Source organism: Paraburkholderia acidisoli (assembly GCF_009789675.1).
Taxonomy (GTDB): Bacteria; Pseudomonadota; Gammaproteobacteria; order Burkholderiales; family Burkholderiaceae; genus Paraburkholderia; species Paraburkholderia acidisoli.
This window is the reverse complement of the sequence record NZ_CP046913.1, coordinates 861920-918673: the sequence shown is the minus strand read 5'-3', so window position 1 is coordinate 918673 and position 56754 is coordinate 861920. Positions and strand designations below refer to the sequence as shown.

The 56754-nt window shown below is 66.3% G+C and carries 49 protein-coding genes, 1 tRNA gene and 1 pseudogene (2 of these 51 only partly in view); 28 read left to right on the top strand and 23 right to left on the bottom strand.

Annotated features, from left to right (window positions below):
• From FAZ98_RS03935 to FAZ98_RS03920, 4 genes and pseudogenes are all read right to left on the bottom strand, one after another.
• Nucleotides 1-19 carry the beginning of a DUF3311 domain-containing protein gene (locus FAZ98_RS03935; RefSeq protein WP_158948976.1) on the bottom strand. 218 nt of this gene lie to the left of the window's left edge, so 19 of the gene's 237 nt are visible here — the first part of the coding sequence; its start codon is at nucleotides 17-19; its stop codon lies off the left edge, out of view.
• Nucleotides 20-423: 404 nt separating this feature from the next.
• The gene (locus FAZ98_RS03930; RefSeq protein ID WP_158948974.1) at nucleotides 424-1320 is read right to left on the bottom strand and encodes a class I SAM-dependent methyltransferase; all 897 of its coding nucleotides are present in this window, start codon (nucleotides 1318-1320) and stop codon (nucleotides 424-426) included.
• 299 nt (nucleotides 1321-1619) lie between these two features.
• A pseudogene (locus tag FAZ98_RS03925) lies at nucleotides 1620-2105 on the bottom strand (DNA-deoxyinosine glycosylase); the annotation flags it as partial.
• A gap of 34 nt (nucleotides 2106-2139) precedes the next feature.
• On the bottom strand, nucleotides 2140-2790 hold the full coding sequence (locus FAZ98_RS03920; protein WP_158948970.1) for a chorismate--pyruvate lyase family protein: 651 nt from the start codon (nucleotides 2788-2790) through the stop codon (nucleotides 2140-2142).
• A gap of 98 nt (nucleotides 2791-2888) precedes the next feature.
• On the opposite strand from FAZ98_RS03920, the gene FAZ98_RS03915 reads away from it, so the two are divergent.
• Nucleotides 2889-3146, top strand: a complete 258-nt coding sequence (locus FAZ98_RS03915; RefSeq protein ID WP_158948968.1) for a hypothetical protein — start codon at nucleotides 2889-2891, stop codon at nucleotides 3144-3146.
• A gap of 52 nt (nucleotides 3147-3198) precedes the next feature.
• On the opposite strand, the gene htpG is transcribed toward FAZ98_RS03915, so the two are convergent.
• Together htpG and FAZ98_RS03905 are read right to left on the bottom strand one after the other, a co-directional pair.
• The gene (gene htpG, locus FAZ98_RS03910; RefSeq protein WP_158948966.1) at nucleotides 3199-5109 is read right to left on the bottom strand and encodes a molecular chaperone HtpG; all 1911 of its coding nucleotides are present in this window, start codon (nucleotides 5107-5109) and stop codon (nucleotides 3199-3201) included.
• 210 nt (nucleotides 5110-5319) lie between these two features.
• Nucleotides 5320-6792 (bottom strand): aminotransferase-like domain-containing protein, encoded by a 1473-nt coding sequence (locus tag FAZ98_RS03905; RefSeq protein ID WP_158948964.1) that lies wholly within the window; start codon nucleotides 6790-6792, stop codon nucleotides 5320-5322.
• Nucleotides 6793-7029: 237 nt separating this feature from the next.
• Between FAZ98_RS03905 and FAZ98_RS03900 the strand changes: the two genes are divergently transcribed.
• The 5 genes from FAZ98_RS03900 to FAZ98_RS03880 all read left to right on the top strand — a co-directional run bounded on the left by FAZ98_RS03900 (nucleotide 7030) and on the right by FAZ98_RS03880 (nucleotide 13813).
• A complete protein-coding gene (locus FAZ98_RS03900) occupies nucleotides 7030-7935 on the top strand; it encodes a DMT family transporter (protein WP_158948962.1) in 906 nt (301 codons plus the stop codon).
• 179 nt (nucleotides 7936-8114) lie between these two features.
• Complete coding sequence (locus FAZ98_RS03895; RefSeq protein WP_158948961.1) at nucleotides 8115-9314, top strand: aminotransferase-like domain-containing protein; 1200 nt, start codon at nucleotides 8115-8117, stop codon at nucleotides 9312-9314.
• 106 nt (nucleotides 9315-9420) lie between these two features.
• On the top strand, nucleotides 9421-9885 hold the full coding sequence (locus FAZ98_RS03890) for a RidA family protein (RefSeq protein WP_158948959.1): 465 nt from the start codon (nucleotides 9421-9423) through the stop codon (nucleotides 9883-9885).
• 168 nt (nucleotides 9886-10053) lie between these two features.
• Nucleotides 10054-10941 carry a PhzF family phenazine biosynthesis protein gene (locus FAZ98_RS03885; RefSeq protein ID WP_158948957.1) on the top strand — a complete coding sequence of 296 codons (888 nt, stop codon included), beginning with the start codon at nucleotides 10054-10056 and terminating at the stop codon, nucleotides 10939-10941.
• A 502-nt stretch (nucleotides 10942-11443) separates the two neighbouring features.
• Nucleotides 11444-13813: a bifunctional diguanylate cyclase/phosphodiesterase gene (locus FAZ98_RS03880; protein WP_158948955.1), complete on the top strand. Its 2370-nt coding sequence runs from the start codon at nucleotides 11444-11446 to the stop codon at nucleotides 13811-13813.
• A 63-nt stretch (nucleotides 13814-13876) separates the two neighbouring features.
• On the opposite strand, the gene FAZ98_RS03875 is transcribed toward FAZ98_RS03880, so the two are convergent.
• The 3 genes from FAZ98_RS03875 to FAZ98_RS03865 are packed head-to-tail and all read right to left on the bottom strand — an operon-like array spanning nucleotide 13877 to nucleotide 17551.
• On the bottom strand, nucleotides 13877-14911 hold the full coding sequence (locus tag FAZ98_RS03875; RefSeq protein WP_158948953.1) for a histone deacetylase family protein: 1035 nt from the start codon (nucleotides 14909-14911) through the stop codon (nucleotides 13877-13879).
• Between the two features lie 25 nt (nucleotides 14912-14936).
• Nucleotides 14937-16205 (bottom strand): Zn-dependent hydrolase, encoded by a 1269-nt coding sequence (locus FAZ98_RS03870; protein ID WP_158948951.1) that lies wholly within the window; start codon nucleotides 16203-16205, stop codon nucleotides 14937-14939.
• 20 nt (nucleotides 16206-16225) lie between these two features.
• Nucleotides 16226-17551, bottom strand: coding sequence for an MFS transporter (locus FAZ98_RS03865; RefSeq protein ID WP_158948949.1), 1326 nt, complete (start codon nucleotides 17549-17551; stop codon nucleotides 16226-16228).
• 179 nt (nucleotides 17552-17730) lie between these two features.
• Between FAZ98_RS03865 and FAZ98_RS03860 the strand changes: the two genes are divergently transcribed.
• Nucleotides 17731-18681: a LysR family transcriptional regulator gene (locus FAZ98_RS03860; RefSeq protein ID WP_158948947.1), complete on the top strand. Its 951-nt coding sequence runs from the start codon at nucleotides 17731-17733 to the stop codon at nucleotides 18679-18681.
• A gap of 188 nt (nucleotides 18682-18869) precedes the next feature.
• On the opposite strand, the gene FAZ98_RS03855 is transcribed toward FAZ98_RS03860, so the two are convergent.
• The 3 genes from FAZ98_RS03855 to FAZ98_RS03845 form a co-directional block, all read right to left on the bottom strand.
• A complete protein-coding gene (locus FAZ98_RS03855; protein WP_158948945.1) occupies nucleotides 18870-19328 on the bottom strand; it encodes a CopD family protein in 459 nt (152 codons plus the stop codon).
• 166 nt (nucleotides 19329-19494) lie between these two features.
• The gene (gene parC, locus FAZ98_RS03850) at nucleotides 19495-21810 is read right to left on the bottom strand and encodes a DNA topoisomerase IV subunit A (RefSeq protein ID WP_158948943.1); all 2316 of its coding nucleotides are present in this window, start codon (nucleotides 21808-21810) and stop codon (nucleotides 19495-19497) included.
• Between the two features lie 49 nt (nucleotides 21811-21859).
• The gene (locus FAZ98_RS03845; RefSeq protein ID WP_158948941.1) at nucleotides 21860-23851 is read right to left on the bottom strand and encodes a DNA topoisomerase IV subunit B; all 1992 of its coding nucleotides are present in this window, start codon (nucleotides 23849-23851) and stop codon (nucleotides 21860-21862) included.
• A 316-nt stretch (nucleotides 23852-24167) separates the two neighbouring features.
• Here FAZ98_RS03845 and FAZ98_RS03840 point away from each other — a divergent pair, with 316 nt between their 5' ends.
• Nucleotides 24168-24458 (top strand): nucleotidyltransferase family protein, encoded by a 291-nt coding sequence (locus FAZ98_RS03840; protein WP_158948939.1) that lies wholly within the window; start codon nucleotides 24168-24170, stop codon nucleotides 24456-24458.
• Nucleotides 24455-24805 carry a HepT-like ribonuclease domain-containing protein gene (locus FAZ98_RS03835; RefSeq protein ID WP_158948937.1) on the top strand — a complete coding sequence of 117 codons (351 nt, stop codon included), beginning with the start codon at nucleotides 24455-24457 and terminating at the stop codon, nucleotides 24803-24805. Before FAZ98_RS03840 ends, FAZ98_RS03835 begins: the two co-directional genes overlap by 4 nt.
• A gap of 44 nt (nucleotides 24806-24849) precedes the next feature.
• Here the strand turns inward: FAZ98_RS03835 and FAZ98_RS03830 are convergent, their stop codons facing one another.
• Complete coding sequence (locus FAZ98_RS03830) at nucleotides 24850-26778, bottom strand: ATP-binding cassette domain-containing protein (RefSeq protein ID WP_158948935.1); 1929 nt, start codon at nucleotides 26776-26778, stop codon at nucleotides 24850-24852.
• A gap of 293 nt (nucleotides 26779-27071) precedes the next feature.
• Here FAZ98_RS03830 and FAZ98_RS03825 point away from each other — a divergent pair, with 293 nt between their 5' ends.
• From FAZ98_RS03825 to FAZ98_RS03790, 8 genes are all read left to right on the top strand, one after another.
• Nucleotides 27072-27254, top strand: a complete 183-nt coding sequence (locus FAZ98_RS03825; protein ID WP_027816562.1) for a rubredoxin — start codon at nucleotides 27072-27074, stop codon at nucleotides 27252-27254.
• 261 nt (nucleotides 27255-27515) lie between these two features.
• A tRNA-Arg gene (locus tag FAZ98_RS03820) sits at nucleotides 27516-27590 on the top strand.
• Between the two features lie 133 nt (nucleotides 27591-27723).
• Nucleotides 27724-27999, top strand: coding sequence for a hypothetical protein (locus FAZ98_RS03815; RefSeq protein ID WP_158948933.1), 276 nt, complete (start codon nucleotides 27724-27726; stop codon nucleotides 27997-27999).
• Between the two features lie 164 nt (nucleotides 28000-28163).
• Nucleotides 28164-28430, top strand: coding sequence for a hypothetical protein (locus tag FAZ98_RS03810; RefSeq protein ID WP_158948931.1), 267 nt, complete (start codon nucleotides 28164-28166; stop codon nucleotides 28428-28430).
• 220 nt (nucleotides 28431-28650) lie between these two features.
• Nucleotides 28651-29952, top strand: coding sequence for a DNA (cytosine-5-)-methyltransferase (dcm, locus tag FAZ98_RS03805; protein WP_158948929.1), 1302 nt, complete (start codon nucleotides 28651-28653; stop codon nucleotides 29950-29952).
• 103 nt (nucleotides 29953-30055) lie between these two features.
• The gene (locus tag FAZ98_RS03800) at nucleotides 30056-30505 is read left to right on the top strand and encodes a very short patch repair endonuclease (RefSeq protein WP_158948927.1); all 450 of its coding nucleotides are present in this window, start codon (nucleotides 30056-30058) and stop codon (nucleotides 30503-30505) included.
• A gap of 180 nt (nucleotides 30506-30685) precedes the next feature.
• Nucleotides 30686-31189 (top strand): YbhB/YbcL family Raf kinase inhibitor-like protein, encoded by a 504-nt coding sequence (locus FAZ98_RS03795; protein ID WP_158948925.1) that lies wholly within the window; start codon nucleotides 30686-30688, stop codon nucleotides 31187-31189.
• A gap of 151 nt (nucleotides 31190-31340) precedes the next feature.
• On the top strand, nucleotides 31341-32771 hold the full coding sequence (locus FAZ98_RS03790; RefSeq protein ID WP_158948923.1) for an MFS transporter: 1431 nt from the start codon (nucleotides 31341-31343) through the stop codon (nucleotides 32769-32771).
• A 146-nt stretch (nucleotides 32772-32917) separates the two neighbouring features.
• Here the strand turns inward: FAZ98_RS03790 and otsA are convergent, their stop codons facing one another.
• The 4 genes from otsA to FAZ98_RS03770 form a co-directional block, all read right to left on the bottom strand.
• Nucleotides 32918-34405: an alpha,alpha-trehalose-phosphate synthase (UDP-forming) gene (gene otsA, locus FAZ98_RS03785; protein ID WP_158948921.1), complete on the bottom strand. Its 1488-nt coding sequence runs from the start codon at nucleotides 34403-34405 to the stop codon at nucleotides 32918-32920.
• 287 nt (nucleotides 34406-34692) lie between these two features.
• Entirely contained in the window at nucleotides 34693-35025 is a 333-nt protein-coding gene (locus FAZ98_RS03780; RefSeq protein WP_158948919.1) for a RodZ family helix-turn-helix domain-containing protein, read from the bottom strand.
• Between the two features lie 578 nt (nucleotides 35026-35603).
• A complete protein-coding gene (locus FAZ98_RS03775; protein WP_158948917.1) occupies nucleotides 35604-36992 on the bottom strand; it encodes a sigma-54-dependent transcriptional regulator in 1389 nt (462 codons plus the stop codon).
• A 358-nt stretch (nucleotides 36993-37350) separates the two neighbouring features.
• Nucleotides 37351-37608 (bottom strand): hypothetical protein, encoded by a 258-nt coding sequence (locus FAZ98_RS03770; protein WP_158948915.1) that lies wholly within the window; start codon nucleotides 37606-37608, stop codon nucleotides 37351-37353.
• A 526-nt stretch (nucleotides 37609-38134) separates the two neighbouring features.
• Between FAZ98_RS03770 and FAZ98_RS03765 the strand changes: the two genes are divergently transcribed.
• The 3 genes from FAZ98_RS03765 (at nucleotide 38135) to FAZ98_RS03755 (ending at nucleotide 40697) form a co-directional block, all read left to right on the top strand.
• Complete coding sequence (locus FAZ98_RS03765) at nucleotides 38135-39247, top strand: sigma-54 interaction domain-containing protein (RefSeq protein ID WP_158948913.1); 1113 nt, start codon at nucleotides 38135-38137, stop codon at nucleotides 39245-39247.
• 260 nt (nucleotides 39248-39507) lie between these two features.
• On the top strand, nucleotides 39508-40143 hold the full coding sequence (locus FAZ98_RS03760; RefSeq protein ID WP_233272655.1) for a hypothetical protein: 636 nt from the start codon (nucleotides 39508-39510) through the stop codon (nucleotides 40141-40143).
• On the top strand, nucleotides 40140-40697 hold the full coding sequence (locus tag FAZ98_RS03755; protein WP_158948911.1) for a hypothetical protein: 558 nt from the start codon (nucleotides 40140-40142) through the stop codon (nucleotides 40695-40697). The genes FAZ98_RS03760 and FAZ98_RS03755 overlap by 4 nt, the downstream gene beginning before the upstream one ends.
• 86 nt (nucleotides 40698-40783) lie before the next feature.
• Here FAZ98_RS03755 and FAZ98_RS03750 read toward each other — a convergent pair whose 3' ends face one another.
• Nucleotides 40784-42133 carry an ABC transporter ATP-binding protein gene (locus FAZ98_RS03750; RefSeq protein WP_158948909.1) on the bottom strand — a complete coding sequence of 450 codons (1350 nt, stop codon included), beginning with the start codon at nucleotides 42131-42133 and terminating at the stop codon, nucleotides 40784-40786.
• Nucleotides 42134-42160: 27 nt separating this feature from the next.
• Entirely contained in the window at nucleotides 42161-43909 is a 1749-nt protein-coding gene (locus FAZ98_RS03745) for an ABC transporter permease (RefSeq protein WP_158948907.1), read from the bottom strand.
• A 780-nt stretch (nucleotides 43910-44689) separates the two neighbouring features.
• Here FAZ98_RS03745 and FAZ98_RS03740 point away from each other — a divergent pair.
• Nucleotides 44690-46369 carry a sensor domain-containing diguanylate cyclase gene (locus FAZ98_RS03740; protein WP_158948905.1) on the top strand — a complete coding sequence of 560 codons (1680 nt, stop codon included), beginning with the start codon at nucleotides 44690-44692 and terminating at the stop codon, nucleotides 46367-46369.
• Nucleotides 46370-46578: 209 nt separating this feature from the next.
• Entirely contained in the window at nucleotides 46579-46845 is a 267-nt protein-coding gene (locus FAZ98_RS03735; RefSeq protein WP_158948903.1) for a double-stranded DNA-specific endonuclease, read from the top strand.
• A gap of 224 nt (nucleotides 46846-47069) precedes the next feature.
• Here FAZ98_RS03735 and FAZ98_RS03730 read toward each other — a convergent pair whose 3' ends face one another.
• Nucleotides 47070-48416: an ATP-binding protein gene (locus tag FAZ98_RS03730; protein WP_158948901.1), complete on the bottom strand. Its 1347-nt coding sequence runs from the start codon at nucleotides 48414-48416 to the stop codon at nucleotides 47070-47072.
• Entirely contained in the window at nucleotides 48400-49131 is a 732-nt protein-coding gene (locus tag FAZ98_RS03725; RefSeq protein WP_158948899.1) for a response regulator, read from the bottom strand. Before FAZ98_RS03725 ends, FAZ98_RS03730 begins: the two co-directional genes overlap by 17 nt.
• Nucleotides 49132-49359: 228 nt before the next feature.
• Between FAZ98_RS03725 and FAZ98_RS03720 the strand changes: the two genes are divergently transcribed.
• A complete protein-coding gene (locus FAZ98_RS03720; protein ID WP_158948897.1) occupies nucleotides 49360-49935 on the top strand; it encodes a periplasmic heavy metal sensor in 576 nt (191 codons plus the stop codon).
• 186 nt (nucleotides 49936-50121) lie between these two features.
• Here FAZ98_RS03720 and FAZ98_RS03715 read toward each other — a convergent pair whose 3' ends face one another.
• Nucleotides 50122-50820 carry a pirin family protein gene (locus FAZ98_RS03715; RefSeq protein WP_158948895.1) on the bottom strand — a complete coding sequence of 233 codons (699 nt, stop codon included), beginning with the start codon at nucleotides 50818-50820 and terminating at the stop codon, nucleotides 50122-50124.
• A gap of 492 nt (nucleotides 50821-51312) precedes the next feature.
• Here FAZ98_RS03715 and FAZ98_RS03710 point away from each other — a divergent pair, with 492 nt between their 5' ends.
• From FAZ98_RS03710 to FAZ98_RS03690, 5 genes are all read left to right on the top strand, one after another.
• The gene (locus tag FAZ98_RS03710) at nucleotides 51313-52089 is read left to right on the top strand and encodes an ABC transporter substrate-binding protein (protein WP_158948893.1); all 777 of its coding nucleotides are present in this window, start codon (nucleotides 51313-51315) and stop codon (nucleotides 52087-52089) included.
• A gap of 285 nt (nucleotides 52090-52374) precedes the next feature.
• Nucleotides 52375-53064: an ABC transporter permease gene (locus FAZ98_RS03705; protein ID WP_158948891.1), complete on the top strand. Its 690-nt coding sequence runs from the start codon at nucleotides 52375-52377 to the stop codon at nucleotides 53062-53064.
• Between the two features lie 21 nt (nucleotides 53065-53085).
• Nucleotides 53086-53808: an ABC transporter permease gene (locus tag FAZ98_RS03700; protein ID WP_158948889.1), complete on the top strand. Its 723-nt coding sequence runs from the start codon at nucleotides 53086-53088 to the stop codon at nucleotides 53806-53808.
• 19 nt (nucleotides 53809-53827) lie between these two features.
• A complete protein-coding gene (locus FAZ98_RS03695; protein WP_158948887.1) occupies nucleotides 53828-54610 on the top strand; it encodes an ABC transporter ATP-binding protein in 783 nt (260 codons plus the stop codon).
• Nucleotides 54611-55200: 590 nt separating this feature from the next.
• Nucleotides 55201-56331: a porin gene (locus FAZ98_RS03690; protein ID WP_158948885.1), complete on the top strand. Its 1131-nt coding sequence runs from the start codon at nucleotides 55201-55203 to the stop codon at nucleotides 56329-56331.
• A gap of 174 nt (nucleotides 56332-56505) precedes the next feature.
• Here the strand turns inward: FAZ98_RS03690 and glnK are convergent, their stop codons facing one another.
• Nucleotides 56506-56754 carry the 3' portion of a P-II family nitrogen regulator gene (glnK, locus tag FAZ98_RS03685; RefSeq protein ID WP_158948883.1) on the bottom strand. The gene runs 90 nt beyond the window's last position, so 249 of the gene's 339 nt are visible here — the last part of the coding sequence; its start codon lies beyond the right edge, outside the window; the stop codon is at nucleotides 56506-56508.

Here is a 56754-nt window from a genome sequence, read left to right as displayed (position 1 = left end):
CGTCGGCGTCGTGAGCCATGACGTCTCCTCGTTTACTTGTGTAGTTATGCGGCTTTGCTCTGTGTGCGGGGCGCCGCTTGATGCGGCCGATGGCCTCGCGAAACGGATAGCCCGCAAGGTCCCCGAAAGCGCTGAAAAGAGTATCGACGCGGCGCGGCACGGTCAAGCAGGGCGGACCCCAAGTTGCGCGGCGTTGTCAAGGGCCAACGGCCGGTGCGCCGCCGCAAAAATCGTCTGGCGAGGAGCCGCGATGGCGGCGCGCCGCGCGCATTGCGCCACGCGATTCGCGACGTATTCCCGTTGCATCGACATCGATGCCGACGCAAAAAACGGGCGTAAAAAAGCCGGCCTCGCGGGCCGGCTCGTCAGGCTGACGTTGCGGTCGCGGCGAAATCGCCGTCGCCGCAGCCGTGCAGCGTCCGATCAGATCGTGAAGGTCTCGCCGTCCTGGCCGCTCGACGCGCGCAGCGCCTTGACCCACTGCGACGCGGGCAGGCCGAGCTTGGCTTCGAGCACGCGCGCGCGCTTTTCCAGCGCCGCGTACGTCACGTCGAGCGCCGGGCCCGAGAACGCCAGCGCCACGCGGTTGCCTTCGTGAACTTCGGGCAGCGCGATCACGCGGCCGTCGAAGGCTTCGTTCAGGCGCTTCATGTTGCGCACGAAGCTCGGGTGATCGCCGAACAGGTTGATGGTGGCGACGCCCGCCTCGGCGAGACACGCGCGCACGGCGCGATAGAACGCCACGCTGTCGAGCACGGGGCCGCGCGCGGTGGCGTCGTAGACATCGATCTGCAACGCGCCGATCGTGCCGTGGTTGGCGCGGTCCTGCACGAAATCCCACGCGTCGAGTTCGCGCACGGTGAGACGCGCGTCGTCGTACGGCAGGTCGAACATCGTGCGCGCGGCGACCACCACGGCCGGGTTCAGCTCGATCGCCTCGACCTTCGCGGGACGCAGGAAGCGATGCGCGAACTTGGTGAGCGCCGCCGCGCCCAGACCGAGTTGCACGATGCGCGCGGGCGTGGCGAGGAACAGCAGCCAGGCCATCATCTGCTGCGCGTATTCGAGTTCGATGTGATTGGGCTTCGACAGACGCATCGCACCTTGCACCCATTCGGTGCCGAAATGCAGGTAGCGCACGCCGCTCTCTTCCGAGAACGTGACCGGCGCGAAACGCGGCTTGCGCGGCGACTCGATCACGGGCGCGTGGTCGAGATCGTCCGCGGCGGCGGCGGAACGGCGCGATGCCGCTTTCGGCGCGGCCTTGGTCTTGTTGAAAGCGCGCGCTTCAGCCGAGGCGCGTTTGATCAGAGTCGTCATGGGAAATTCGCTTGCTGTGGGGTGCGGCGGCGAGAGGCCGCTGCTTGAAATCGGCTCGGGTCGAGCGTGATCGGACGTTCGTCCGGCTCGAGTCCGCTCGGGCGACCGAGAGCATAGCATTGGCGCGTGGCGCGGCCGCGTTTGCCTGGCGGCGCCTGACCCGGCTCGCTGCGCTAATGGCGCGCGCTCGATGGGCGTTTGCGCGGGCGCGCGGCGTCGTTCACGTCAACGGAATCGGCGGACTCGGCGGATTCGCCGCGATCATGCGCATCGCCGGCGCAAGCGCCCTCGCCCACAAACGGTGCCAGCGCGTGCCACGCGAGCCGCTTCGCCGCGTATGACATGGACGCATAGGCGGGACTCGTGGACGGCAGCGCCAGCATGGTGAAGCGCCTCGCGTGCACGCCGAGAATGCGCGCGCCCAGGCGCGCGGCCGTGCCGCCGTTGAACGCGATGGCCTCGAGCGCCGGCAAACTTTCGACCAGCGCAACGAGGTCGTTGCCCGCATGATCGCGAATATTGCCGTCGAGGCTGCCTTCGCGCCGCGCCTGCGCCACCACGTCCCACAAGCCGACGCGATGCGCGCGCAGTGATTGCAGGCGCGCCTCGTAATCCATCGCGACCAGATCCACGCCGATCACGTCGCCCACGAGATGCCAGAACTTGTTCTGCTTGTGCGCGTAATACTGCTGATGCGCGAGCGACGCCTCGCCCGGCAAACTGCCGAGCACGAGCACGCGCGTGTGCGCGTCGACCACGGGATCGAAGCAGCGTTTGATCGTCATGTCGATATCGGCGTCGAGGTCAGGTCAGGTCAGGTCAGGGCATGGCGCGATGCGCGCGCGATGCCGTGTGATCGAGCGGGCCGCGCTCGCGCTTCGTGTGCGCGTGCGGATCGCGGGCGTGCCCGGCAACGCGCTCGAGATGCGCCCACAACGCGGGCAACATGCATTCGGTCACGAGCAAGGGCGCGCCGCCGCGCACGAACACCGAGCGGCGCGCGACGAACGCATGCGGCGCATGGCCGTCCACTTCGCGCGCGGCCAGCGCAAACAGCGGGTGCCGCGCGCTCACGCGCCGGCTCACGAGCGCCGAACGCGCCACGCCGCTGTCGCTATAGAGCAGTTCCGCGAGCGGCCGCGTGCGCAACCGGCGCATGGCCTGCCAGACGCCGCGGCTCGCGACAAGCGGCGTAGCGCTATGGGCGGCCACGAACGGCACACCGTCCACGGCCAGCACGATCTCGCGCACCCATGCGCGCTCGCGCGGCGCCAGACCGAGCGCCACGCCCTCGTCGGGCCACGGCACATCGACGGCTTCGCGCGTGACGCGCACCTCCACGCGCCCGAGCGCGCGCAAATGCGCCGTGAGCGAACCGCCGCGCGTGAGCCAGTCTTTCTGGTCGGCGCTGCAAACGGGTAACGGCGTGACGCGCCAGTGCGCGTCGGCGGCATCGAATGTTTGGGACATGGCGCGAATTATAAAAGGAGCGCGCACTTCGGACATCTCCGATGGCAAGTCCCCGTCTCCCGGGAAACACTATCCGTTCCTTGCACACGGAGACTTCCATGTCGGAAAACAAAAAGCAGACTTCGAAACGGGTGGCGCACCTCGCGGCGGAAACCTTGCATGACCCCAAGGCATCGGCCATCAAGAAGAGCCTCGCCGCTTCCGCGCTCGCGCAAGCGCACACGACTAAACAAACCGGCGCTGCCATGGAACACAAGGCGAGCGAAGTCCTGCACAGCACCAAGTATTCGGCGGAGACCAAAACGCTCGCCGCCTCGGTGCTCGCGCAATCCAACAAGGAGCGCAAAGCCAAATAAAACGCGCCGCCGGTTGCCCGGCGGCGCGTTTTCATGGCGGCGTCAACAACGCTTACGAGCGCGCCAGCAACAGCGCGTTCGTGCGCTTCACGAAGCTCGCCGGATCTTCCAGGGTGCCGCCTTCCGCGAGCAGCGCCTGATCGAACAGCAGATGGCTCCAGTCGTCGAAGTTCGCGCCGTCGGTTTGCAGTGCCTTGACGAGCGGATGCTCCGGGTTCACTTCGAGGATCGGCTGCATGTCCGGCGCCTGCTGGCCCGCGGCCTTCAGCATGCGCTGGAGGTAACCGCTCATGTCGCCTTCGTCGGCCACGAGGCACGAGGGCGAGTCGGTCAGGCGGAACGTGAGGCGCACGTCCTTGGCCTTGCCCTTGAGCGCGTCCTTCATCTTCTCCACGAGCGGCTTGAGTGCTTCGCTCACCTTCTCCTGCTGCTGCTTTTCCTCGTCGTTGAGCGCGCCCAGGTCGAGGTCGCCGCGCGCCACGCTCGCGAGCGGCTTGCCGTCGAACTCGTTGAGGAACGACAGCATCCATTCGTCCACGCGGTCCGTGAGCAGCAGCACTTCCACGCCCTTCTTGCGGAACACTTCGAGATGCGGGCTGTGGGTCGCGGCCTGCCACGTGTCGGCGGTGACGTAGTAGATCTTCGACTGTTCGGGCTTCATGCGCGCCACGTAGTCGGCGAGCGACACGCTCTGCTCGTTCGCGTCGTGGTGCGTCGACGCAAACCGCGCGAGCCTGGCCACGCGTTCGCGGTTCGCGTGATCTTCGCCGATGCCTTCCTTCAGCACCTGGCCGAACTCGGTCCAGAATGTCGCGTACTTCGCCTTGTCCTCTTCCTTCGCCTCGGCGTCGGTTTGCGCCGCGGCCAGCTCTTCGAGCATCGAGAGCACGCGCTTGGTCACGCCGTCGCGAATCGCCTTCACGTCGCGGCTTTCCTGCAGGATTTCGCGCGAGACATTGAGCGGCAGATCCGCCGAATCGACCACGCCCTTCACGAAGCGCAAATAGTTCGGCAGCAGTTGCTCGGCGTCGTCCATGATGAACACGCGCTTCACGTAGAGCTTGAGGCCGCTCTTGTGGTCGCGGTTCCACATGTCGAACGGCGCATGCGCGGGCACGTACAGCAGCTGCGTGTATTCGCTGCGGCCTTCCACGCGGTTATGCGTCCACGCGAGCGGATTCTCGTGATCGTGCGCGAGGTGCTGATAGAACTGCTGATACTGCTCGTCGCTGATCTCGCTCTTCGAACGCGTCCACAGCGCGCTCGCCTGGTTGATGGTCTCGAAGTCGTCCTTCGTCACCATCTCGCTCTTTTCGGCGTCCCATTCTTCCTGCTTCATTTCGATGGGCAGGCCAACGTGATCCGAATACTTCTGGATGATCGACTTGAGCTTGTACGACGAGAGCAGTTCCTCTTCGCCTTCGCGCAGGTGCAGCGTGATCGTGGTGCCGCGCTGCGCGCGCTCGATCTTGTCGACCGAGAATTCGCCCTCGCCCGCGCTTTCCCAGCGCACGCCTTCGGCAGCCGGCAGACCGGCGCGGCGGCTTTCGACCGTGATCTTGTCCGCGACGATGAAGCCCGAGTAGAAGCCCACGCCGAACTGGCCGATCAGCGCGGCGTCCTTCTTCTGGTCGCCCGAGAGCTTGCCGAAGAATTCCTTCGTGCCCGAGCGCGCGATCGTGCCGAGGTTCTGCACGGCTTCGTCGTGGCTCATGCCAATACCGTTGTCCTCGATCGTGATCGTGCGGGCGGCCTTGTCGTAACCCACGCGAATGCGCAGGTTGGGATCGTTTTCATACAGCGTGCTGTTCTCGATCGCCTCGAAGCGCAGCTTGTCGGCCGCGTCCGATGCGTTCGAGATGAGTTCGCGCAGGAAAATTTCCTTGTTGCTGTACAGCGAATGGATCATCAGGTGCAGAAGCTGTTTCACTTCCGCCTGGAAGCTCATGGTTTCTTGTGCCATGCTCGGGAGTCCTCTTTCGTTGCAATGCGGGTGAGTCTGATTGCGCGGCCGCGCGGGTTGGCCGATGTCCCGCCGCCAGGCGCGGAGACTTCCGCGCACCGGCATATCGACATATCGGCCGTCTTGCCCGTTTTACCGGTTTCGCGGCGCATTGCCCGCCCATATGGGAGCGGGCCGCGGTTTTTCAAGGGCCGGCTCGCCGGTTTCGCTTCATTTCGGCGCGCGCGCGACGCGCTCCAGATAATCGCCGAGCAGCGCGGGCAAGGCCGGATCGCCGCAATTGGCGATATTGAAGCGCATCCACGTGGTCGGCGACTGGTGCGGAGAGAACAGGCTGCCGGGAGCGAGCAAAAAGCCCGCCTCGTGGCCGGCGGCCGTGAGCGCGTCGGCGTCCACGCCCGTGTCGACCCACAGGAACATGCCCGCGCCCTGCGCCAGAAAGAGCCGGCAGCCCGCCCGCTCCAGCATGCGCGCGGCCTTGTCGCGCACCGTGTCGAGCCGCGCGCGCAGCCGCTCCACGTGACGCCGGTAGTGCCCTTCCGTGAGCACGCGGTACAGCACGCGCTCGTTCAGCTCGGGACTCGTCATGCCGACCAGCATCTTCTGGTCGGCCACGGCCTGCGCCACATCGGCCGCGCACGCGATATAGCCCACGCGCAGGTTCGGCGCGAGCGTCTTCGAAAAGCTGCCCAGATAGATCACGCGGCGCAGCTGGTCGAGGCTCGCGAGGCGCGTGGCCGGATAACCGGTCGGGCACAGGTCGCCGTAGATGTCGTCCTCGACGACGATGAAATCGTATTGCTCGGCGAGCCGCAGGATGCGAAACGCCTGCGCGGCCGTGAGCGAGGTGCCGGTGGGGTTTTGCAGCACCGAGTTGATGACGAGCATCTTCGGCCGCCAGGTCTCGACCAGCGCCTCGAGCGCGTCGAGGTCCGGGCCGTCGGGCGTGTACGGCATGCCCACGAGCCGCGCGCCCTGCGAGGCGAAGCGCCCGAACATCTGGAACCACGCCGGGTCGCCGACGATCACCGTGTCGCCGGGCTGCACGTAAAGCCGCGCGAGCAGGTCGATGGCCTGCGTGATGCCGGAGACGAGCACGATCTGCTCGGGCGTCGCGCCGATCTCGAGTTCCGCGAGCCGCGTTTGCAGTTGCTGGCGCAGCGGCAGAAAGCCCTGCGGCGAGCCGAAGCCGAGCCACTGCGTGCCGCTCTGGCGGCCGAGCGAGCGCATCGCGCCCGTCAGCAGTTCGCCGTCGAGCCAGCGCGGCGGCAGATAGCCGAGGCCCGGCCCTTTTTCCGGGCGCGTGGAGGTGTGCAGCATGTTGCGCAGCAGCCAGACCACGTCGATGGTGGTCGGCGCGGGCGTGCCGGCATTGGCCTGCGCGCCCGCGTTCAGCGGCCGCTCGCCGCTCGGCACGATCGCGAGCCGTTCGCGCACGTAGAACCCCGAACCGCGCCGCGAATCCAGATAGCCCTGCGCGACCAGCCGTTCATACGCCTCGACCACGGTGAAGCGCGACACGCCTTTGTCGAGCGCGAGCTTGCGGATGGACGGCATGCGCATGCCGGGCCGGAACACGCGTTCCTCGATCCGGCGGCGGCCCCACTGCACGAGCTGATCGACGAGCGTGAGCGTGGCCGCGTCGTGCGGCGCGGGAATCTGGTCGAGCGGAACGGACGACATGACTTCTCCTGGTCCTGAACGGGCACCGGTCGCAGCAAAAAACTGTACCGAGCACTATCGGCCCGATTGTACCGTTACTGTCAGCGACCATACCGGTACATTTGATCGCATGCGTACCGGTATGGATTCGGTCATGCGCGCTTTTGCGCGGTGTTCCTGCCCGAATTCCCGCCCCGCCCGCGGCCCCGTTGCCGCGCGGCGCCGGTACTTCACCGTCACCGTTTTCCCGTTCCCGCCATGAAAGCACGCGAAACCCAGGGCATGCTGCTCGGTCTCGTCGGCGTGATGATCTTCAGTCTCACGCTGCCGATGACGCGCATCGTCGTCGCCGAATTCAATCCGCTCCTGAACGGCCTCGGGCGCGCGCTCGCCGCCGCCGTGCCGGCCGCGCTGCTGCTCGCGATCCGTCGTGAAAAGCGCCCCACGTGGCGCCAGGTGAAGAGCCTCGCCGTGGTGTCGCTGGGCGTGATCGTCGCGTATCCGGTGTTTTCCGCCTGGGCGATGAAGAGCGTGCCCGCCTCGCATGGCGCCATCGTCAACGGGTTGCAGCCGCTCGCCGTGGCGATCTACGCGGCGTGGCTCTCGCACGAGCGGCCGTCGAAGGCGTTCTGGGCGAGCGCGCTGATTGGCAGCGCGCTGGTCGTGGCGTTCGCGCTGCACGCCGGCGGCGGCGCCCTGCACGCGGGCGACGGCTGGATGCTCGTGGCGGTCGGCATCGGCGCGCTCGGTTACGCAGAAGGCGCGCGCGTCGCCCGCGAACTGGGCGGCTGGCAGGTGATCTGCTGGGCGCTCGTGCTCTCGGCGCCGTTCCTCGCGCTGCCGGTGGGCTGGCTCGCGTGGGCGCATCACGTGGCGCATCCAGGCCCGGTCGCGCTCAAGACCTGGCTCGCGTTCGGCTACGTCACGCTGTTCTCGCAGTTCCTCGGCTTCTTCGCGTGGTACGCGGGGCTCGCCATGGGCGGCACGGCGCGCGTTGGCCAGGTGCAACTGCTGCAGATTTTCTTCACGATGGCGTTCTCGGCGCTCTGCTTCGGCGAAGCGGTCGCCCCCTCGGCATGGCTCTACGCGGCCGCCGTGATCGCCACGGTGATGATCGGCCGGCGCGCCGCGATCCGCACGGCGCCCGTGCCGGTGCGCGCTTGACACGGTTTCACGTCATAATTGACGGTTTTCGGCGGCAGGCGTAACGCGCTTCGCGTTTCTCGATTCCCCTTTCGTGTTTCGCCCAACCCCGATCGCGCCCCGTTATAGCGGGCCGCGTCGGCGCGAACCCTCCGCCGCCCCGCATTCGATTCACTCGCCCGACCCTACAAGGAGACCCCATGGACCAGAGCGATATCAAGGCCGCGCCCGCGTGGCAACTGTCCGAGCGCGCCATCAAGCTGACCAGCTCGGCGATTCGCGAGATCCTGAAGGTCACCGAACGCCCGGAAGTCATTTCGTTCGCGGGCGGCCTGCCCGCGCCGGCGAGCTTTCCCGTCGAGGAAATGCGCGCCGCCGCCGACCGCATCCTGCGCGACGAGGCCATCGGCGCACTTCAGTACAGCGCGACGGAAGGCTATATGCCGCTGCGCGAATGGATCGCCGCGCGCCACTCGGGCAACGGCGTGACCATCCGCCCCTCGCAGGTGCTCATCACCACGGGCTCGCAGCAGGCGCTCGACCTGATCGGCAAGGTGCTGGTCTCGCCGGGCAAGCCCATTCTCGTGGAAACGCCCACCTATCTGGGCGCGCTGCAGTCGTTCTCGCTCTATGAGCCGAGCTACGTGCAAGTGCCCACGGATGAATCCGGCCTGATCCCCGAAGCGCTCACGCCCGAACTCACGGCCGGCGCGCGTCTGCTTTACGCGATCCCGAACTTCCAGAATCCCACGGGCCGCCGCCTGCCGCTCGAACGCCGCAAGGCGCTCGCCGCGTTCGCGCAGAGCGCACCGTTCCCGGTGATCGAAGACGATCCCTACGGCGCGCTCGACTACGCGGGCCAGCCGCTGCCCACGCTGCTCTCCATGGCGCCCGAGCACATCGTGCATCTCGGCTCGTTCTCGAAGGTGCTGGCGCCGGGTCTGCGCGTGGGCTACATCATCGCCCCCGAAGATCTGCACTTCAAGCTCGTGCAGGCCAAGCAGGCCACCGACCTGCACACGCCGAGCTTCACGCAGCGCATCGTCTACGAGGTCGTCAAGAACGGCTTCCTCGACACGCATATCCCGAAGGTGCGCGCGCTCTATCGCGACCAGTGCGACGCGATGCTCGACTCGCTCAAGCGCAACATGCCCGAAGGCGTGAGCTGGAATCGCCCCGAAGGCGGCATGTTCGTGTGGGTGACGCTGCCCGCGAACGTCGACAGCATGAAGCTGCTCGAAGAAGCCGTTGCGCAGAACGTGGCCTTCGTGCCCGGCGCGCCGTTCTTCGCGGAAGAGCCGCAGCACAACAAGCTGCGCCTCTCGTTCGTGACGGTGCCGCCCGCGAAGATCGAGGAAGGCGTCTCGAAGCTGGCCGCGCTGATTCGCGCGCGCCTCTGAGACGCGCTGGCGGCGTCACGATACCCGCGTGACGCCGCGTTGCTTCAGGAAGCCGGTCGATCCGGCTTTCGTCGATTGATCCATCATCCGCACGAGGAAAACTGACATGGCTGACACGAACGTCTACGACCGTCTCAAGGCGCTCGGCATCGAGCTGCCGCAAGCCGGCGCGCCCGCTGCCGCCTACGTGATGAGCGCGCAAAGCGGCAACACGGTGTACCTCTCGGGCCACATCGCGAAGAAGGACGGCAAGGTCTGGGCCGGCAAGCTCGGCGAGTCGCTCACGACCGAAGACGGCAAGGCCGCGGCGCGCGGCGTCGCGATCGACCTGCTCGCCACGCTGCACGCGCACGTGGGCGACCTCAACAAGGTCAAGCGCATCGTCAAACTCATGAGCCTCGTGAACTCGACGCTCACGTTCACGGAACAGCACGTGGTGACGAACGGCGCGTCGGAACTGATCGCCGATGTGTTCGGCGAGAAGGGCAAGCATGCGCGCTCGGCGTTCGGCGTCGCGCAGATTCCGCTCGGCGCGTGCGTCGAGATCGAGTTGATCGCCGAAGTCGAATAACGTTGTCTGGCGCTTCACCGCCGCGCATCGCGGCGCGGCGGCGCTCATAGTCGGTCACGACAGCGCGGGCTCTTGTCGATTTCGTCAAAGTCCGCGCGACCTTCGATTGCGCATTCGCGCGGTCCCGCGCATTCTCCCGCGCTTCGCGCCCCCTTCCTTCGATCCGCCATGACCCAGTCCAGCGTCCGTTTCAAGCAGGTCGACGTATTCACGTCCGTGCCCTTCAAGGGCAATCCGCTCGCCGTGGTGTTCGACGCCGACGCCTTGAGCGGCGACGCGATGCAGGCCATCGCGCGCTGGACCAATCTCTCCGAAACCGCGTTCCTGCTCGCGCCCACGAACCCGAGCGCCGACTATCGCGTGCGCATCTTCACCACCAAAGGCGAGTTGCCGTTCGCGGGCCATCCGACACTCGGCACGGCGCACGCCTTTCTCGAAAGCGGCCGCGCGCCGCGCACACCCGGCCGGCTCGTGCAGGAATGCGGCGCGGGTCTCGTCGAACTCGCGCAGAGCGAGCCGGCGCACCAGGGCGCCTGGTCGTTCGCCGCGCCGCCCGCGCGCATGACGCCCCTCGCCACCGCGCACCACGACGCGTTGCGCGCGGCGCTGCGCTCGGACGCCATCGACTTCACGGCCACGCCCACGGGCGTCGACAACGGTGCGCCGTGGCTCGTCGTGCGGCTCGACTCGGCGCACGCGGTGCTCGCGCTCGACGTCGACTACGACGCGCTCGCGACGATCGCCGAAACGGTGGGCGCGCACGGGCTCGCGGCCTATGCGCCGCACGACGCGAACGGCCCCGCGACCTTCGAGGTGCGGTGCCTGATGACAGGCCTCGGCAAAGGCGAGGACCCGGTGACGGGCAGCGCGAACGCGGCCATCGCCATGCTGCTCGCGCAGCAGAATGCGCGTCCGGGCACCGGCTACACGGTGCGCCAGGGCACCGCGCTCGGCCGCGACGGCCGCGTGCACGTTGCCTACGACGACGCGGCGGGCAAGATCTGGATCGGCGGCGAGGCGGTGACGATCGTCGACGGAACCTGCCGGCTCGCCTAATGCACGACGCGTAACGCGTCACCCATAGCGATGCCGCATGCACGCGGCATCGACCTGCCGACACGACGACACGCCGACGCATCGAATCGGTTTATCGCGTGCCCGAAGTGTGCGGAGTGCGCGGCACATGACAGCGGCGAGTCATGTCACGCTCGTTCGCCCACGAGCGCCAAATCAGCGCGATGCGAGATCGCGCGTCTATGCACCGTAGATGGGCAGCGGCCCGCAAAAGGCGTCGCAGAAGGGCTGCGAGGAACGCGCTCGCGTATACCCGAGAGGGCATTGCTTCCTTAATCATGCCCCAACCAGTAATATCGAAACATTGGGCGCGGGGTGCGCCCGATTGTCATTCGTCCGCGCCGCGTTGCGCCTCTTCCTCAGCCGTCCCGTACTCGATGCCGCCGATCCCTCCGAGCGCTCCGTTGCCATGCCGGCTGCCGCAACCGCGGCACGGCGCGCCGCTGGCCGCATCGCGCGTCACCGCACCGCCAGGGCTGCCGCGATGAACCCGCCACGCGGCCCCTTCTCGCGCGAAACCGCGCTGCGCGGCACGACCGGTCCGGCCTACACGCGCCCGCGCGCGCTGCTCGCCATCCCCCTGCTCGGCGTGCTCGTGCTCATCCTGTTGTGGGCGGTGATCTTCACGCGTCTTTCCGTCGAGAAAGAAGCGACCATGCGCGAGGCATCGGCGTCGGCGGCCATTCTTTCGGCGGCGCTCGAACAGCACACGGTGAAGGCGATCCATCAGGTCGACCAGATCACGCGCTTCGTGAAATACGAATTCGAAAAGTCGCCGGAAAACTTCAATCTGTCGAGCACGGTCGAGAAAGGCGTGGTACAGAGCGATTCGCTCGTGCAGGTCTCGCTGATCGACGAGCACGGCAAGCTCATCGCCAATACCGCCGACCCGAAACCGAAGCCCATCGATCTGTCGGATCGCGAGCACTTCAAGGTTCACGAGCACGAGAACGACGACCAGCTCTACATCAGCAAGCCGGTGCTCGGGCGGGTCTCGGGTCACTGGACCTTGCAGATGACGCGCCGCCTCAATCACGCGGACGGCTCGTTCGCGGGCGTCGTGGTGGTCTCCGAAGACCCGAGTTATTTCACGAGCGACTTCTACAACAACGCGGCCATCGGCCGTGACGGCGTGATCGCCGTGATCTCGGACACGGGCGCCGTGCTCGCGCGCCGCACCGGCAGCGCCGACCACGTGGACGGCGCGTTCTCGGCGAGCGGCACCTATCCGATCTCGGAGCACGTTTCGGGCACCTACGCCGACCCGATCGATCACGTCACGCGCATCGTGTCGTACCGGCATATCGACGGCTATCCGCTCGCGGTGCTGGTCGGTCTTTCGCAGGCCGAAGAATTCGCCGACTACAACCACACGCGCGACGTCTACCTGATGATGGCGACGTTCATCTCGCTCGCCATGCTGTCGTTCTTCGCCGTGGCCACGGGCTTGATCGGCAAGCTGCTCGGGCGCGAGCGCGAGATGTCGCAACTCGTGCAGTACGACCTGCTCACGGGGCTGCCCAATCGTTACGCCACGCTGCAAAGGCTGCGCCACGAAGTCTCGCAGCCCGGCAATCTCGGGCGCCTCGCGATTCTCTTCATCGACCTCGACAACTTCAAGACCGTCAACGACACGCTCGGCCACAACGCCGGCGACATCGTGCTGCAAATGAGCGCCGCGCGGCTCGCCGACGCCGTGGGCGGCGCGGGCACGCTCGCGCGCATCGGCGGCGACGAGTTCGTGGTGATCGTGAAAGGCGACGACATCGAGAAGCGCGCCATCGCGCTGGCCGAGGCCACCAACGCCGCCTTCACGCATCCGTTCGACGTGCGCGGCAGCGCGTTCGTGCTGCACGCGAGCACCGGCATCGCGCTGTTCGCCGTGGCGCACGAAAGCGAAATCGACCTGCTCAAGAAGGCCGACCTCGCGATGTACGCCGCGAAGGAAGCGGGCCGCAACTGCTTCCGCTTCTACTCGCCGCAACTCGCGCATCGCGCCGACCATTTGATGAAATGGGAGCAGCAGCTCCGCGTGGCGCTGGCCGAGAACCAGCTCTTTCTCGCCTATCAGCCGAAGATCGATTTGCGCCGCCGCTGCATCACGGGCTTCGAGGCGCTGGTGCGCTGGAATCATCCGCAATACGGTCTGATTCCCGCGGGCGAGTTCATTCCCGTGGCCGAATCCACCGGCCTGATCGTGCCCGTGGGCGACTTCGTGATCCGCACGGCGTGCGCGCAACTCGCGCAGTGGCAGCAACAAGGCTACGAAACCCTCACGCTCGCGATCAATATTTCAGCGGTGCAGTTCTGGCGCGGCGACCTCTACGAAACCATCGCGCTCGCGATCGAGGAAACCGGCATTGCCGCGCACCGGCTCGAACTGGAGATCACCGAAACGGCGATGATGGAGTACCCGGAACTCGTGTCCGAGAAGATCTTCGCGTTGAAGCGGCTGGGCGTGCGCGTCGCGCTCGACGACTTTGGCACCGGCTATTCTTCGCTTTCATATCTGAACCGCTTCGCCGTGGATACGCTCAAGGTCGACCGCTCGTTCGTGCAGGCCATTCCCGCCGACCGCAGTGTCTGCGTGATGGTCTCGGCCATCGTCAATCTCGCGCGCTCGCTCGGGCTCACGGTGGTCGTGGAAGGCACGGAAACCGAGGAGCAGATCGCGTGGCTTTCCGCACTCGGGCCGATCGAGGCGCAGGGCTTCCTGTTCTCGCGCCCCGTGCCCGTGGAAGGCGTGGCCGCGCTGATCGAGCGCTTCGGCGTATGCAGCGGCGCGCCCGCCGCCCCCACCAGCACGCTCAACGACCGCAACGAACGCCTGAGCGACGCGCCGCATTCGCGCTGAACCTGCGCGCGCAACGCCGGGAGCGACGGTTCGAACCGCGGCTCCCGGCATCGGCGTCAAACGTCAGCGCGCCTGCGAGCGAGGGCGTGCAAAACCACTGAAGAACGCGCGCGCGTTCGCTTCGAGACTGTCCAGGTGGTAACCGCCTTCCTGCACGATCACCGAAGGCAGATCGAGCGCGCCGATCTTTTCGCCCAGCCGCCCGAAGCCTTCGGTGCTCACGGCCACCTTCGACTGCGGATCGTCCTTGTAGATGTCGAAGCCGAGCGCGAGCACGAGCGCGTCGGGCTGGAAGCGCCTGAGCACGCGCAGCGCCGCGTCCACGTTGTCGAAGAACACCGCCTCGCTCGAACCGTGCGGCATCGGCAAGTTGACGTTGTAGCCTTCGCCCTCGCCCGCGCCGCGCTCTTCCTCGTAGCCCGCCACCACGGGATAGAAGTTGGTCGGGTCGCCGTGGATCGAGACATAGAGCACGTCGTCGCGGCCGTAGAAAATTTCCTGCACGCCCTGGCCGTGATGCATGTCGGTGTCGAGAATCGCCACACGCGGGAAACGGCTGCGCAGCGACTGCGCTGCGATGGCCGCGTTGTTCAGATAGCAGAACCCGCCTGCCGCGTCGCGCCGCGCGTGATGGCCGGGCGGCCGGCTCAGCGCATACGATTCGCGCTCGCCCGCGTTCACGCACGCCGCCGCCGCGAGCGCGCTTTGCGCCGACCAGTAGGCCGCGCGCCACGTGTTCGCGCCCACCGGGCAGCTGCCGTCCGCGAGATAGCGCGCCGCCTGCGCGAGCACGCCGCGCAGCGGATTCGGCTCGCGCACGAACACGTTCGACATCACTTCGTCGCCCCAGTCGTCGGGCATGCGCTTCCACTGCGCGTGCGCCTCCTCGAGAAAGCGCAGATAGTTCATGTCGTGCACGGCGGCGAGCGGCGCGGTGCCGAAGTCGGCGGGCGCGTTCACGGCGAAACCGAGCGACTGCGCGGCCTTGACGAGGCGCGCGGCGCGCTCGGGCACCTCCTGCGGTTCGCGCATCTGGCCGCGCGACAGATAGCTGCGCGGGTGATGCAGCAATTGCTCGGGATGGAACCACGTCTTCATGTTTCGTTCTCCTTCGAATGCGGGGTTACGCGTGCGCGGGCGCCGCGACGTACGCGCCCGCGCGCGCCGCGACGGCGTTGAGCAGCACGTTCGCGCCCGCGGTGACGTCGGCGGGCAAGGCGTCCTCGGCTTCGTTGTGCGAGAGCCCGTCCACGCAAGGGATGAACACCATCGCCGTGGGGCAATAACGCGCGAGATGGATGGCGTCGTGGCCCGCGCCGCTCACGATGCGTTCGTGCGGGTAGCCAAAGCGCTGCGTGGCCTGTTCGACGAGCGCGACGCACTGCGTATCGAACGGCGTGGCCGGGCTGCTCCAGACCTGCGTGACCGTCGCGTTCAGTTCGCGCGATGCGGCCGCGGCCGCGCACACGGCGCGCAAATCTTGCTCCATCGCGTCGAGTTGCGCGTCGTCGGGATGACGCAAGTCGACGGTGAACGTGAGGTTCGCGGCGATCGTGTTGCGCGACGAATTGGCGATCTGCGCCTGGCCGATCGTCACGAGGCCGAGCGGCGCGTAGCGCGCCATCGCGCGTTCGAGATCGAGCGACATCTGCGCCGCGCCGAACCACGCGTCCTTGCGATAACGCATGGGCGTCGTGCCCGCGTGCGCGGCCACGCCCGTCACGTTGACGTCGAACCAGCGGATCGCCTGGCCGCCCGTGACCACGCCGATGGTGTTCCGGTTCGCCTCCAGAATGGGGCCTTGCTCGATGTGCGCCTCGAAGTACGCATCCACCTGCACGCCTTGCACGGCGCGCGTGCCGGTCATGGCGTTCGCGCCGCTCGTGTCGAGCGCTTGCGCCAGCGTCACGCCGTCGGCGTCGGTGCGCGCGAGCGCGTCGTCGAGCGTCATCGCGCCCGCGAACACCGCCGAGCCGAGCATCGCGGGCGTGAAGCGCGCGCCCTCTTCGTTGGTCCACGAACAGATTTCGATCGGCTTCGCCGTGCGCGCGTTGGCGTCGTTCAGCGCGCGCACGACTTCGAGCGCGGCGAGCACGCCGTACACGCCGTCGAAGCGGCCGCCTTCGGGCTGTGTGTCGAGATGGCTGCCCATCATCACGGGCGCGGCGTGCGCGTCGTCGCCTTCGCGGCGCGCGAACAGATTGCCCACTTCGTCGGTCCACGTCGTCATGCCCGCTTCGTGGCACCAGCGCGCGAACAGTTCGCGGCCGCGCCGGTCTTCCTCGGTGAGCGCGAGGCGGCGCACGCCGCCGCCCGCCGTCGCGCCAATGCGCGCCATTTCCATGAGGCTCGCCCACAGGCGCGGGCCGTCGATCTGCAACAGGTCTTTCATCGTCGATTCCATTTCCAAGGTCAGGTGCGAACCACGTCGGCGGCGGCTTCGTCGCGGGCATGCAGATGGCGGCGCGCATCGAGCGCGACGATGCACACGAGCGAGACGCCCGCGAGACACGTGTAGAACACCGCGAGCGGCCACCACTGCCCCGCGTAGCGATGCGCGAGCCACGTGCCGACGAGCGGCGTCAGGCCGCCCGCGATCGCGCCGCACACCTGGTACGCGAGCGAGATCGCCGAATAACGCACGCGCGTGGGGAACACGCCCGACACGAAGCCCGCGATCACCGAATAGAAGCTCGCCATGCAGACCACGGCGATGGCGATGCCGATCACCATCGGCACGACCTTGCCGCTTTGCACGAGCACGAACATGGGATACGGCGAGAGCATCGCGGCCACCGCGGCGCACTTGAGGAAGCGCGCGCCGCCCATGCGTTCGGCGAGCCATGCCGCGAGCGGCTGCGCGAGGAACTGGATGATGGCGACGGCAAACAGGCAGTCGAGAATCAGCGAGCGCGTGATGCCGACGTACTGCGTCGTGTACGCGATCATGAAGGTGTTGGTGAAGTACACGCCCGCGATGCCGATGGTGTTCGCGCCGATACACAGCAGCACGAGACCCCACGCCGAGCTGAACACTTCGGCGATCGGCAGCTTGGCCGTGCGGCGCTGATCCTTGAGGCGCTCGAATTCGGGCGACTCGTTCACGCCCAGCCGGATCAGGATGCCCACCACGAGCAGCAGCGCCGAAACGAGGAACGGCAGGCGCCAGCCCCACGCGAGAAAGTCGGCTTTGTCGAGCGAGGTGACGGAGCGGAACGCGATCAGCGAGAGGATCAGGCCCGCGGGCGAGCCGAGCTGCGCGAACGAGGCGAAGAACGTGCGGCGGCCTTCGGGCGCGTGTTCGCCCGCCATCAGCACGGCACCGCCCCACTCGCCGCCCACGGCGATGCCCTGCACCACGCGCAGCAGCACGAGCAGCACCGGCGCGAGCATGCCCACGCTCGCGTACGACGGCAGCAAGCCAACGCAAACGGTGGCCACGCCCATCATCATCAGCGTGGTCATGAGCGCTTTCTTGCGGCCGATGCGGTCGCCGAGATGGCCGAAGATCAGGCCGCCCAGCGGACGCGCGAAGAACCCCACCGCGAAGGTCGCGAACGAGGCCATCGTGCTGACGAAACGGTCCTCGGACGGAAAGTACAACTCGCCGAACACGAGCGCGGCGGCCGTGGCGTAGATATAGAAGTCGTACCACTCGATCATGGTGCCGATAAACGCCGCGGCGGCGGCGCGTACCGGCTGCCGCGCGCTCGCGGGCGCGGTTCGATTGGGGGTCATGTGTCGGTCTCCTTCGGGCGCGGTCGCTGGTGCACCGGCCGTGGCGATATGCGCCGGATTGCGCAATCTGCTTGCAAGCTTTATCGCCAGCCAGAAAACATTAGTCAAATTTCGCGTTATTATTCAGCGCATAAATTCAACTTATACCTTGGCCGGAATGCCGCGCCGGGTCACTCGTCATGCGCGCCGATACCACCCGCTTTCTCAACGACCGACTCGACTGGAACCTGCTGCGCACCTACCTCGCGATCATGCAGGAGCGCAGCCTGAGCCGCGCCGCCGCTCGCCTCTTCGTCACGCAACCGGCCGTGAGCCAGGCGCTCAGGCGGCTCGAGGAATCGCTGGGCCGCAAGCTCATCGAACGGCGCGGCGCGCTGTTCGTCCCCACCCAGGCGGGCGAGGAGGTGTATCGCATCGCGCGCGACATCTACGGGACGATTTCGCAACTGGAAACGGGCCTCGACGAGCGCACCGCCGACATCACCGGGTCGATCCGGCTGCTCACGGTAAGCCGTATCGAGTCGCGCGTGTACGACGAATTCCTCGCGGAGTTTCATGCCGCGTATCCGCGCATCGACCTGCAGATCGAGGTGATGCGCTCCTCGGACATCATCTCGTCGCTCCAGCAGAAAACGGCCACGGCGGGGCTGAGCCTGTGCCGCACGCCCGTCGACAAACTGGAGATGCGCTGCTTTTTGCGCCAGCGCTACGCGATCTACTGCGGCCGTCACCACCGGCTGTTCGGGTTGTCGCAACTGACGATGGACGATCTGCTCGCCGAGAACTTCGTGTCGTTCACGAGCGACCAGATCGGCGACAGCCTTTCGCCGCTCACGGTGTTTCGCGATCAGCGCGGCTTTACGGGCAGGATCGTGGCGTCGTCGCCGAGTCTCGACGAAGTGCGGCGGTTGATTTACGCGGGCTACGGCATCGGCTGCCTGCCCGAGCACACGGTTCGGGACGATCTGGCGCGGCAACGCCTGTGGCAGTTGCCGCCGGAGGAAGGGCTCGTGGACGTGGACATCCACTTGCTCTGGCATCGGGAGAGAAAACGCAACGCGGCCGAAGAGGCGTTCTTCGACGCGATGGAGCGTTGCATGCAGCGCCACGCGCTCGCGGAGCGGCTATGACGCGCAGATTCAGCGCGGCGGCTTCAGCGCCGATGAAGCGACTCGGAAGCGCCGATAAAACAACGCGCGCCGAACGTTGCGGCTGCAACGAACCCGGCGCGCGAACCAGGCGTCAATTACGCGTCAACGATGACGTCAACTATGACGTCAACGACGCGCGAACGACGCAATACGCGAAATATCGACGCTCAAAACCCGCGCGCCAGCGCCGCGACGCCGATCGTCACGATGCCGAGCACCAGATTGATGACGACGAGACGGCGCATCGTGCCCACGGCGCGCGCGCCGTCGGGCCACTTTTGCGCCTGCACCGCGCGGCGAATGCGTGCGAACACGGCAAAGCGGATGTGGCCGAAGATCAGCATCATGATCACGCCGAGCCCCGCCATGGCGTGCAGTTGCCACGTGGCGTGACCGCCGCCGAACTGCATCAGCAGGAACCCGCCCGTGAGCAGGATCACGATGATCGAGGCGCCCACCCAGTTGAAGAAGCGGCTGAACACCGACTCGATCAGCGGCAGACGCAGTTGCGGCGAGAGATCTTCGAGCGCCGGGCGCAGGCAGAAGTGCGCGAACACCATGCCGCCCACCCACACGGCAACGGCGAGCAAATGCAGAAAAAGCGCGATTTCGATCGCGTGACCCATGCTGGAATGTCCTTGTCGATGAAGCGGTTCGGCGCGAACCGGATTGCGCGGCATTATTTCATGCCGTGCAACCGTTCGCGCCGGAGTTGCGCCTTTTTTAGCGCAAGATGCGTGCGCGGCGGCTTTTCGTGGTTTTTTCGCCGCTAGCGCGCGGGGCGCGCCCCGCTCATTCCGGCAGCACCGGACGCATGCCCGTGATCACCTTGAGCTTCGAGTCCGGCGCGCGGCCCTTGCGCGCCCGCTTGCCGATCTGCGGCGCGAGCACCGGCCCGGACATCTTGTCCTCGCCCGGCTTGCCGCCGCGTCCCGTGCCCTCGAGCACCACGCCCGCCGCGTTGATCGCGAGCGCCTGCACCAGCGTTTCCTTCTCTTCGAGCTGCATCAGCGTGACGCCGCGGCCGCCGCCGGACAAGGTCTTCATCTCGTCGAGACCGAACACGAGCAGACGCCCGCCCGACGACAGACACGCCACCTGCAGCGCGTTGGGCAGCATCGGCATGGGCGCGAGCGGCGCGCAGCCTTCGTCGATCGTCATGAACGACTTGCCCGCCTTCACGCGGCTCACCATGTCGCCGATCTTCGCAATGAAGCCGAAGCCGTTGCTCGACGCGAGCAGGAGCGGCTGGTCCGCGCTCGCCGCGTAGTAGTGCAGGAGATGCGTGCCCGCCTCGAGTTCGATCAGCGAAGTGACCGGCACGCCGTCGCCGCGCCCGCCGGGCAACTGCGCGACCGCGACCGAATACACGCGGCCCTTGCTGCCCCACGCGATGAGCGTGTCGGGCGTGCGGCACTGGAACGCCGCGTAGAGACCGTCGCCGGCCTTGAACGTGAAGCTTTGGCTGTCGAGGCCGTGGCCCTTGAGCGCGCGCACCCAGCCCTTCTGCGAGACGACCACCGTGACCGGCTCGTCCACCACGCGCGCTTCGAACGTTGCGCGCTTTTCCTGCTGGATGAGCGTGCGGCGGTCGTCGCCGTACTGCTTCGCGTCGGCTTCGATTTCCTTGACGATGAGCCGCTTCATCGACGACTCGTTCGCGAGCAGTTCTTCGAGCTTCGCCTTTTCCTCGCGCAGTTCCGCGAGTTCCTTCTCGATCTTGATCTTTTCGAGCCGCGCCAATTGACGCAGACGAATTTCGAGGATGTCCTCGGCCTGGCGCTCGGAAAGCCCGAACGCGCTCATCAGCGCGGCCTTCGGCTCGTCCGACTCGCGGATGATGCGGATGACTTCGTCGATATTGAGGAAGACGATCATCCGCCCTTCGAGGATGTGGATGCGGTCGTCGACCTTGGTCAGGCGATGCTGCGTGCGGCGCGTGACCGTGGCGAAGCGGAAACCGATCCACTCGCCCAGAATCTCGCTGATGCCCTTCTGGCGCGGCCGGCCGTCGGCGCCGATCATCACCAGATTCAGCGACGCGTTCGATTCCAGGCTCGTGTTGGCGAGCAGCACGTTGACGAACTCGCCCTGATCGATCTTGCTCGTCTTCGGCTCGAACACGAGGCGCACGGGCGCGTCCTTGCCCGACTCGTCGCGCACCGCGTCGAGCAGGCCGAGCATGGTCTGCTTGCTCTGCAACTGCTCGGGCGTGAGCGTTTTCTTGCCGAGCTTGAGCTTGGGATTGGTCAGCTCCTCGATCTCTTCGAGCACCTTCTGGCCCGAGGTATTGGGCGGCAGTTCGGTGACCACGAGTTGCCACTGGCCGCGCGCGAGTTCCTCGATCTTCCAGCGCGCGCGCACCTTGAGACTGCCGCGGCCCGTTTCATAGGCCGCCGCGATTTCGGCTTCGCTCGAAATGATCTGGCCGCCGCCGGGAAAGTCGGGGCCGGGCACCTTCTCCATGATCTCGGCGTGCGAGAGCTTGGGATTGCGGATGAGCGCCACGGCCGCGCTCGCGACTTCGCGCAGGTTGTGCGAGGGAATTTCCGTCGCCATGCCGACCGCGATACCCGAAGCGCCGTTGAGCAGCAGCATGGGCAGGCGCGCGGGCAACTGCTTCGGCTCCTGGAACGCGCCGTCGTAGTTCGGCATGAAGTCGACGGTGCCCATGTCGATTTCGTCGAGCAGGAGCTTGGCGAGCGGCGTGAGGCGCGCTTCGGTGTAGCGCATGGCCGCCGCGCCGTCGCCGTCGCGCGAGCCGAAATTGCCCTGACCGTCGATGAGCGGATAGCGCATCGAGAAGTCCTGCGCGAGACGCACGAGCGCGTCGTACGCCGACTGGTCGCCGTGCGGGTGGTACTTGCCGAGCACGTCGCCGACCACGCGCGCCGACTTCACGGGCTTGGCGTTGTCGCCGAGTCCCATTTCGTTCATCGCGTAGAGAATGCGGCGCTGCACCGGCTTCTGGCCGTCGCAGACATCGGGCAGCGCGCGGCTCTTGACCACGCTCACGGCGTAGTCGAGATACGCGCGTTCCGCGTAGTGGCCGAGCGTGAGCGTGTCGCCAGCGGGGGCGCCAGTCACATCAGCAAAAAGATCGTCCATGTTTCAATCGGTCCGTATTCGTGTGAGGCGTGCGTAGGAAACGTGCGCGTCAGATGTCCGCTTCGACTTCGTTGCCCTTCTCTTCGAGCCACGAACGGCGCGAAGACGCTTCGCCCTTGCCCATCAGCATGGTCATGCGCGCGACCGTGGCCTCGTAGTCGAGTTCGCCGAGCGCGACCGGCGAGAGGCGCCGCGTGTCGGGGTTCATGGTCGTGTCCCAGAGCTGCTCGGCGCTCATTTCGCCCAGGCCCTTGAAGCGGCTGATCGACCATTGCGTGTCGCGCACGCCGTCCTTGCGCAGCTTGTCGAGGATCGCCTCGAGTTCGCCGTCGTCGAGCGCGTAGAGCTTCTGCGCGGGCTTCTTGCCGCGCGCCGGCGCATCCACGCGGAACAGCGGCGGACGCGCTACGCACACGTGGCCGCGCTCGATCAGTTGCGGGAAGTGCTTGAAGAACAGCGTGAGCAGCAGCACCTGGATGTGCGAGCCGTCCACGTCGGCATCCGAAAGAATGCAGATCTTGCCGTAGCGCAGGTTCGAGAGGTCGACGCTGTCGTCGGGGCTATGCGGGTCCACGCCGATCGCCACCGAAATGTCGTGCACTTCGTTGTTCGCGAACAGGCGGTCGCGCTCGGTTTCCCACGTGTTGAGCACCTTGCCGCGCAGCGGCAGGATGGCCTGGTATTCCTTGTCGCGGCCCATTTTCGCGGAGCCGCCCGCCGAATCGCCCTCGACGAGGAAGAGTTCGTTGCGCGCCAGGTCGGTGGATTCGCAGTCGGTCAGCTTGCCCGGCAGCACGGCCACGCCCGAACTCTTGCGCTTCTCGACCTTCTGGCCCGCACGCGTGCGCGCCTGCGCCTGCTTGATGACGAGGTCGGCGAGCTTCTTGCCGTGCTCGACGTGCTGGTTGAGCCACAGTTCGAGCGCGGGACGCGAGAACGACGAGACGAGCTTGACGGCGTCGCGGCTGTTCAGACGCTCCTTGATCTGCCCCTGGAACTGCGGGTCGAGCACTTTCGCCGAGAGCACGAACGAGACGCGCGCGAACACGTCCTCGGGCAGCAGCTTCACGCCCTTCGGTTGCAGGTTGTGCAACTCGACGAAGCTCTTCACCGCCTGGAACAGGCCGTCGCGCAGGCCGCTTTCGTGCGTGCCGCCGGCGGGCGTGGGGATCAGGTTGACGTAGGACTCGCGCGTGAGCGCGCCTTCCTCGCTCCACGCGACCACCCATGCGGCGCCCTCGCCTTCGGCGAAGGTGTCGTCGGTCGTGCGCGCGTCGGCGTAGCGCTCGCCTTCGAACAGCGGAATCAGCAGGTCTGCGCCGCCCATGCCTTCGAGCAGGTAGCCGCGCAGGCCGTCTTCGTACTTCCACGCGAGGCGCTCGCCGGTTTTCTCGTTGACGAGTTCGACTTCGACGCCGGGCAGCAGCACCGCTTTCGAGCGCAGCAGACGCTGGAGTTCGCCGAGCGGCAGGTTGGCGGAATCGAAATATTTCGGGTCGGCCCAGGCGCGCACGCGCGTGCCGTTCTTCTTTTCGCCGCGCTCGGCCGCGCGCGTGGTGAGCGGCTTGACGACGTCGCCATCGGCAAAACCGAGTTCGGCGACCTTGCCGTCGCGCCAGACGGTCACGTCCAGACGTTTGGAAAGCGCGTTGGTAACCGAGACGCCCACGCCGTGCAGGCCGCCCGAGAACGTGTAGGCGCCGCCGGCGGCCTTGTCGAACTTGCCGCCCGCGTGCAGGCGCGTGAACACGATTTCGACGACGGGCACTTTCTCGTCGGGGTGCAGGCCGAACGGAATGCCGCGGCCGTCGTCCTCGACGGAAACCGACTGGTCCGCGTGCAGCGTCACGGTGATGCGTTTGCCGTAGCCGCCGAGCGCTTCGTCCGAAGCGTTGTCGATGACTTCCTGAAAAATATGCAGCGGATTCTCGGTGCGCGTGTACATGCCCGGCCGCTGCCGGACGGGCTCGAGGCCCTTGAGCACCTTGATCGACGCTTCGCTGTAGCCAGCGTTTGCAGCGTTTGACTTCTTCGTAGACATGGTGGTCCGCAAGGGTCGTCCGCGCTTATCCACAGCTTGTGTGGACATCTGCGTGGACAACGCGTTGAGTGTTCAAAAAAAACGAAACGAAACAACGAGGTGAACGGGCTGCGCGACGCGCTGGCAGACAGTGCCGCGCGCGTGCAGTCCGTCGGATTCGCGAGGTATTGTACTGATTTGGGCTCGCGGGGCAATTTGGACGGGGGTTGGCCGTTCGGATGAGGGGTTGCGGAAGGCGCGCGTCGCGTAGAATGAAGCGCCAGACGTGATTGAATTTTCGAAACGCTTTTGCCCCGTTCCGGAGCGTAAAACCGTCATGAGACCATCCGAAGCGTTGCGCGCCCATCGCGCGGAAATCAGGGACATCGTCGCAAGCCACCGTGCGCAGAATGCGCGCGTGTTCGGGTCGTCGGCGCGCGGCGAAGACGACGAGGATAGCGACCTGGATTTGCTGGTCGATCCCACGCCGGAAACCACACTGTTCGATCTCGCGCGAATCCAGTTGCGCCTGGAAGCTTTGCTGGGTGTGCGCGTGGATGTGCGCACGCCCGGAGACCTGCCCCCTCGCTTCCGTGGAACGGTCGTGAGCGAAGCGGTCCCGGTATGAGGAAAAAAGACCTGCGTACCGTCGACTACGTCGAGCATATGCTCGAAGCGATCCGGCGAATCTTTGAATACACGGCTACGCTTTCCTGGGCGCAGTTCGAAGCAACATCGATTGTGATCGACGCCGTCGTCCGCAATTTCGAAGTCATCGGCGAAGCAGCACGAAATGTGATGCTAGAGGATCCCGAATTCGTTGCAGCCCACCCCGAGATTCCATGGCAAACCGTATACGGCACGCGCAACCGGATCTCGCATGGCTACTATGCCATCAACACGGAGGTGATCTGGCAAACGATCCAGCATGACCTGCACGAGCTTCAAAGCGCGCTCCTGCAACTGAAGCCATAAAAAAGCGGCCTTGTGCCTTGTGGCCGCTTCTCATCGCAGCATCCCTACTTCCGCTTCGCCTCCAACTCCTCCCAGCGCTCCAGCGCGGCCATCAACGCCTCGTCGATTTCCGCATAGCGCGCCGTGAGCCGCGTGCCTTCCTGCGCGTCCTTCGCGAAAATCGAGCCGTCTTCGAGCTGCGCGCCGATGGTCTTCTGCTCGGCTTCCAGCGACTCGATCCGCTTGGGCAATTCCTCCAGCTCGCGCTGCTCCTTGAACGACAGCTTCACGCTGCGCTGCGCGTTGCGGCCCGCGGCGCTGTCCTTCGGCGCGGCGCTCGGGCTCGCGGTTTCCTTCGGCGCGCGCGACTCGGCGATCTCCTGCGAACGCGCGCTCTGCGTCTGCCAGTCGGTGAAGCCGCCCACGTATTCGCGCCACTTGCCCTCGCCTTCCGACGCGATCACCGAGGTGACCACGTTGTCGAGGAACGCGCGATCGTGCGACACGAGCAGCACGGTGCCGTCGTAGTCGGCGAGCAGTTCTTCGAGTAGTTCGAGCGTGGGAATGTCGAGGTCGTTGGTCGGTTCGTCGAGCACCAGCACGTTCGCGGGACGCGCGAACAGGCGCGCGAGCAGCAGACGGTTGCGCTCGCCGCCCGAGAGCGACTTCACCGGCGAACGCGCGCGTTCCGGCGCGAACAGGAAGTCGCCGAGATAACTCATCACGTGCTTCTTCGCGCCGTTGATCTCGACCCAGTCGCTGCCGGGGCTGATCGTATCGGCGAGACTCTTTTCGAGGTCGAGCTGCGCGCGCATCTGGTCGAAATACGCGACCTGCAGATTCGTGCCGACGCGCACCGTGCCTTCGTCGGGCTTCAGTTCGCCGAGAATCAGCTTGAGCAGCGTGGTCTTGCCCGCGCCGTTCGGGCCGACGAAACCGATCTTGTCGCCGCGCATGACCGTGCCCGAGAAGCGATCGACGATCGTGCGGCCCGCGTAGCGCTTCACGACGTCGGTGAGTTCCGCGACGATCTTGCCGGACTTCTCGCCCTGCGCCACGTCGAGCTTCACGTTGCCCTGCACGTTACGGCGCTCGGCGCGGTCGTTGCGCATCTGCACGAGCCGCGCGATACGGCCGACACTGCGCGTGCGGCGCGCTTCCACGCCCTTGCGGATCCACACTTCTTCCTGCGCGAGCAGCTTGTCGAACTTCTCGTTCTCGACGCGCTCCACTTCGAGCTGCTGCGCCTTGCGCTCCTGATACTGCGAGAAGTTGCCCGGATACGACAGCAACTTGCCGCGATCGAGTTCGACAATGCGCGTGGCCACGCGGTCGAGGAACGCGCGGTCGTGGGTGATGAAGAGCAGGCTCGAACGCTGGGCGACCAGCAGTTCCTCGAGCCAGCGGATGCCGTCGAAGTCGAGGTGGTTGGTCGGTTCGTCGAGCAGCAGCACGTCGGGTTGCAGCACGAGGGCGCGCGCCAGCGCGACGCGCTTTTGCATGCCGCCCGAGAGCGCGTCCACGCGCGCGTCGCCTTCGAGGCCGATCTGCGCGAGCGTCGTGGCCACCCGCGTGCGCCAGTTCCAGCCATCCGCCATATCGAGCGACGACTGCAGCACGTTCATGCGCGCGAGCAACGCGTCGTGCTCCGCGCCTTCGGGCGTGTCCGCCAGCCGGTGCGCGACCGTGTCGTATTCGTCGAGCAGCGCGCGCACCTGCGCGAGACCCGAGGCGACCGCGTCGAACACCGTGGCGTTCGCGTCGAACTCGGGCTCCTGCGGCACGTAGACGGTCGAAAGATGCTGCTGGCGCGTGACGAGGCCGTCGTCGGGCTTCGCGAGGTCGGCGACGATCGTGAGCAGCGACGACTTGCCCGCGCCGTTGCGGCCGATCAGCCCGACGCGCTCGCCGGCTTCGAGCGAAAAATCGGCGTGATCGAGCAACGCGACGTGGCCGAACGCGAGTTGCGCCCCGGTGATGGTGTAAAGCGACATGAGTGGAAGACGATGCGTGCGGTGGATCTGAATCGCACATTGTAGCCGGGCGCGCCCGCCGGAACCGGCGCGCAACCCTGCATTCACCCTCAAGTGCGGCGGCATTCGTGCCGTTTTCCGGTAACATCGCGGCTCGTTCGCCGTGACCTCGAAACGCATAAAAAGCGCTTGAAAAGGGCCAGATAACGGCGAAACCGGCATCGAATCGACGAATCCACGCGGAATCAACGCCGAATCAACATCGAACCGGCACCGGATCGAGCATCAACCGAAGCACCAACGAAGGACACGCTGTGAGCGAAGTAATCGAGTACAAAAGCTGGGTCTGCCTGATCTGCGGCTGGATCTACAACGAGGAAGAAGGTTTGCCCGACGAAGGCATCGCCGCCGGCACGCGCTTCGCCGACATCCCGGAAGACTGGCGCTGCCCGCTGTGCGACGTGGGCAAGGCCGAATTCGCCGTGGTCGAGTTTTAAGGCGCGGATTCGCGCCGCAAACGGCGTCATGGATCGGCCGATTCGGGGCGCCGCGCTCGCTCGCCGTGCACGGGAGCGCCACGCTGAAGACGCGGGGGCATCACGCCGAAGCGTCATTATCGCGCCCGGACGCCTTTGCTATACTCTTGGCCCTTAGTCGCGAATCGCCCTCGGGCGAGCCTCACGACAGCTCCGCGCCATGACGGGTCACTTGGGAACATGGCGAGCCTGCGGAGCGAGCGCCCGCCTTTTCGCTTCGTGCTCCCTGTAGTTCAATGGATAGAACAAGTGCCTCCTAAGCGCTAGATGCAGGTTCGATTCCTGCCAGGGGGACCAGCCGCGCGATACATGCGACTCATGCGGCGCGGGCCTTGCGCTTCACCCATCGCCATCCCACGCCGTTCTCCATCGCCCTGCGCGCCCCGCTCGCGCTCGTGCGCACCGCCTTACCTTCCGACCCAGGTTTCCCATGGACATCAACAAGCAAGTCGCCGCCCTCACCGCATCCGAACTCCAGACGGCCGGCGCGAGCCAGGCCACCGCAATCGCCGTGAGCGTGCTGCTGCGTCATCTGAATTCGCCGGAACTCGCGCGCCAGTTGAGCGGCGCATTCGAGAACCACCAGGCCGTCATGCTGCAAACGCCCTGGCCCGAGCAGATGCTGCAAGCGTTCGAAGCCACCCGCCGCTTCCTGGAGACCGCCGCCCAGGCGCCGGGCAACGCGCCGCGCGGCGAGCAGGAATAAAAACGGGGCCAACCCGCGAAGCCTTTCGACACAAGGCTCTGCGGCAGTTGGCAATGTTTTCGAAAAATTAGGGTAAGCACCTACTAAAAAGTTTTAAAGGTTGGGAAAAAGGTGCCGTAATGGGTTTTATGGACACCCCGCGTCCCCTCCCCGCTGGCTACCTGATGTCGAACCTGATCGACCAGGACATCACGCACATTCGTCGCGTGATGCCGCTGTCGTTATCGGGTGACCTCGGCGGCCCCATCCTGCCGCCGAGCTACTGGCGTCAGCGTCTCCACCGTTTGCTCGATACCGGCCTCATCAACAAAGGCCAGTTGTGCGAGATCGACAGCTTGCTGTTGATCATCGACCTGCACGAGCTAAACATCGCTTCGGCCGCCGCGGCCGGGAGCAAAAAGGCCGCCATGAGGCGCTCGAGACACGCCTGACCCCGCGTCACGCCCTGTTCCGCGCCGAGGCCAACGACACCGGCGCGGCTTCCCCACGTCTGAACATGTCGATGCCAGTGCGCATCGCGGCGAAAACACGTCTCGAGCCTCGCCAGATACCCTCGGGTAGGTCAAAAGCCCAGCCGTCGATCGGGAATTCCTGGTGCCGCGGGTCGACCATCGGTCATAATGTCCGCAAAAATACCCTAACGAGGACTCCGTGCTCACGGCCCATCCGCGAGACCTGCTCCAGCAGGCACGCAAGCGTTTCACGCAGCAGCAGATCGCCGCGCATGTCGGCAAGGACGTCAAGACGGTGCGGCGCTGGGAAAAAGGCGAAACGCCCTGCCCCGCGATGCTCGAAGCCGCGCTGCGCGAGTTGCTGCACGGCGGCGCGCGCACGGCCGGCACGCCGGCGCGATTCCGCTTCATCGACCTGTTCGCGGGCATTGGCGGCATTCGCAAGGGCTTCGAGGCGCACGGCGGCGAGTGCGTGTTCACGAGCGAGTGGAACCCGTTCTCGCGCAAGACCTATCTCGAGAACTACGGCGAAGATCATCCGTTCGACGGCGACATCACGGCCGTCGACGCCGCCGACGTGCCCGATCACGACGTGCTGCTCGCGGGCTTTCCGTGCCAGCCGTTCTCGATCGCGGGCGTGTCCAAGAAGAATGCGCTCGGCCGTCCGCACGGTTTCGAATGCACGACGCAAGGCACGCTGTTCTTCGACGTCGCGCGCATCATCGCCGAAAAACGCCCTGCCGCCTTCCTGCTCGAAAACGTCAAGAACCTGCTCTCGCACGACCGCGGCCGCACCTTCGACGTGATCCTGCATGTGCTGCGCGACGAACTCGGCTACGACGTCCATTACCGCGTGATCGACGGCCGTCATTTCACGCCGCAGCATCGCGAACGCATCATCATCGTCGGGTTCCGCGAGCCGAGCGCGTTTTCGTGGGACGCGCTCGCGCTGCCCGAGGACGGCCCGCGGCTCGCCTCCATCCTGCATCGCACCGACGGCAGCGAACCGCTGCTGCCCTGGGACGGCGAGCGCTTTTTCGACCACGGCGCGCGCCAGGTGCAGCCGAAGTACACGCTCACGCCGGGACTCTGGGCTTACTTGCAGCAATACGCCGAAAAACATCGCGCGGCCGGCAACGGTTTCGGCTTCGGCATGGCGTTTCCGGGCAGCGTCACGCGCACGCTCTCGGCGCGGTATCACAAGGACGGCAGCGAGATCCTCGTGCATCAGGGCGAAGGCGTGCGCCCGCGCCGCCTCACGCCGCGCGAGTGCGCGCGCCTGATGGGCTTTCCCGACACGTTCCGCATTCCCGTGAGCGACACGCAGGCGTACCGCCAGTTCGGCAACAGCGTGGTCATGCCGGTGATGCGCGAAGTGGCGCGCACGATGATGCCGCATCTCGACGCGCTGCTCGCCGCGCAGATCGCGCCCGCGGCGCTCGTTGCGCAAGCCGCCGCCGAGCACGCCGTTTGCGCGACGGTGGGCGTTGCCTTGCGCTGAAACCGGCGCTGAAACCGGCGCTGAAACCGGCGCTGAAACTGGCGCTGAAACTGGCGAAAAGCCCGCAGCGAAGACCCGCCACCCCACCGGGAGTTGCCTGACGATGGTCGACGTCGTCGACAGCGCGACGCGTAGCCGGATGATGTCCGGCATACGCGGGCGCAACACGAAACCCGAGATCCTGATCCGCAGCCTGCTGCACCGGCGCGGCTTCCGGTTTCGCATCGACGTGCGCGAGCTGCCGGGCCGCCCCGACATCGTCCTGCCCGGCCGCCGCGCGGTGATTTTCGTGCACGGCTGCTTCTGGCACGGCCACTCGTGCGCATTGTTCAAATGGCCGCAAACCCGCCCCGAGTTCTGGCGCGAGAAGATCGCGCGCAACCGCCTGAACGACGCCAGAGCGCTCGCCGCGCTCGCGGCGCAGGGCTGGCGCGTGGCCGTGATCTGGGAATGCGCGTTGCGCGGCGCGCAGCAGGATCCGAACGCCGTGGTCGAGCGGCTCGCGGCGTGGCTCGACGACGCAAACTCGGCGTGGTTCGAGGCGCGCGCGTGACGCGCGCCGGGTTAAGCCGGGTTGAGTGGAACGCCTGTGCCAGGCCGCTTTGCCACGGCGCGGCCGCGCGCGCTGACGCCCACGCGCCCGGTGATACACTCGATCGGCTTATCCGCGCGTACTCGCAGGCGATTCCAGCAACCTCTCGCGCGCAAAAATTCCCCGTGAAGGAGGCATCCGATGGCTGATTTCCGACTCTGGTCCGATGATTTTCCCAGCAACGGTTTCATGCCGAAGGCGCAGGAGTTCGACGACCGCGCCTTCGGCGTGGACGGCGACAATCTTTCGCCCGCGCTCCAGTGGGACGACCCGCCCGCCGACACGCAAAGCTTCGCGCTCACGGTCTACGACCCCGACGCGCCCACGGGCAGCGGCTTCTGGCACTGGGTCGTCGTCAACATTCCCGCCGACGTGCGCTCGCTCGCGCGCAACGCCGGCAAGCCCGACGGCAGCCTGCTGCCGCAAGGCGCCATTCAGTTACGCAACGACTACGGCACGGTCGGTTTCGGCGGCGCGGCGCCTCCGCGCGGCGACCGGCCGCATCGCTACATCTTCCGCGTGCATGCGCTGAAAGCCGCGCAATTGCCGGTCACGCCCGACACGACCAACGCGGTGGCGCGCTTCATGACGCATCTGAACGAAATGGACTCGACGACTTACGTGGGCCTGTACGAGTTGAAGTAGTGGGAGTCGCGCGGTGCCCGCCCGCGCCCCGTAGCCACGCAGTGATAAACCGAACCTCGCGGCGCGCGCACGGCGCCGCGTCGCCATCACCCCACCTCAACCGCCACCATGGACCGCCGCGCCGGCTTTGCAACGCGCGGCGTTTTCGTCGATGTCCACCTCCACGCACTCCGCCGCTCCCGCGCCGTCCGCCCCTGCCAACGAAGCGGACGACATCGAAACCGGCCTGCCGTTTCCGCAGCGTTATTACGCGGTCGCCGTGCTCGCGCTCGGCATCACGCTCGCCGTGCTCGACGGCTCGATCGCCAATGTCGCGCTGCCGACCATCGCCCGGCATCTGCACGCAAGCGCGGCCAGCTCGATCTGGATCGTCAACGCCTACCAGCTCTCCGTCACGATCTCCCTGCTGCCGCTTTCCTCGCTCGGCGACCGCATCGGCTACCGGCGCGTGTATCTGGGCGGCCTCGCGCTGTTCACGGTCGCCTCGCTGTTCTGCGCGCTCGCGACCACACTGCCCGAACTCGCCATCGCGCGCGTGGTACAGGGGTTCGGCGGCGCGGGCATCATGTGCGTGAACACGGCGCTCGTGCGTTTGATCTATCCGCGCTCGCGGCTCGGCCGCGGCGTCGCCATCAACGCGATGGTGGTCGCGGTCGCCTCGGTGGTCGGCCCCACGCTCGCCTCGGGCGTGCTCGCCATTGCCGCGTGGCCGTGGCTGTTCGCGATCAACGTGCCGATCGGCATTGCGGCGGTCGCGCTCGGCCTGCGCGCGCTGCCCATGAACGAGCGGCATCCCGCGCCCTACGATTACCTGAGCGCGCTGCTCAACGCGGTCGTGTTCGGCCTGCTGATTTTTGCCGTCGATGGCATGGGCCACGGCGAGAACACGCCGTGGGTGGCGGGCGAACTCGTGCTCGCGGTCGGGGTTGGCTGGTATTTCGTGCGACGTCAGCTCACGCAGCCCGCGCCGCTCTTGCCCGTCGACCTGCTGGCCAATCCCGTGTTCGCGCTCTCGATCAGCACCTCGGTCTGCTCGTTCACCGCGCAGATGCTCGCGTTCGTCGCGCTGCCGTTCCTGCTGCAGGACACGCTCGGCTTCTCGCAGGTCGCCACCGGTTTTCTGATGACGCCCTGGCCGCTCGTCATCGTCGGCGCGGCGCCGCTCGCGGGTGCGCTCTCCGACCGCTATCCGGCCGGCATCCTCGGCGGCATCGGGCTCGCGCTGTTCGCGCTCGGCCTGCTCGCGCTCGCCACGCTCGGCGCGCATCCGTCCATCGTCGACATTTGCTGGCGCATGGCGTTGTGCGGCGCGGGCTTCGGCATTTTCCAGTCGCCCAACAATCGCCAGATTCTGTCTTCGGCGCCGCGCGAGCGCAGCGGCGGCGCGAGCGGCATGCTCGGCACCGCGCGCCTCACGGGGCAAACGCTCGGCGCGGCGCTGGTCGCGCTGATCTTCAGCGTCGCGCCACGGCATGGGCCGTCGGTCGCGCTGCTCGTCGCCACGGGCTTCGCGGCCGCCGCCTCCGTGGTCAGCCTGATGCGCCTCGTGCCGCGTACCGCTTCGCCCCGCTCATCGGCGTGAGGTGATCGTCGACATCGGCATCGACATAAACATCGACGTGTTGCCTCGCCGCCAGCCTCATCGCGATCGCGTGGCGCATGCATAAAAAAACGCGGCGACCCGAAGGCCGCCGCGTTCTGTCACGCCATGGCTGACTCGCGCGGGCGTTACAGTGTGCCGCGCGCCTCGCGCTTCGGCGCCGGTGCAGACTGGGCCGGCGCGGCAGGTTTCGCCGATGCCACCGTTGCCGGCGTGCTGCGCGCCTTCGCCGTGACCGAAGCCGCGGTGGCCACGCTGCGCAGATCGGCGAGGAACGTATCGCGCCACACCGAAAGATTGTTCTCGCGCAACTGCGCCATCATGTCGTTGTAGCGCGAGACCCGCTCGGCGTGCGGCATCGAGAGCGCACGTTCGAGCGCTTCGGCCGTCTGGTTCAGGTCGTACGGATTCACGACCAGCGCGCCCGGCAACTGCTCCGCCGCGCCCGCGAACTGCGACAGCACCAGCACGCCCGGATCCTCGGGGTTCTGCGACGCCACGTATTCCTTGGCCACGAGGTTCATGCCGTCGCGCAACGGCGCGACATAGCCCACCTGCGCCTGACGGAACAACGCCATCAGCAGATTGCGCTCGTATTTGCGGTTGAGATACTGAATAGGCGTCCAGTCGAGTTGCGCGAATCGACCGTTGATGCGGCCCGCCTCGCCTTCGAGATTGCGGCGAATCGTCTGATAGGTCTGCACGTCGGAGCGCGTCGGCGGCGCGATCTGCAGCAGCGAGACGCGGCCGTGCCAGCCCGGGCCGTTTTGCAGCAGCCGCTCGAACGCCTGGAAGCGCTCGGCGAGACCCTTCGAGTAATCGAGACGATCGACGCTCATGATGAGCTTGCGGCCGCGCATGGCGTCGCGCAGGCTGCGCACGGGCTTGCGGTCCGTGAACTGCGACGCCGATTTCGCGATCGCGTCCGGATAGATGCCGATCGGATACGCGCCCACCTTGAGGAAGCGATCCCACGCGTGGACCATGCCGTCCTCGCTCGACTGGCCGTGGCCGCCGCGCTCGATGTAGTCGAGGAACGCCTGGCGGTCGGCGTCGGTCTGGAAGCCCACCACGTCGTAATGGCACAGGAACTTCATCAGCTCTTCGTGCGGCGGAATCGAGCGCATGACTTCCGGCACGGGCAACGGAATGTGCAGGAAGAAGCCGATGGGATTCTTCACGCCGAGGTCGCGCAGGCAGCGCGCGAACGGAATCAGGTGATAGTCGTGAATCCAGATGATGTCGTCGGGCTCGATCAACGGCTGAAGCTGGCGCGCGAGCGTCACGTTCACCCGCAGATAACCGCCGTACTCCTGACGCTCGTAGCGCGCGAGATCGTTCCGGTAGTGGAACGTCGGCCAGAGCGTCGTGTTCGAGAAGCCCTTGTAGTACTGGTCATAGTCACGCTTGGTCAGACCGACGGTCGCGTAAGTGACGCTGCCCTGTTGCTCGATGACCGCTTCGGCCGGTTCCGCGACGGTTTCGCCGCTCCAGCCGAACCACACACCGCCTGTTTCCTTGAGCGCGTCCAGCACGCCGACTGCGAGGCCCCCGGCTGCGGGACGGCCTTCCTGCGTCGGCGCTACGCGATTCGATACCACGATCAGTCTGCCCATTGCGGCTATACCTCCTGTTTCGGTGGGTCCGATGACGATGCATGAAAACATGCATGCAAGACCCGTGCCGGTAAACCGGGGCCAAAGCAAAAACATTTTCCGCAAACGGGTGGCGCGAGCGAAATTTGCGCTCACGGCCGCGCTGTGCGGAAAAGCTTTTTGATCCTTTTCGAGGCGCTTCCCGGTCCGCATTCGCCGCGCGATTTCAGCGCCGAAATCGGCATATGACGCACCGCGGAAATCGTCGACGAAACTGGTCGCAAGTCCGGCATGCCGCAACGCAACAATCAGGCGTCCTGTTCCGACCCCAGATCACGCTGATAGTCGATGCCTTCGGCACGCGCGCCACCCTGGTTGTGCTCGCCATCGGGCGGCACGCCGGGCGCCGGGCGATTTTGCGCGGCGGGGTCGGCCGAGGCCGAAGACGTCGGTTCGCCGCGTGCGTCGCCCGTGACCGCTCCTGCTCCGCCGTTCTGAAAAGCCGCCCCGGCGGACTCGGCATGACCTTGCGGATCGGGCGGCAGCGGCGCGCTCGAATTGGCGTTGGGATTGGCGCTCGAATCGCGCGGACCGCGCTTGCCCGAGTAGCGGGCGGAACGGCGCAAGGCAGGGTGTCTCATGTCGATGCCTCCAGCGGAAGGCGGCCACGCGAGGTGGCGATTCTTTTAGTCAGTCTAGGGGGTGCGCCGCCGTTTTGCCGGTAAATATGGCGACGCATTTTGTAACTCATACATAACTCATGCATCGCGCGCGTCAGCGTCGGCCAACGCCACCGCCCGCGCCCGCCAAAGTGCGCGTGCCGATCGTCCAGCTGATCCAGCGCGCCCAGCGCGTGAGCGCGGCGTTGCCGGCTTCGGCGCTCGCCTGCGCGGCGCCGTGTGCGCAGACAGCGCGACGGCGCGGCGCGACTTCACCGAACGCGGCACTTCGCCGGGTTGCGGCGGCGGGTCGCCAACCGGCGGCACGTCGGGCTGCGTGGGTTGATCGGGGGGAACGTCGGGTTGCGGCGTGTGCGCGAGCCAAGGCTCGGCAACGGATTGCGTGCGGGAGGGATCGGTGATTTTGCGGCTTGTCATGATTCGCTCCTTCCTGGTGAGGCCTGGGTGGATGCGAAACATCGAACGCAAGCGCCGTACCGTCTGCGCGGCCGGCGCGCGCGCCCGCATGGCGCGGGCGCACGATTGACTACCGGGTTACATCAGGCGCCGCTGGCGGCGCGCGCGGGCGCGTCGCCCTTGCCGCCGCTCTCGTTGCCGTACTCGACGAGACGGTTATAGAGCGTCTTCAGGCTGATGCCGAGGATTTCCGCCGCGCGCGTCTTCACGCCGCCGCATTGTTCCAGCGTCGCGAGAATCAGCTGGCGATCCGCGTCGGCGAGCGAGGTGCCGAACGGAATCGTCACCGCCGTGCCCGCCTGCGGCTTCGAGAGCGAAATCTGCAACGGCACCGCCGCCGTCATATCGCCGTCGTTGCCCGACATGATGTGCGCGCGCTGCACATAGTTCTTCAGCTCGCGCACGTTGCCCGGCCACGGATACGCCGCCAGCATCTCGCGCACGGCGTTCGGGAACTGCTTCTTCGTGCCGTGGCGCTCGTTCAGCTCTTCGAGGAATGCCTGCGCGAGCAGTTCGACGTCCTTGCCGCGCTCGCGCAGCGGCGGCAGGTTGATCGGGAACACGTTCAGGCGGTGATACAGGTCCAGACGCAGCTTGCCTTCGGCCACGGCCTGTTCCGGGTCGCGGTTGGTCGCCGCGATCAGACGCACGTCGGTTTCGAATTCCTTCGTCGTGCCCACGCGCATGAACATGCCGGTTTCGAGCACGCGCAGCAGCTTGACCTGCAGCTCGATCGGCATTTCGGTGATTTCGTCGAGGAACAGCGTGCCGCCGTTCGCGCGCTCGAAATAGCCCTTGTGCTGACGATCGGCGCCCGTGAACGAGCCGCGCTCGTGGCCGAACATTTCCGATTCGATCAGGTTCGGCGAGATCGCACCGCAGTTGACCGCGAGGAATTCGTGCTTGCGACGCAGGCTCAGCTGGTGAATGGTCTGCGCGGCCACTTCCTTGCCGGTGCCCGATTCGCCGACCAGCATGACCGAGGCGGGCGTGGGCGCCACGCGGCTGATCTGGTCGTACACCTCCTGCATGGCCGGCGAGTTGCCGAGCATGAGACCGAAGCGGCCCATGCGGCGCAGTTCGCCGCGCAGCGTGCCGATTTCGGCCTTGAGGTCGCCCGCGCGCGGCAGGCGATTGAGAATCGACTTCACGCGCTGCAGGTTGATCGGCTTGACGAGGTAGTCGATCGCCCCCGACTTGAGCGCGTCGACGGCCGTTTCCACCGTCGCGTGTCCCGTGATGACCACGAGTTCCACGCCCGAGCGCGGATCGAGATCTTCGAACAGATCGGTGCCGCTGCCGTCGGGCAGTTTCAGGTCGGTGAAGACCACGTCCGGCATTTGCCGGATCAGCTGGATGCGCGCTTCGCGCAGATCGCCCGCCTGCGCAGTGGTGAGCCCGTCTTCGCCCACCACGGCTGCGAGCGCCTCGCGGGTCTCTGCGTCGTCATCGACAATCAATACATGTGGCATCGCGTCTCGTCAGCCTTGAGGGTAATGACCGCAACGCAAGCACGCCGCGCCTTCGCGACGGCGCCGGACAGGTTCGCCCGGCACCGCGAAAGTCGCGGCGCAGGAGTTGCGCTGCAATGGAGTACGAAACGGTCGGGTGCGCGCCACCGAACTTCCCGAGTGGCGGCCGCTTTCATGCGTGATGCACGCGGTTAAGCGCGATTTTGCTAGATGAACGCAACAATACCGCCAGCTGCGCGCAGCCCTAACGTCGATTGTTGTGAATATGACTATTATAGACTTATTCGAGATGAGCGGGCACGCCTCTCGCGAAGCGTGCCCGCTCATCGGGTGCTGCCTGACCGCGGGTTCCGGCCGGTCAGCTATGCGGAAACGGCCACGGCGAACCCGCCGCGCCATTCGACGACGCGCCGTTCATGCCACCGCCGCTGCCATTGCTATTGCCGCGTCTCGTGGCGCCGCTGTCGCGGCTACGCGCCGCCGCGCTTTCGGCGGTCTCGACGAGCGAACCACCCTCGCCTTCCCAGCGGCTCAGTTCGCGATGCACGGGTTGCCCCATGCGATTGCGCTGCGCCACACGCCACGCGAGCATGCCGGCCGCGCCGATCAAGCTCATTCTCAACAACGTTCCTAGCAAGCTGCTGTTCTTCGCCATGTCGTTCTCTCCCAGATGCGCCTCGTGAACAGGGAACACGCGAACGGCGTCGCACGAGGCCTCGTCGCGGCGCCGCCCTGATAAGGTGACGGCGCGCGCCGGTCGGAGTTCCGGAGCACGTGGCGTGCCAGGGTCCGTAAATTGCTGCACTGCCAGCGAAGACGACTCGGGCTCGCAGCGCGACGCAGCGGCAATACAGGGGTAAGGCGTTGTGCGCGCTGAGAATTTCCCCCCGCGTGGCGCGCGAAACCTGACCCCGCATGCCGCGCCGCCGCGTAACTTCCGCGCGCGTTCCGCCCGGGTCCATTGCTCACCTATGCGCGAGAGTGGTTAAATGTTACGAGATGAAAACCTCGCGGCCGTCGGCGCGGCACCGTCCGCGCCAGTCCTGGACGGCCAGCCTTCGGATCGCCGGGCCGTTTCGCCGTCGCCGCGCGCCCGCGCGCAGCGCCCCACGCCCGCACTACCTTTGCAGGACGAAATCCTTATGGCGTCAATCGAGCCGGGCTCGCCCGCCGCCAACAAAAAATCCGGCAACGCCGGCAAACCGCCCGCCGACGTGCGCGTCGCCGGTCTGGAGTCGTACGGTTTGCTGTACGGTTCGTCGGTGGTCATGCAGGACTTGTATGCGCAGATCGAACGCGTGTCCGTGACCGAGGCCACTGCGCTCATCGTCGGCGAATCCGGTACGGGCAAGGAACTGATCGCCCGCACCATCCACGCGCACAGCGAGCGCCGCGACGGGCCGTTCGTCGCCGTGAACTGCGGCGCGATCCCCGACGAGCTGATCGAAGCCGAACTCTTCGGCCACGAGAAAGGCAGCTTCACAGGCGCCGTGCAGGCGCGCGACGGCCACTTCGAGCACGCCCGCGGCGGCACGCTGTTTCTCGACGAAATCACCGAAATGTCGCTGCTGCATCAGGTGAAACTGCTGCGCGCGCTCGAGACCGGCGAATACTTTCCCGTGGGCGGCAATCAGGCGATCCAGGGCGACGTGCGCATCATCGCCGCGACCAATCGCGATCCCGTCACGGCCGTGAAGGACAACGCACTGCGCGAAGACCTGATGTATCGCCTCGCCGTGTTTCCGCTGCGCGCGCCGCCGTTGCGCGAGCGCGAGCGCGACCGCGAAATGCTCGCCCAGCACTTCCTCAACGAGCTGAACGCGCAGGAACGCACGCAAAAGGTCTTCAGCAAGCGCGCGCTCGAAACCGTGCGCAACTGGTCGTGGCCCGGCAACGTGCGCGAGCTGAAGAACGCCGTGTACCGCGCGTTCATCCTCGCGGAGAAGCAGGTCGAGATCGCGCATCCGCAGCTCGTGCCGAAGGTGAAGAAGCCCGTTACGCAGGGCGACGCGATGAGCGTCTGGATCGGCACGCCGCTCGCCGACGCGCAAAAGCAGATCATCCTCGGCACGCTCAAGTACTGCGGCGGCGACAAACGGCTCGCCGCGCGCACGCTCGGCGTGAGCCTCAAGACGCTTTATAACCGGCTCGGCAGCTACGGCGCCGACGACGGCGAAGGTGGCGAAATCAGCGGCGATCTCGGCGACGCCGGTGCGGACCTCGCCGGCGACATCGACACGCCCGACGAATCCTGACAGTCGCCTGACGTCGCGCGGTGCGGCGTAAGCCTTTATGCACCGCGCCGCGCGTGAAAAGCGCGTGCGCCAATCAGATAACCCTGAGCGGCGCACGCGCTTTTGCAATTTCTTGCACTTCTCCTCTGCACGTTAACAATCGCATGCTGCACAATCCGCAGCACGTGAGCGCGGCCATCGCGCTTTGAACGTCCGTCTAACGCGGCCAAACGCGCGCAACCGGCAGGAATTGGCGGCAGCATCAGCAGCAGGAAACCATCATGCAAGAACGAAGTGCCCGGGCGCCCGGTGCGCCTTCGCCGGCGCGCGGGATCGCCGCAACGATCGCCACGCCGTCCCTCTCCGCACCCCAACCGTCCGCAGCACCGCGCCGACGACGCACGCTGTCGCTCACGCTGCTCGCGGCGGCCGCGAGCCTCGCGTGTTCCGCCTGTAGCTCGCTCTACTCCGAAGGCGCGCAAACGGCGGCCGGTATCGGCGGTGCCGCCATCGCCTCGAAAGTAACGAGCAACGCCGCCGTCGCCACCGGCATCGGCCTCGGCGCCGTGGCCGCTGCCAAGGCGGGCGTGCAGTACTCCGAGCGCGTCGTGCACACCAACACGCAGGACAGCATCGCCAAAGTGGCCGGTCCGCTGGACGTGGGCGCCGTCGCGCCGTGGTCGATCACGCATTCGTTCAAGATCGAGGACGACGAGCATGGCCGCGTGACCGTGAGCCGCGCGATCAGCACGGGCGCGCTCGACTGCAAGGAAATCGTGTTCTCCGTCGATCACGACGCGACCAAGGACAAGGCGGCGTCGAGCGCGTTCTACGTGGCTTCGGTGTGCCGCGACGGCGAAACGTGGAAGTGGGCGTCGGCCGAACCCGCCACCGCGCGCTGGGGCGCCCTGCAATGAGCACCGCCACGGTTGAACCGCAGGAGCCGCGCGCGCGCGGGCCGCGTTCGCGCGCGCCCACGCTGCTCGCGCTCGCCGCGCTGTGCGCGGGCGTCGCGTTCGCGACCAGCGGCTGCTCGTCGATCGGCGCGGCCAGCGGCGCGGCTGCCGCCGCCGCGACCGGCATCGCCACGGCCAATCCCGCCGTGGGGATCGGCGTGGGCATCGCCGTGCAGGCCGCCACCGACGAAGCCGTCGCTCGCTTCATGAAGAGCATGCACGCCGACCAGCAGGAATTGATCGCCGAAACGGCCGGACGCCTGCCCGTGGGCGGCACCGACTCGTGGCGCATCAAGCACACGCTGCCGGTCGAGAACGGCCATGGCGAGGTGCGTGTGACGCGCGCGTTCTCGTCGGCGCTCGCGCTGTGCAAGGAGTTCGTGTTCTCGGTGCAGGATGGCGACAAGCCCGACTCGCCCTCGCAATGGTTCTCGGCGAGCACGTGCCAGGATCAGTCGGGCTGGAAATGGGCGACGGCCGAACCCGCCGTGGAGCGCTGGGGCACGCTGCAATAAGCGTAGCTTTTGCCGATATGAAAAACGGTCGCCGCGGCGACCGTTTTCTTTGGCACTGACGATAACGCCGATAAAACAACGCGCGATCAGCTTTCCACGTCTTCGAGACTGAAGATTTCCGACTGGTCGTTGTACGAGAAGATCTCGCCGTAGCGGCCCCAGTCGATCACCGTGTCGAGCGTTTCTTCCGCGGCGCCGTCGGAGAGGAAGTCTTCGAGTTCCTGCTCGAAGCGCACGCGCGGCGCGCGATGCCCCGGCCGCTCGTTGAGCACCTTCTTGATCCGCGCGGCGAGCGGCACGTGGCGCAGCAGATGTTCCGCGAACATCATCTTGCGCTCCTGCGTGCCGAACTCCGCGAACACGCGCGCGGGCGGCGTGAGCAGCACGTCGCCCTCGCGCACGTCGGCGAAACCGAGGTTCTGCAGCACTTCGGCGATCGGGAACAGTTCGTCCACTTCCAGATGCAGCGAGCGCGCGATTTCCGGCATGTCGGCGCGGCCGTGGTACGGCGCGGCGGCCAGCGTTTCGATCAGACCCGCCATCAGGTTGGTCGAGACGCGCGGCAGCCAGCTGCCGAGTTCGAGACCCTTCTTGGTCGACTCGCCCGTCTGACGCGCGGTCATCTTCGCGTAGATGTCGTCCACGAGCTTGCGGAACGCCGTGTCCAAACGGTTACGCGGATGCTTGAACGGCACCTTGATCTCGGCCACGACGCGGCCCGGGTTCGACGACAGCACGAGAATGCGGTCGCACATGAACACGGCTTCCTCGATGTTGTGCGTGACGATCAACACCGACTTGATCGGCAGACGGCCTTGCGTCCACAGATCGAGCAGGTCGGTACGCAGCGTTTCGGCGGTCAGCACGTCGAGCGCCGAAAACGGTTCGTCCATCAGCATCAGCATCGGGTCGACCACCAGCGCGCGCGCGAAGCCCACGCGCTGGCGCATGCCGCCGGAGAGCTCGCGCGGGTAGGCGTTTTCGAAGCCGTCCAGACCGATCAGGTCGATGGCCGCCAGCGCGCGCTCGCGGCGCTCGCGCGCCGCCACGCCTTGCGCCTCGAGCCCCGCCTCCACGTTTTGCAGCACCGTGAGCCACGGGAACAGCGCGAAGGTCTGGAACACCATCGCCACGCCTTCGGCCGGCCCGTCGAGCGGCTTGCCGCGCCAGGTGACGTCGCCCGATGTAGGCGAAATCAGCCCGGCGATGATGCGCAGCAACGTGGACTTGCCCGAGCCCGAGCGGCCGAGCAGCCCGACGATCTCGCCTTCGCGCAGCTGGAGGTTGGCGTCGTCGAGCACCAGCAGCTCGCCCTGCGACTTGTTGAAGCCGCGGCACACGTCCTTCACGTTCAGGATTTCGTCGCCGAGGCGCGGCGGGTTCGGAGCCGTTTGCACGTCGCCGTGCGCCGCGGTCAGCGTCTTGGGGTTTTGCATCGCGTTACCTTCGATCCTTCGGTTTCATCAGTCGAGCCGCAGACGCGACTCGGCGTACGTGTAGAGCGGACGCCACAGCAGGCGGTTGAACAGCGTGACGAACAGCGACATCACGGCGATGCCGAGAATGATCTTCGGATAGTCGCCGGCGGCGGTCATCTGCGCGATATACGCGCCGAGCCCGTGCGCGACCACCCTGGTGTCGCCCCACTGCACGAATTCGGCGACGATGCTCGCGTTCCAGGCGCCGCCCGAAGCCGTGATCGCCCCCGTCACGTAGTACGGGAAGATGCCGGGCAGCATGGCCTGACGCCACCATTGCCAGCCGCGAATGCGGAAGTTCTTCGCCGCCTCGCGGTAGTCGTTCGGATAGGCGCTCGCCCCGGCGATCACGTTGAACAGGATATACCACTGCGTCCCGAGCACGATCAGCGGTGACAGCCAGATGTCGGGATTGAGGCCGAAGCGCACGATCACGATCACGAACACGGGAAACAGCAGGTTGGCCGGGAACGCCGCGAGAAACTGCGCGAGCGGCTGGATCTTCTCGGCGAGCGCGGGGCGCAGGCCGATCAAGACGCCGAGCGGCACCCAGATCACCGAGGCGATGGCGATCAACACCACCACGCGCAGCAGCGTGATGAGGCCGAGCACGAGCACGTGGCCCACTTCGTCGAGCGTCACGCCCGTGCGCACGAAACTCACGACGCGCCAGAGCACGAACAGCGTGAGCGCGATCACGCAGGCGGCCCAGACGATGTCGCCCAGACGCGAGCGTTTGCTCGCGGCGGTCACCACGGGCAGCGATTTCGGCAGTCGCACGCGCAGCGGCAGGCGCGCGGCCGTGGCGATGAACCAGCCCATCGGCACGAGCAGCTGGTGGATCAGGTGCGTGCGGCGCACGAGATCGAGCAGCCAGGACTCGGGCGCGTCGCCGGAACTCGTGTTCTCCATGCGGAACTTGTCGGCCCACGCCACGAGCGGGCGGAACAGAAACTGGTCGTACGCCAGGATCACCACGACCATGGCCAGAATCACCCAGCCGATCGCGTGCAGGTTCTTTTCGGCAATGGCCTGCGCCAGGTACGCGCCGATACCCGGCAGCGTGATCGTGTTGTTACCCACGGTGATGGCTTCCGAAGCCACCACGAAGAACCAGCCGCCCGACATCGACATCATCATGTTCCAGATGAGGCCCGGCATCGAGAACGGCACTTCGAGCTTCCAGAAACGCTGCCAGCCCGTGAGGTGGAAACCGCGCGAGACTTCGTCCAGATCGCGCGGCACCGTGCGCAGCGACTGGTAAAAGCTGAACGTCATGTTCCACGCCTGGCTCGTGAAGATCGCGAAGATCGCGGCCAACTCGGCGCCCAGCACGCGCGACGGGAACAGCGCGAGGAAGAACGTGACCGTGAACGAGATGTAGCCGAGCACCGGCACCGACTGCAGGATGTCGAGAATCGGTACGAGCACCACGGCCGCGCGGCGGCTCTTCGCGGCGAGCGTGCCGTAGACGAGCGTGAACACGAGCGACGCGACCATGGCCGCGAGCATGCGCAGCGTGGTGCGCATCGCGTATTCGGGCAGATGCGCGGGATCGAGCGAGATTGGCTGCGCCTTGAGCACGGCGATGGGCGCCATCGTCTCGTGAAAGCCCACCGCCGCCATCGCGATCAGGCAGATGATGAGCGGAAACGCGACGAAGTCCCAGCGATTGGGCAGCACGCGCCACGCCGAAACGTTGGCCGTGCGATTCAGGTTGAAGCCGAAGTCCATTTAGACGCGCTCCGCACGGGAACCTGCACTGCAGCGCCGGGGCGCGGGAGGCACGAAGGCCGCGAAGCTCGCGAAACACGGAGCGGAGAAGGCAAGACGCATGGACAGAAAATTCGTTGGCGTTGATGACACGACAGCGGCGCTCGCACGCCACCGCCGCTCCCGCAGGCTTGCCTGAAAGAATTGCCCTGGAAGAAAACGGCACGACACTACTACAACCTTCGTGACAGATACAACCACGCGCCGGGCGCCTGGCGCCGTCTTGCGCAAAACCGTGAAAACCCCGCCACACGGGCTTTCTAGCCGCTTTCGGACGCCTTCGAGACGGCTTGTCGGCGGCTTTCTCGCCAGCGCGCGTCCATACGCGAACGACCGCCTGCACCGGACGCGCGCACGTCATCGTGGTGACGCATCGGTGACAACTTGATGAAGCCAGCGCGAACGCCGCCGCCAATCACAGCATCGAGCGTCGCGCGCGCGCCACAATTCCCAAGCTAAGCGCGCGCCTATAACACCCACTGTGTCACGCCGTCGAAACCCGCCTGGCCCCGTAAAAACGGCACAGCGCTTGCAGACCCGCTCCCCTGCCGCACCTGCGGCGCGCCGCTTCGCCTTGCCACGCGGCGCGCGCCCGCAGTAACGCCAGGATCGCCGGCGCGTTTCGGGGGGTAAAATCGTCACGCGCCTTACCTGGCGCACGGCTTCGCGATTCGCTGGCGAAGCGTGCCCGTTGCGCGTGCGTTGCGCATCCCCAACGCCCACTCTCGACTCAGAAGGCCGATGAACAGGAGACTCTTGCGTCAGGCAGCCGGACCCATCGGGGTCGTGGTGGTCACGCTCGTCTGCTGGATGGCGGCAGGCTGGATCGCCGACCGCCAGGTGCGCCAGGAACTGAACGCCGCGCTCGGCGCGCAGCGGCAGATCACGCGCTCGGTCGTCGACAACATGGCCGAGGTGATCGCGAGCGATCTGGCCATGTCGCGCGCCATTCCCGCAACGATGGCCGAAACCCGCGTCGTGCAACAGGCCCTCACCGAGGCCGGCGATTATGCCGCGTCGCACGGCGTCACGGAACTGGCGCGACGCAATGCGTTGCAGGCCGTGCCCGATCTGGCCGCGGTCAACCGTTTCCTGCACGACGCCCAGGGCTTCTCGGGCCTCGACGCCATCTGGCTCGTCAACGCGAACGGCATCTGCATCGCCTCGAGCAACGCGCTCGAAAAAATCTCCTACGTGGGCATCGACATGCGCCCGCGCGCCTATCTGAACGACACGCTGCTCGGCGCCTTCTCCGAAAACTACGGCGTCGGTACCGCGAGCGGGGAGCCCGGCATCTTCGTGGCCGCGCCCGCCTACGACAACGGCCTGCTGGTCGGCGCCGTGGTGGCCAAGGTCGGCATCGCGCGGCTGCGCCACTGGGTCGCGCATCCGGGCACCTTCGTCGCCGACAACAACGGCGTGGTCATCATGGCCCACGACAGCGCGCTCGAAGGGCTCGCGCTGCCCGGCTCGCACGTCGCCGAAATGAACGCGGTGGATCGCGTGAACACCTACCTGCGCGAGCGCTTCTCGGAATTGTCGCTGCGTTCGGCGGCGCGGTCCGCGACCAGCGACGCGCCCTGGATGCCCGCCGCCGAAGCCGCGCGCATGGTCGATCTGCCGGGACAACAGGGGCCCGCCCTGTACGAGGAGCGCGGCGGCCTCAATTCCGGGCTATCCGCGCATCTCGTCGATCCGCTCAACGCGTGGCCCGAACTGCTGGCGAATCATCGGCGCGACCAGTTGCTGATTTTTCTGACGCTCGAAGGCATCGCGGCGCTGGCCGCCGTGGTTTCGGTGTCGTGGGTTCGCGAGAAGCGCCTGCACCGCGCGAGCCGCGACCTCGCCGAACAGTTGCAGGCCGCGAACGCGCTACTCGCCGCCGAGGCGCGCCACGACGCGCTCACGGGCGCCCTTTCGCGGCGTTACTTTCTCGACCTGCTGCGCCGCGAGATCGACACGGCCTATGCGGCGCACCAGCCGCTGTGCATGGCTATCGCCGATCTCGATTACTTCAAGCAGATCAACGACCGCTTCGGGCATCCGGCCGGCGACCGCGCGCTTCAGCATTTCGTGGAAACCTGCCGCGCCGAACTGCGCGCCGACGACGCCGTGGGCCGCCTGGGCGGCGAGGAGTTCGGCATTCTGCTGCCCGGCACCGCGCTCGCCACGGGCCACGCCGTGATCGACCGCCTGCGCGAGCAGGTGGCGCGGCGCGCCTGCGCGGACCTGCCCGCCGACGCGGCGCTGAGCGTGAGCATCGGCATTACCGAACTGGCCGCCGAAAACGATCAACCCGAACGCCTCATGAGCCGCGCCGATCTCGCGCTCTACATGGCCAAGGCGGGCGGCCGCGACCGCAGCGAGGCGATGACGGCCGAGGGCGCCGTGCCGCCGCGCGCCGCCGCGCCCACGTGGTGAACGCCGGGCCCGAAAACGGCGGATACGCGGTCGTTCCTCTCCGCCCGTTCTGTGCGGCAAGTCTCGTTGTGGCCCTTCGATGTGTCAGCCTTGGCGCGGGGGATCGGGCCGGGCGCGGTATCATGGGGCAGACGGTGTGCGCCGCGCGATGCGGCGCACATGAACCAAACCGCGCCATATCGGTGTACCGCTCATATCTGGAGGCATGCATGAAGGGAAATCTGGTCATTGTCTGCCGCGATCAGGATGCGCTCGCGTTCGACCAGCTGATGGTCGAATACGGTGCGTTCCAGACGCGCCTGTCATCGACCGCGTGGTACCTGAAGCTCGAGGCCGCGCCCGAGTTGATTCAGGAAGAGATTCTTGCCCGCCTCGGCAAGTACACGACGCACTACATCTTCGAAGCCGACAGCGTGACCTACAACACGGTCGACAACGAAGCGGCCGGCGCGCTCGACACGCTGTTCTCGGCGTAAGGCTGATCGACGCGAGTGTTATCGGCGTGACGGTGTTCGAGCCGGGCGTCGATCATCGCCAGCCCAAGACGTTGGCACCGGATTCAGCCTCCGGTTTAGCTTGAAAGGCGCCGCGACTGCGGCGCCGTGTGTGCCAACTCCGGCGGGAGCGCCGGTCCACCTCTCCCGCCTCCATCCCACTTTTATTCTGCTTCTCGCCGCGGGATGTGCAACTCGCCGCCGGGTTAGTGCGCGCCCGCGGCCTGCCAGACCTGGGCGGCCTCGGAGATATTGCGCGCGACCACGTCGAACGCGAACGTCATCTGCACGGCCAGACCGCCGCTCGCGCCGTTGCCGATCTTGAGTTCGCCGCCCGCGCGCCGCACGAGCCGCTCGACGATGGCGAGCCCGAGCCCGCTATGACCGTTGCCGCCGCGCGCCGGATCGAGCCGCACGAACGGCCGGCTCGCCTGCACCAGATCCTGGTCGGAGATGCCCGTGCCGTGGTCGCGCACCGTGAGCACGAAGCCCTGCGCGCCCCGCGAGGTTTCGATCACCACGGGCGGCGCGCCGTACGCGTGGGCGTTGTCGAGCAGATTCGACACGAGGCGTTCGAGCGTGGCCGCCGGCAAGCGAAAGTCCGGGCCCGCGTGCAGCTGGGTTTCGATCGCCATGGCCTCGGCGCCCATGGTGGCCAGATTCGCCCGATAGTTGCGTGCGATGCGCGCGCATTGCTCGTCGACGTCGACCGGTTCGCTGCCGTCGGCGCCGTCGTGCGCGAACACGAGGAATTGATCGACGATATGCGCCATCGACTCGACGTCGCGCACCACGCCGTCACGCATGCGCGCTTCGTCCATCATTTCGGCGCGCAGGCGCAGGCGCGCGAGCGGCGTTTTGAGATCGTGCGCGACGCCCGCCAGCATGACCGCGCGGTCTTTTTCCGTGCGCTCGACTTCCGTGACCATGGTGTTGAAGCCGCGCGTGAGCTGGCGCAGCTCGCGCGGCCCGCGCTCGGGCACCGGCGGCACCGGCTGGCCGCGGCCGAAGCGGCCCACGGCCTGAGCCAGCAGGCGCAGCGGCTGTTGCAGCATCCACGCGGCCACCAGCGCCGCGATCAGCGCCGCCGAGAAAATGATGACGAACCACGGGATCAGACGGTCGAGCGGACGCATGGGACGCAGCGGCTGCACCGGCACGACGATCCAGCGCGCGTCCTGCGGACCGCGCACCCAGAGCGTGGGCGGACGGCCCGGCGGCCCGATGCGCACGTCGGCGCCGGGCGGCATGCGGTCGCGCACGTCTTCGATGAAGCGCACGAGCGGTTCGGGCAGCCTGGCCGGCATGACCGGCACCTCGCCGTTCGCCGGATCGACCAGTTGCACGCGCGAGGGCAGCGGCTGGTCGGGCTCGCGCTGGATGTGCTGACGCACGGCGTCGACGAGGAAGACGGCTTCCTCGACCGCGTAGCGCGTTTGCATCTGGTTGTGTTCGAGCCGGATCAGCGAGAACCAGGCGACATGCGAGATCAGCAGAACGCCGATAAAGAGCAGCGCCAGCCGCCCGAACAGCGAATCAACCGGCCGGCGCATGGTTGCCCTGCTCGCCGTCGGGCACGAAGACATAGCCGCGCCCGCGCACGGTCTGGATGAAACGCGGCGTGGACGGGTCGGATTCGAGAATGCGCCGCAGACGCCACACCTGCACGTCGATACCGCGGTCGGTGCCGTCGTACTCGGGACCGTGCAGCAGTTCGAGCAGCCGCTCGCGCGTGAGCGTGCGCATGGGGTGATTGACGAAAATCTTCAGGAGCGCGAATTCGCTGCCCGACAGCATGATGGGCTTGCCTTCCTGCTGGAGCGTGCGCGACTGGAAGTCGAGCGTGAAGCGGCCGAACGAATACGGTTCGCGCTGCTCGGGCGCGGCCGCCGAAGGCAGCGTGCGGCGGCGGCGCAGCACCGCCTGCACGCGCGCCAGCAGCTCGCGCGGGTTGAACGGCTTGCCGAGGTAGTCGTCGGCGCCCAGTTCGAGGCCGACGATGCGGTCGACGTCGTCGGCGCGCGCCGTCAGCATGATCACGGGGATGTCGTCGCCCGACGCGCGCAGCTTGCGCAGCGCGGTGAGGCCGTCGACGCCCGGCATCATCAGGTCGAGCACGATCAGGTCGGGGCGCTCGCGCTCGAGCCGCCGTTCCAGCGAGCCCGCGTCGTGCAGCACCGACACTTCCATACCTTGGCGCGCCAGATAGTCGCGCAGAAGGTCGCGTAGTTCGAGGTCGTCGTCGACGACCAGAATTTGAGTAGCCATGGGACGCAGTGTAACGCGCGCGAGCTAGCCGTTTGCTTACAGCGCCGCGTCCAGGGTTACGAGGTGTTACTGCGAAAGGCGTGCGTAATGTCGCGTAATGACACGGCGAGCCCGCGTAACACGAGGCCGCCGGGCGCTCGATACGCTAGGGACACCGGTTGCGGCAACCCTTACACAGCACCGCGACAGACCGGATAAAACCCTCATGGATTTGTCAGGAGCATCACCATGTACAAGACGACTTCGCGCCTTCTCGCCATTGCAGCGGCCTCGCTCGCCCTCACCGTGGGCGTCGCCACCACCGCCGACGCGCAAATGCCCCCGCCGCCCCCGGGCGGCCCGGGCATGATGCACGGCGGCCCCCACGGCGGTCCCGGCGGCCCGGGCTTCATGTTCGGCGCCAAAAAGCTGCACGACAAGCTGAACCTGAACGCCGCGCAGGAAAAGCAGTGGCAAGCCGCGCTCGACACGATGAAGCAGAACGGCGAAGCCATGCACAAGAGCCACGAGCAGATGAAGCAGCAGTTCGACGCAATGAAGAACCAGCCGATTCTCGACCTGAACGCGATGCACGCGGCGCGCGAGCAAGCCGAGCAGCAGAATCACCAGCTGCGCGAGCAGACCGAGCAGGCATGGCTCGACTTCTACAACGGCCTGAACGACCAGCAGAAGACGACCGTCAGCACGGCGCTCAAGGAGCATTTCGCGAAGATGGAACAGCGTCACGAGAAGATGCGTCAGCGCTGGGAACAGCACCGCAAGGGCGCCAAGCCGGGCGCCGCTTCGGCACCGGCCGCGCAGTAATCGCGGTAATGGCAGTCGCCGCTGTCACGTAGTCCAGGCAGCAAAATCGCGCCGATCCGGCCTCCTGGAGGCCGATCCTGGCGAAAAACGCCGCGGAGCGTCAGGCTCCGCGGCGTTTTCGTCGTTTACCGCTTGCCGCCTGGCCGCTACGCGGGCGAGCGGCGGGCGGCGAGCGGCGGACCGTGCTCAGGCGAGATCGAACAGCAGCACCTCTGCGGCCGCGCCGTGCGCGAGCGTCACGGCCGGCTCGGCTTCGAGCATCGCGGCGTCGCCGGCTTCGAGGCGCTGGCCGTTCATCTCCAGCGCGCCGCGCGCCACGTGCAGATACACGCGGCGGCCCGGCGGCACGGCGTAATCCACGCGTTCCTCGCCGTCGAGGAGCGCCGCGTAGATCGAGGCGTCGGACTGCACCGTCACCGCGCCGTCGCGGCCGTCCGGCGAGGCGATCAGGCGCAATTGCCCGCGCTTGTCGGCATCGGCGAAACGCTTTTCCTCGTAGCCGGGCGCCCCGCCCCGCGCGCGCGGCAGCAGCCAGATCTGCAGCAAATGCGCCTCCTCTTCCTTCGAGGCGTTGAATTCGCTGTGCATCACGCCCGTGCCGGCGCTCATGCGCTGCACGTCGCCAGGACGGATGGTCGAGCCGTTGCCCATGCTGTCGCGGTGCGCGAGGCCGCCCGCGAGCACGTAGGTGACGATTTCCATGTCGCGGTGGCCGTGCGCGCCAAAGCCGCCGCCGCCCGCGATACGGTCGTCGTTGAGCACGCGCAGCGCGCCGTAATGCACGTGCGCTTCGTCGTAGTAATCGGCAAACGAAAAGCTGTGGAAGCTGTCGAGCCAGCCGTGGTTGGCGTGGCCGCGTTCGTCGGCGCGTCGGATGGCGAACATGCGATTCTCCTGTGGGTTCCGGCGGTGATTCCGGAGATTTTTGTCGATGTCCGAAGGTAAGGGCGACGGGCCGCGCGCACAACCTGGCGGCCCCGCACCGCAGCGTTTCACCAGCGGCACCAATGGGCTGGCGGGCCGCACCACGACGGCGCGGCCCTCACGTCGCCACGACGTGGCTAACGTGGCGATCCCGTTGCGATCCCATTGCCACCGCGTCTCCATTGAGCGCCCGCGCAACAGCCGATTTCCGACAGACTGGCGCCCCCCCGCGCTTCGGGTAAAATACCGCGCTTTTCGGCCAGCGTACGTGGCCGGCGCAGTACCGCCGCCGACGCGGCCGCGCGACACCCGCGCCGGCACCGCACGGCACGAGGCGCCTCGCGTCTTACGACCCGCATTTTTGATCGCCTAGAATGGCGGCCACCGGCCACGAACCGGACCGCAGGAGCGCCGGCCGCGCTACCCCAAGCGCCGCGCGCCGACAGGAGAAAGATGAAGAAGTTTGCAGTGTGCGTGGCACTCGCCCTGATCGCGGGCGGCGCCGCCGCGAAAGACTGGAAGACCGTGCGCATCGGCGTGGACGCGAGCTATCCGCCGTTCGAGTCGAAAGCGCGCGACGGCCGCATCGTCGGCTTCGACGTCGACCTCACGAAAGCGCTCTGCGCACGCATGAACGTGCAGTGCGTGTGGGTCGAAAGCGATCTCGACGGCATCATCGGTGCCTTGAAGGCGCGCAAGTTCGACGCGATCGTCTCGTCGCTGACGATCACGCCGGCGCGCCGCCAGCAGATCGATTACTCCGACAAAATGTTCGACGCGCCCGCGCGCATGCTCGCGCGCGCCGGTTCGCCGCTGCGGCCCACGCCCGCTTCGCTCAAGGGCAAGCAGGTGGGCGTCGAGCAGGGTTCAACGCAGGAAGCCTACGCGCAGGCGCACTGGGCGCCGCAGGGCGTGAACGTGATCTCGTACCAGAACCAGGATCAGGTGTATCAGGACCTGATCTCGGGCCGGCTCGACGCCACGCTGCAAGACGAGGTCCAGGCCGACTACGGCTTCCTCAAGACGCCGCGCGGCAAGGGCTTCGCCTGGGCGGGCCCGGAAGTCGAGGATCCCGCAACGATCGGCGAAGGCACCGCGATCGGCCTGCGCAAGCAGGACGCCGACCTCAAGGCGAAGTTCAATGCCGCGCTCGCCTCGATCCACGCGGACGGCACCTTCGAGCGCATCGCGAAGCAGTACTTCGACTTCGACATCGACAAGCGCAAATGAGAAGGCCAATGGGACGAGCGGCAAGCGCCGCGGCCCCCGGGGCGAGCCCCGATGGACCCGCCCGGGCCTTCGTATAGAGTCACAGGCGCGCGAGAGCGCCCGCTGCACGGTTTTCGCAGCTACCGTCTCGCAGTGAAATCGCAGCAAGCATCGATCTCACCCTTCGATGTCACGACCGCGCGCGGGTTTTCGCGAATCGCGCGCGCAGGAACGGATTTGAACCGCGGCAGTTTTGCGCCGCACCCTTTTCGCGGAGCGCGCAGGCGCCCCGTCAAGGACTCGCCCATGTTTCTTCAAGGCTACGGCCCGCTGATCCTCGCCGGCACCTGGCAGACCGTCAAGCTCGCGGTGCTGTCGCTCGTGCTCTCGTTCGTGCTCGGGCTGATCGGCGCGGCGGCCAAGCTCTCCAAAAACCGCGCGGCGCACGGCGCGGGCACGCTCTACACCACGCTGATCCGCGGCGTGCCGGATCTCGTGCTGATGCTGCTGCTGTTCTACAGCATCCAGATCTGGCTGAACGATCTCACCGACATGCTCGGCTGGGATCAGATCGACATCGACCCGTTCCTCGCGGGCGTGGTCGTGCTCGGCTTCATCTACGGCGCGTATTTCACCGAGACCTTCCGCGGCGCGTTTCTCGCGGTGCCGCGCGGCCAGCTCGAAGCGGGCCACGCCTATGGCATGACCAACTGGCAGGTGTTCACGCGCATCATGTTTCCGCAGATGATGCGTTTCGCGCTGCCCGGCATCGGCAACAACTGGCAGGTGCTCGTGAAGTCCACGGCGCTCGTCTCGATCATCGGTCTCGCCGACGTCGTGAAGGCCAGCCAGGACGCCGGCAAGGGCACGCTGCGGTTCTTCTTCTTCACGCTGCTCGCCGGCGCGATCTATCTCGTCATCACCACGGTCTCGAACTTCGTGCTGATGTATCTCGACAAGCGCTACTCCACCGGTGTGCGCAAGGCGGATCTATAAGAATCGCGCGAGGCCAAGACCATGCAAGACCTTGTCAATCTGATCCAGCAGTACTGGCGTAACTACCTCTACACCGACGGCTACCACTTCACGGGCGTCGCCATCACGCTGTGGCTGCTCGTGGTGTCGATCGGGCTCGGCTTCTGCCTTTCGGTGCCGCTCGCGGTCGCGCGCGTCTCGAAGAAGAAGTGGCTCGCCGGGCTCGTGTGGCTCTACACGTACATCTTCCGCGGCACGCCGCTCTACGTGCAGCTGCTGCTCTGCTACACGGGCCTCTATAGCCTCGACATCATCCGCAATCACGAAGTCACGAGCCTGTTCTTTCGCAGCGGCATGAACTGCACGCTGCTCGCGTTCACGCTCAACACCTGCGCATACACGACCGAGATCTTCGCGGGCGCCATCAAGGCCACGCCCTACGGCGAGATCGAAGCGGCGCGCGCCTACGGGATGTCGCCGTTCACGCTGTACCGGCGCGTGATCCTGCCTTCGGCCCTGCGCCGCGCGCTGCCCTACTACAGCAACGAAGTCATCCTGATGCTGCACGCGACAACCGTGGCGTTCACGGCCACCGTGCCCGACATCCTGAAGATCGCGCGCGACGTGAATTCGGCCACGTACCAGTCGTTCGGCGCGTTCGGCATCGCCGCCGTGCTGTATCTGATCATTTCGTTCACGCTCGTGTGGCTGTTCCGCCAGGCCGAGCGCCGCTGGCTCGCGTACCTGCGACCGCAAGGCAAGTAAGCCCGCAAGAGGTCCATTGATGAATTCCCAGAAGCAGAAACTCTTCGTCGACAGCATCCACAAGCAGTACGGCGACAACGAAGTGCTCAAAGGCGTCTCGCTGAAGGCGAACGCCGGCGACGTGATCAGCGTGATCGGCTCGTCGGGTTCGGGCAAGAGCACGATGCTGCGTTGCATTAACTTTCTCGAGCAGCCCAACTCGGGGCGCATCTTCGTCGACGGCGAGGAAGTCGTCACGAAAGCCGACAAGCGCACGGGCGCGCTGCAAGCCGCCGACGTGAAGCAGCTCCAGCGCGTGCGCACCAAGCTCGCGATGGTGTTCCAGCACTTCAACCTGTGGTCGCACATGTCGGTGCTCGAAAACGTGATCGAGGCGCCCGTGCACGTGCTCGGCCTCGCGCGCAAGGAAGCGGAAGACCGCGCGCGCGAGTATCTGGAGAAGGTCGGCCTCGCGCCGCGCGTGGAAAAGCAGTATCCCTCGCACCTTTCCGGCGGTCAGCAGCAGCGCGTGGCCATTGCGCGCGCGCTGGCGATGCACCCCGACGTGATGCTGTTCGACGAACCGACTTCCGCGCTCGACCCCGAACTCGTGGGCGAAGTGCTCAAGGTCATGCAGAAGCTCGCCGAAGAAGGCCGCACGATGATCGTCGTCACCCACGAAATGGGTTTCGCGCGCAACGTTTCCAATCACGTGATGTTCCTGCATCAGGGCCGCGTGGAAGAGGAAGGCGAGCCCACCGAGGTGTTCGCCAACCCGAAAAGCGACCGTCTGCGGCAATTTTTGTCGGGCAGCCTCAAGTAGCCCGGGCATCGATCGCAAAACGATCGCAACAGCACGGTCCGCTCTGACGGATGTAGTAAAAGTAGTATTTCAAGGCGCTTTCAGCGCCTTTTCTTTTTGCCTTCGTCACACGACTTTTCGGCCTCGAAAAGCGCGTTTTTCGCATTACTCCTCGCCTTTTCCGCCGTCAATAGTGGCAATCCTGAACTTAGGTGCGCGAGTAACGTGAGTCCCTTGATGCATAAGGCTTTGAGCCATTTTGCACGGCCTCCCTGACCACCATCCAGGATGCCCATATTGCAATTTGGCGACATCCCGCCGCGCCGTCGCGAATTAGTTCGCCAGCGCGAACCTTTTTTGCTAAATTAGTAACCAAAGTAGCAAAACAAAGTTCGATAAAAGTAGTTTCACTTCAAAAAGAACGGGAGATGCCAGTCAACCAGGGGATCTGCAAGATGACCGTCCAAGGTCATGCAGCGGCATCAAACCGTACGCCGGTCCTCGGGGCAATTCTCCCTCGCGACGATTTCTGTTCGCAGCGCCTGAGCGGCGCCCGGACGTCTTTCGCAGTACTAAGAATGTTGACTCTTTGACAGGGTATGGAGGAGAAAATGAAGAAAGCTTTGCTCGCCGCAGCATTGATGTCGGCTGGCGTGATCGCGCATGCGCAAAGCAGCGTGACGCTGTACGGCCGCCTCGACGCTGGCATTGCCTACATGAATGGCATCGGCGCTGGTGGCACCTCGACGGGTCCGGCTACCCATGGTTCGAGCCAGGTCCAGCTTGAAAGCGGCTACTGGGGCACCAGCCTCTGGGGTATGAAGGGCGTCGAAGACATCGGCGGCGGCAACAAGGTTCTGTTCCACCTCGAAGGCAGCTTCAGCACGGCGACCGGTTCGCTCGGCTCGGCAGGCTCGATCTGGAATCGCTGGGCGACGGTCGGTATGTCGAACGATCAGTTCGGTACGCTGCTGCTCGGTCGCGAACTGTTCATCTCGAACGGCATTTGGGACTTCGACCCGTTCGGTCAATCGAACTGGTCGTCGGCTTCGATGGTCCGTGGTCGTAACTGGCCGCAATCGAGCAACAACATTTCGTACCAATCGCCGAACTGGTACGGCTTCGACGTGTACGGTCAGTACTCGTTCTCGAACTCGACGCAATGGAACGCTGGCCGTGAAGACGGTGTCCAGCTGACCTACACGAACTCGCTGTTCCAGATCCGCGGTCTGTACGACGAAATCCGCAACGCGAACGGCCAGCTCGGCGGCGCGTACACGGGTGCAATCAACGCCGGCAACACGGGTCAAGGCGTGTTCGCGTTCTCGCGCGACTACATGGCCATGGTCAACGTGTTCCTCGGTCCGTTCAAGATCCAGGGCGGCTACGAAGCCCTGCGCACGTCGGGCATGAACGGCGTGCCGGTCGGTCTGCCGACCACGCTCGATCACGAATGGGGCGGCGTGACGTGGCAAATGACGCCGGCGGCAGCGCTGATCGCCGCGGCTTACCACGTGAACGCGAACAACGGCGGCGGCAACGCTACGCTCTACACGGTTGGTGGTTCGTACAACCTGTCGAAGCGCACGCTGCTCGACTTCCAGGTCGCCACGGTGCAGAACAGCAAGGCAGCCAACTTCGGCCTGAACGCCAACAACTACGGCACGTCGGCTTCGACGGGCAACCCGCTGCTGGGTCACAGCCAGTCGGGCGTGTACGCGGGCATTCAGCACTCGTTCTAATTTGAACCGGGTGTAGACAAGAACAGCTACATCAAAGTTTTCACGCTGCTGCGAGAGGCGCGTATCGGTGCGGTGTCCGAAAGGGTATCGCACCGTTTTTTATTGCTGGGACGGCCGTTGCGCCGTCCCTTTTGTTTTGGGTGATGCCGGGTGTTGCGTGGCTGATCGCGCGGCTCACACCGCCGCTTCGTTTTCCTCGCCCGTGCGAATGCGGATCACGCGCTCGACTTCGGTGACGAAAATCTTGCCGTCGCCGATCTTGCCCGTGCGCGCGGCGCCGATGATCGCGTCGATGACCTGATCGGTCTGCTCGTTCGCGACCACCACTTCGATCTTCACCTTCGGCAGGAAGTCGACCACGTATTCGGCGCCGCGATACAGCTCCGTGTGGCCCTTCTGGCGGCCGAAGCCCTTGACTTCGGT

Coding starts and splice junctions, on each gene's coding strand:
- FAZ98_RS03930 (WP_158948974.1), bottom strand. CDS start 1,320: ATGACGACTCTGATCAAACGCGCCTCGGCTGAAGCGCGCGCTTTCAAC.
- FAZ98_RS03920 (WP_158948970.1), bottom strand. CDS start 2,790: ATGTCCCAAACATTCGATGCCGCCGACGCGCACTGGCGCGTCACGCCG.
- FAZ98_RS03915 (WP_158948968.1), top strand. CDS start 2,889: ATGTCGGAAAACAAAAAGCAGACTTCGAAACGGGTGGCGCACCTCGCG.
- htpG (WP_158948966.1), bottom strand. CDS start 5,109: ATGGCACAAGAAACCATGAGCTTCCAGGCGGAAGTGAAACAGCTTCTG.
- FAZ98_RS03905 (WP_158948964.1), bottom strand. CDS start 6,792: ATGTCGTCCGTTCCGCTCGACCAGATTCCCGCGCCGCACGACGCGGCC.
- FAZ98_RS03900 (WP_158948962.1), top strand. CDS start 7,030: ATGAAAGCACGCGAAACCCAGGGCATGCTGCTCGGTCTCGTCGGCGTG.
- FAZ98_RS03895 (WP_158948961.1), top strand. CDS start 8,115: ATGGACCAGAGCGATATCAAGGCCGCGCCCGCGTGGCAACTGTCCGAG.
- FAZ98_RS03890 (WP_158948959.1), top strand. CDS start 9,421: ATGGCTGACACGAACGTCTACGACCGTCTCAAGGCGCTCGGCATCGAG.
- FAZ98_RS03885 (WP_158948957.1), top strand. CDS start 10,054: ATGACCCAGTCCAGCGTCCGTTTCAAGCAGGTCGACGTATTCACGTCC.
- FAZ98_RS03880 (WP_158948955.1), top strand. CDS start 11,444: ATGAACCCGCCACGCGGCCCCTTCTCGCGCGAAACCGCGCTGCGCGGC.
- FAZ98_RS03875 (WP_158948953.1), bottom strand. CDS start 14,911: ATGAAGACGTGGTTCCATCCCGAGCAATTGCTGCATCACCCGCGCAGC.
- FAZ98_RS03870 (WP_158948951.1), bottom strand. CDS start 16,205: ATGAAAGACCTGTTGCAGATCGACGGCCCGCGCCTGTGGGCGAGCCTC.
- FAZ98_RS03865 (WP_158948949.1), bottom strand. CDS start 17,551: ATGACCCCCAATCGAACCGCGCCCGCGAGCGCGCGGCAGCCGGTACGC.
- FAZ98_RS03860 (WP_158948947.1), top strand. CDS start 17,731: ATGCGCGCCGATACCACCCGCTTTCTCAACGACCGACTCGACTGGAAC.
- FAZ98_RS03855 (WP_158948945.1), bottom strand. CDS start 19,328: ATGGGTCACGCGATCGAAATCGCGCTTTTTCTGCATTTGCTCGCCGTT.
- parC (WP_158948943.1), bottom strand. CDS start 21,810: ATGGACGATCTTTTTGCTGATGTGACTGGCGCCCCCGCTGGCGACACG.
- FAZ98_RS03845 (WP_158948941.1), bottom strand. CDS start 23,851: ATGTCTACGAAGAAGTCAAACGCTGCAAACGCTGGCTACAGCGAAGCG.
- FAZ98_RS03840 (WP_158948939.1), top strand. CDS start 24,168: ATGAGACCATCCGAAGCGTTGCGCGCCCATCGCGCGGAAATCAGGGAC.
- FAZ98_RS03835 (WP_158948937.1), top strand. CDS start 24,455: ATGAGGAAAAAAGACCTGCGTACCGTCGACTACGTCGAGCATATGCTC.
- FAZ98_RS03830 (WP_158948935.1), bottom strand. CDS start 26,778: ATGTCGCTTTACACCATCACCGGGGCGCAACTCGCGTTCGGCCACGTC.
- FAZ98_RS03815 (WP_158948933.1), top strand. CDS start 27,724: ATGGACATCAACAAGCAAGTCGCCGCCCTCACCGCATCCGAACTCCAG.
- FAZ98_RS03810 (WP_158948931.1), top strand. CDS start 28,164: ATGTCGAACCTGATCGACCAGGACATCACGCACATTCGTCGCGTGATG.
- FAZ98_RS03800 (WP_158948927.1), top strand. CDS start 30,056: ATGGTCGACGTCGTCGACAGCGCGACGCGTAGCCGGATGATGTCCGGC.
- FAZ98_RS03795 (WP_158948925.1), top strand. CDS start 30,686: ATGGCTGATTTCCGACTCTGGTCCGATGATTTTCCCAGCAACGGTTTC.
- FAZ98_RS03790 (WP_158948923.1), top strand. CDS start 31,341: ATGTCCACCTCCACGCACTCCGCCGCTCCCGCGCCGTCCGCCCCTGCC.
- otsA (WP_158948921.1), bottom strand. CDS start 34,405: ATGGGCAGACTGATCGTGGTATCGAATCGCGTAGCGCCGACGCAGGAA.
- FAZ98_RS03780 (WP_158948919.1), bottom strand. CDS start 35,025: ATGAGACACCCTGCCTTGCGCCGTTCCGCCCGCTACTCGGGCAAGCGC.
- FAZ98_RS03775 (WP_158948917.1), bottom strand. CDS start 36,992: ATGCCACATGTATTGATTGTCGATGACGACGCAGAGACCCGCGAGGCG.
- FAZ98_RS03770 (WP_158948915.1), bottom strand. CDS start 37,608: ATGAGCTTGATCGGCGCGGCCGGCATGCTCGCGTGGCGTGTGGCGCAG.
- FAZ98_RS03765 (WP_158948913.1), top strand. CDS start 38,135: ATGGCGTCAATCGAGCCGGGCTCGCCCGCCGCCAACAAAAAATCCGGC.
- FAZ98_RS03760 (WP_233272655.1), top strand. CDS start 39,508: ATGCAAGAACGAAGTGCCCGGGCGCCCGGTGCGCCTTCGCCGGCGCGC.
- FAZ98_RS03755 (WP_158948911.1), top strand. CDS start 40,140: ATGAGCACCGCCACGGTTGAACCGCAGGAGCCGCGCGCGCGCGGGCCG.
- FAZ98_RS03750 (WP_158948909.1), bottom strand. CDS start 42,133: ATGCAAAACCCCAAGACGCTGACCGCGGCGCACGGCGACGTGCAAACG.
- FAZ98_RS03745 (WP_158948907.1), bottom strand. CDS start 43,909: ATGGACTTCGGCTTCAACCTGAATCGCACGGCCAACGTTTCGGCGTGG.
- FAZ98_RS03740 (WP_158948905.1), top strand. CDS start 44,690: ATGAACAGGAGACTCTTGCGTCAGGCAGCCGGACCCATCGGGGTCGTG.
- FAZ98_RS03735 (WP_158948903.1), top strand. CDS start 46,579: ATGAAGGGAAATCTGGTCATTGTCTGCCGCGATCAGGATGCGCTCGCG.
- FAZ98_RS03730 (WP_158948901.1), bottom strand. CDS start 48,416: ATGCGCCGGCCGGTTGATTCGCTGTTCGGGCGGCTGGCGCTGCTCTTT.
- FAZ98_RS03725 (WP_158948899.1), bottom strand. CDS start 49,131: ATGGCTACTCAAATTCTGGTCGTCGACGACGACCTCGAACTACGCGAC.
- FAZ98_RS03720 (WP_158948897.1), top strand. CDS start 49,360: ATGTACAAGACGACTTCGCGCCTTCTCGCCATTGCAGCGGCCTCGCTC.
- FAZ98_RS03715 (WP_158948895.1), bottom strand. CDS start 50,820: ATGTTCGCCATCCGACGCGCCGACGAACGCGGCCACGCCAACCACGGC.
- FAZ98_RS03710 (WP_158948893.1), top strand. CDS start 51,313: ATGAAGAAGTTTGCAGTGTGCGTGGCACTCGCCCTGATCGCGGGCGGC.
- FAZ98_RS03705 (WP_158948891.1), top strand. CDS start 52,375: ATGTTTCTTCAAGGCTACGGCCCGCTGATCCTCGCCGGCACCTGGCAG.
- FAZ98_RS03700 (WP_158948889.1), top strand. CDS start 53,086: ATGCAAGACCTTGTCAATCTGATCCAGCAGTACTGGCGTAACTACCTC.
- FAZ98_RS03695 (WP_158948887.1), top strand. CDS start 53,828: ATGAATTCCCAGAAGCAGAAACTCTTCGTCGACAGCATCCACAAGCAG.
- FAZ98_RS03690 (WP_158948885.1), top strand. CDS start 55,201: ATGAAGAAAGCTTTGCTCGCCGCAGCATTGATGTCGGCTGGCGTGATC.